Origin of the sequence: Paraburkholderia sp. Ac-20340, from assembly GCF_017104965.1 — a bacterium.
Taxonomy (GTDB): domain Bacteria; phylum Pseudomonadota; class Gammaproteobacteria; order Burkholderiales; family Burkholderiaceae; genus Paraburkholderia.
Genome location: NZ_JAAGPR010000003.1, coordinates 343,031 through 400,701, shown reverse-complemented (window position 1 = coordinate 400,701; position 57,671 = coordinate 343,031). Strand labels below are relative to the sequence as shown.

Sequence of the window (57,671 nt, the reverse complement as noted above, 5' to 3'; positions counted from 1 at the left end):
CGGGGCGCGGTGCGCCCGCTGGTTGCAGGTTAAAAAGAATCGACGCAAGGACTTTGGGATGAGCGAGCCGCAGCACCCTTTCGGGACCGACGGGACAGAGACGAACGCAGGCCGTTCGGCGCCTTCTGGCGCTCCGTCGCCGGTGCAGGCCGTGCCTGAGACGCTCGGTGCGGTGGGTGCGCGTCTCGCGCAACTGCGCGAAGCCAAGGGCTGGTCGGTCGAGGACGTTTCGGCGCGCCTGAAGGTGGCGGTGTCGAAGCTGCGTGAGCTCGAGGCGGGCGATATCAGCCATCTGCCTGATGCCACGTTCGCAATGGGCGTCGTGCGCGCTTACGCGAAGCTGCTCGGCGCCGATCCCGCGCCGTTCACCCAGGCGCTGCGTCGCGAGCGCGGCGAGGCGCAACAGGATCTGTCGATGCCGGCGTCGGCTGGTGCGGATCTGCCGCGCGGTCGTGTCTCGCTGTCGCTGGGCGGTAGCGGTGTGCGTGCGCCGCGTCGCCGTGCGTCGTGGCTGTGGGGCGTGGCGATCGTCGTCATTGCGGTGGTGCTCATCGGCATGTGGCACACGAACAGCGGCGACTCGTCGGCGTGGTTCGCGCGTATCAAGTCGATGGCGAACGGCGTGGGCAGCAGCACGGCCAGCGGCGATTCCGCGGCTTCGTCGGCGACGGTGGCCGAAGGACAGACGGCAGGCCAAACGGCTGGCGCATCGGACGCGCAAAACGAAGAACAGGCAACGCAAGCCGCCGCTGCAGCGAACGATCAGGCCGGTACGACCGATCAGAACGCGGCGAGCGCGCCGCAGGCTGCGCAGGTTGCGCCTGCTGCACCGGCCAGCGCAGCGCCGGCAGCGAATACGGCAGTCGCGCCGAAGGTGGCGAGCGCAGCGGTCCAGACGCAGGCGCAGGTTGCAGCGAGCGCGCCGGCAGTTGCGCAGGGCGCTTCGGCGCCGGTGGCGGCAGCGGGCGACACCTCGACGTTCGCTATCCGCGTGACGCAGGACACCTGGGTCAGCGTGCGGCAGAAAGATGGCAAAGAGGTCTTCTCCGGCCTGGTTCACGGCAGCGACGCCCGTGAGATCACCGGTGTAGGACCGCTGAAGGTAACAGTGGGCAACAAGGCCGGCATCGAGTCGATGACCATCGACGGTCAGCCGGTCGACGCGGCGAAATACGCGTCGGCGCGCGGCAATGTCGCGCGTTTCGTGCTGCCCTGATAGAGACATGGCACGCGTCGCGGCCGGCGAATAGTTTTTTGCCGGCCGCGACGCTTTTTCAATTCGTGCAGCGTAGCCGTTCGTTGTGAACGGTGGCGCGCGCGAGGTGTAAATGGGTTTTTCGATGCAAAGCGAACCGCAATCCCTGACCAGCAACAGTCAGATCGTGTCCAACGAACCGATCCTTGGCGGCCACGCGCCGCGCCGCAAGTCGCACGCCGTCCATGTGCGCTGGGGCGGTCAGCTGGTGACGATCGGCGGCGACGCGCCGGTGCGCGTGCAGTCGATGACCAATACCGATACCGCCGACGCCATCGGCACCGCGATCCAGATCAAGGAACTCGCGCAGGCCGGTTCGGAACTCGTGCGTATCACGGTCAATACGCCGGAAGCGGCCGCCGCCGTGCCGCACGTGCGCGACCAGCTCGACCGCATGGGCGTGATGGTGCCGCTGGTCGGCGACTTCCATTACAACGGCCACCTGCTGCTGCGCGATCACCCCGCGTGCGCGGAAGCGCTGTCGAAGTACCGTATCAACCCGGGCAACGTAGGCCAGGGCGCCAAGCGCGACACGCAGTACGCGCAGATGATCGAAGCGGCCATCAAGTACGACAAGCCGGTGCGTATCGGCGTGAACTGGGGCAGCCTGGATCAGGATCTGCTCGCGCGCATGATGGACGAAAACGCGGCGCGTAGCGTGCCGTGGGAAGCGCAGAGCGTGATGTACGAAGCGCTGATCCAGTCGGCCATCGGCTCGGCGGAACGCGCGGTCGAACTCGGCCTGAGCCGCGACAAGATCATTCTGTCGTGCAAGGTCAGCGGCGTGCAGGATCTGATCGCCGTGTACCAGCAACTGGCAAAGCGCTGCGACTTCGCGCTGCACTTGGGTCTGACCGAAGCGGGCATGGGTTCGAAGGGCATCGTCGCCTCGACGGCGGCACTGTCGGTGCTGCTGCAGCAAGGCATCGGCGACACCATCCGCATCTCGCTCACGCCGGAGCCGGGTGGTGCGCGCACGGGTGAAGTGGTGGTCGGCCAGGAAATCCTGCAAACGATGGGCCTGCGTTCGTTCACGCCGATGGTCATCGCCTGCCCGGGTTGCGGTCGCACGACCAGCACGCTGTTCCAGGAACTCGCTTCGCAAATCCAGGGCTATCTGCGCGCGCAGATGCCGGTGTGGCGCGATTCGTATCCGGGCGTCGAAACCATGAACGTCGCCGTGATGGGCTGTATCGTCAACGGTCCGGGCGAATCGAAGCACGCAAACATCGGCATCAGCCTGCCGGGCTCGGGCGAGAACCCGGCCGCGCCGGTCTTTATCGACGGCGAAAAGGTCAAGACGCTGCGCGGCGAGCGTATCGCCGAAGAGTTCCAGCAGATCGTGAGCGACTACGTCGCACGCAAGTACGGCAAGGCCGAAGCGACGGCCTGATCGCGGCGGCGCGGGGCATGACGTCCCGCGCGCACTTGCTACGGACACCCGAACATCGAACATCGAGCAGCGCGGCGGGAATGGATACGCCGCGCACTCGCAACGACACTTTCGCATCGCAATGACTGAACAGAAAAGCAAGCCGCAGAAGCTCACCGGCGTGAAGGGCATGAACGACATCCTGCCGCAGGATGCAGGGCTGTGGGACTTCTTCGAAACGACCGTGAAGTCCATGCTCCGTTCGTACGGATACCAGAACATCCGTACGCCGATCGTCGAGCACACGCAGCTCTTCACGCGCGGTATCGGCGAAGTCACCGACATCGTCGAAAAAGAGATGTACAGCTTCACCGATGCGCTGAACGGCGAGCACCTCACGATGCGCCCGGAAAACACCGCGGCGGTCGTGCGTGCGTCGATCGAGCACAACATGCTCTACGACGGCCCGAAGCGTCTGTGGTACATCGGCCCGATGTTCCGTCACGAGCGTCCGCAGCGCGGCCGTTATCGCCAGTTCCATCAGGTGGGCGTGGAAGCGCTCGGCTTCGCGGGTCCCGATGCGGACGCGGAAATCATTCTGATGTGCCAGCGTCTCTGGGACGATCTCGGTCTGACCGGCATCAAGCTGGAAATCAACTCGCTGGGTCTCGCGGAAGAGCGCGCGGCGCACCGCGTCGAACTCATCAAGTATCTCGAACAGCACGTCGATCTGCTCGATGAAGACGGCAAGCGCCGCCTTTACACGAACCCGCTGCGCGTGCTCGACACGAAGAATCCGGCGCTGCAGGACATGGCCGACAAGGCGCCGAAGCTGATCGACTTCCTCGGCGAGGAATCGAAGGCGCACTTCGAAGGCCTGCAGCGCATCCTGAAGTCGAACAATATCCCGTTCAAGATCAACCCGCGTCTGGTGCGCGGTCTCGATTATTACAATCTGACCGTGTTCGAGTGGGTGACGGACAAGCTCGGCGCGCAAGGTACGGTCGCGGCCGGCGGCCGTTACGATCCGCTGATCGAGCAACTGGGCGGCAAGCCGACGGCAGCGTGCGGCTGGGCCATGGGCATCGAGCGCATTCTCGAACTGCTCAAGGAAGAGAACCTCGTGCCGGAAGCCGAAGGCTGCGACGTGTACGTCGTGCATCAGGGCGAAGCCGCGCGCGAACAGGCTTTCATCGTCTCGGAGCGTCTGCGCGATACGGGCCTCGACGTCATTCTCCACTGCAGCGCAGATGGCCAGGCAGCGAGCTTCAAGTCGCAGATGAAGCGCGCGGATGCCAGCGGCGCCGCGTTTGCCGTGGTGCTCGGCGAGGACGAAGTCGCGAAGGGCGTGGCCGGCGTGAAGGCGCTGCGCGGCCAGGCGGCGGAAGCCCGCAGCGAGCAACAAACGGTAGCCTTTGAGGACTTGACCGAATATCTGATCAATGCGATGGTTGCATCCGCCGAAGACGGCGAGGATTGATCGGGCGCTTGGGCCGGACGCGTAGTCCGGCTGTTTGACCGGCTTTGTGGCGCGCCGCTTCGTCCTGCATGGACCTGTGCATGGACTCAGTAGCGCGCCCGAAAACAGGCTTCAAAAAATAATCGAGGAATCGCGACGCGATGAGTTACCACGACGAACAGGAATCGATCGAGAGTTTCAAGGCCTGGTGGACGCAGTGGGGCAATGCGACCACGTGGCTCGTGCTGATCGTTCTGCTCGCGCTCGCCGCGTGGAATGGCTGGAACTTCTGGCAGCGCCGTCAGGCTGCGGAAGCGGCAGTGCTCTACGACCAGGTGCAGCAGGCGGCGACCGGTAATGACAAGGCGCTGCTCACGCGCATTGCAACCGACATGGAAGACCGTTTCGGCGGCACCGCGTACGCGCAGATGAGCGCGCTCACGGTGGCGAAGTCGCTCTATACGGCGGGTGACACGGCCGGCGCGAAGGCGCAACTGCAATGGGCCGCCGATCACGCCAAGGACGAGGAATTCCGTCAGGTTGCGAAGCTGCGTCTGGCTTCCGTGCTGCTCGACGAAAAGGCCTACGATCAAGGCCTCGCGCTGATTCCGCAACCGGATGCGGGTCCGTTCAAGGGCGTCGTGGCCGACGGCCGCGGCGACCTGCTCGCCGCAGCGGGCAAGCACGACGACGCGCGTGCGGCCTACAAGCTCGCGCTCGACAGCCTGCCGAAGACCGATGCTTCCGAGCGTCAACTGGTCCAGTTCAAGCTCGACGCACTGGGCGGCTGACGCGCAGCCTGCATCGATCGCAAAACCATTCAATCAACTTCATTCATGCTTCGTTCACCGATGAATCTGCTGAAACGAACCGTTGTGCCTGTCGCCTGTGCGATGACCGTTCTCGCACTGGCGGCTTGCTCGTCGACTAAAGACGAGCGCCGCGTGCCGGTGCCGCTGACCGAGTTCAAGCCGGCGCTGGACGTCCAGCAGGTGTGGAAGGCGAGCGTCGGCAAGGCCGGCCGCTATCTGTTCTCGCCGGTCGCAGTGGGCGACACCGTGTACGCCGCGGGCGAGAACGGCTCGGTCGCGAAGTTCGACGCGCAAACGGGCAAGGAAGTCTGGAGCACCAAGCTCAAGGACGATCTGTCGGCAGGCGTGGGCAGCGACGGCAACCTCACGGCGGTCGGCGGCCTGAAGGGCGACGTCTACGTGCTGGATTCGAACGGCAAGCTCTCGTGGCAAGCCAAGGCGCCGGGCGAAATCATTTCGCCGCCGCTGGTCGGCAACGGCCTCGTGGTCGTGCGCACGATCGACGGCCAGGTGGTCGCGTTCAATTCGCAGACGGGCGAGCAGAAGTGGGCCTACCGCAACCGTGCGGTGCCGCTGAACCTGCGCGTGTCGGCCGGCATGACGTTCGCGGGCGACCAGGCCGTACTGGCCGGCTTCCCGGGCGGCGCGTTCTCGGCGATCAACCTGCAAAGCGGCGACGCTTTCTGGGAAACGCCGGTGTCGTATCCGAAGGGCGTGACGGAAGTCGAGCGTATCAACGACGTGAGCGGTCCGCCCACGCTGGTTGGCGCAACCACTTGCGCGGTCACATTCCAGGGCCAGCTTGGCTGCTTCGACGCCAACTCGGGCCGTCCGATGTGGGAAAAGCCGTTCTCGAGCACGAGCGGTATCGCTCAGGACGACACCACAGTGGTGGGCGGCGACGACTGGTCGGTTGTGAAGGCCTACAGCGTGGCCACCGGTACGCAGACCTGGAGCACCGACAAGCTCAAGAACCGCGACGTCAGCGTGCCGGCCGTGCTCGGTCATGCCGTGGCGGTGGGCGATTATCAGGGTTACGTGCACTTCCTCTCGCTCGACGACGGCAGCTTCGTTGCGCGCGTGAAGACCGACGGCAGCCCGATTACGGCAGCGCCGGTGCTGGCTGGCAATACGCTGGTCGTGCTGACGAAGGACGGCGACCTGTACGGTCTGCGTCCGCGCTAATCGAGCGATGACGCCGGGCGGCCAGCCGCCTGGTGTCGCATCGAGGGGCCGCGCCCAAGGGCGGCGGCCTCTTGTGTTTTTCCGGCGCGCATTGGGGAGTGGTCCAACGTCGCGCAAGTGGGGCAGGCAGCGCCCGCGAACTTAATGAGACGACGGATGCCCGGAGCGGCTACCTCCGGTGCTCCAGTCGAACGACGAAGCGCAACTTGTCGCTTCGGGCTGGCAGTCGCGGCATCGCGCCCGCGCCGGCAATCGGGCGCACGGCCCGATTCGTGATAATTTGCAACTATTGCAGCTTCTGCGGGCACTCATAGCAGACGCTTGCCGCGCAGCGTGCCGGACGTTCCGGGACCGCGCCTTACTGTAGAAAAGATCAGATGAAACCCGTAATCGCCCTCGTTGGGCGCCCCAATGTGGGGAAATCCACGCTATTCAACCGGCTCACGCGTTCGCGCGATGCGCTGGTGGCCGACCTGCCCGGTCTCACGCGCGACCGCCACTATGGCGAAGGGCGCACGGGCGACCGCGCCTATCTGGTGGTCGACACCGGCGGTTTCGAGCCGGTCGCCAAGGACGGCATCCTGCACGAAATGGCGCGCCAGACGCGTCAGGCTGTCGAGGAAGCCGACATCGTCGTGTTTATCTGCGATGGCCGTAACGGTCTGGCGCCGCAGGACAAGCACATCGCCGATTACCTGCGCAAGACCGGCCGTCCGATCTTCCTGGTGGTCAACAAGGCCGAGGGCATGAAGTACAGCACCGTGGCCGCCGACTTCTACGAACTCGGTCTGGGCGACCCGCGCGCGATTTCCGCTGCGCACGGCGACGGCGTGACGGAAATGATCAACGAGGCGCTCGACCAGGCCTACGCCGATCGTCCGGAAGAAGAGGAAGAAGATCCGGGCAAGCGCGGTGTGAAGATCGCGATCGTCGGCCGTCCGAACGTGGGCAAGTCCACGCTCGTCAATACGCTGATCGGCGAAGACCGTGTGATCGCGTTCGACATGCCGGGCACGACGCGCGATTCGATCTACGTCGATTTCGAACGCGGCGGCAAGAAGTACACGCTGATCGATACGGCCGGTTTGCGCCGTCGCGGCAAGGTGTTCGAAGCGATCGAGAAGTTCTCGGTGGTGAAGACGCTGCAGTCGATCGCCGACGCCAACGTCGTGATTCTGCTGCTCGATGCGCACCAGGAAATTTCCGACCAGGACGCGCATATCGCCGGCTTCGTGGTGGAGCAGGGCCGTGCGCTCGTGGTGGGCGTGAACAAGTGGGACGGCATGGACGATCACGCACGCGATCGCACCAAGCACCACCTGCAACGCAAGCTGAAGTTCCTCGACTTCGCCAAGTTCCACTTCATCTCGGCGACGGAAAAGTTCGGTATCGGCGCGCTGATGCGCTCGGTGGACGACGCTTACGCCGCCGCGATGGCCAAGCTGCCGACGCCGCGCCTGACGCGTGCGCTGATCGAAGCGGTGGAGTTCCAGCAGCCGCGCCGCCGCGGCCCGGTCCGCCCGAAGCTGCGCTACGCGCACCAAGGGGGCCAGAACCCGCCGATTATCGTGATCCACGGCAACGCGCTCGATGCGATTACGGAAACGTACAAACGCTATCTGGAAAACCGTTTCCGGGAAACTTTCTCGCTGACGGGCACTCCATTGCGCATAGAGTTTCGTTCTTCGACGAACCCCTACACCGAAAAGAACTGAGCTGCGTTCGTTACCCCGCATAACCGCGCGTAATGGCGCTGCCGGGCCGTCTGGCTGGGCTGCCGCTAGCGGCGCGGGGTAACGAGAATCAGCTATAGTGTAGCGATTGGTGGTGGATTTCTTTTTCTTCACCCCAATATAAGTTAAACCTGCAAAAAAATACGGAGTTTGCTATGAGCAACAAAGGGCAACTGTTACAAGACCCGTTTCTGAACGCGCTGCGCAAGGAGCACGTGCCTGTTTCGATCTACCTGGTCAACGGCATCAAGCTTCAGGGGAACATTGAATCGTTCGACCAGTACGTCGTGTTGCTCCGTAATACGGTTACGCAAATGGTTTACAAGCACGCCATTTCCACGGTGGTCCCGGCCCGTCCGGTGAATTTCCACCCGGATTCGGAAGCGTCCTGACCCATGACGCGGCCGGTCCGGGGCGCCTCGCAGGCGCTTCGCGACCGGCCGTTTCCATTTTGATACCAGCTAATTTGATCAACGCCGCACTTGTCGGCATCGACTTCGGCAAGACCGACTTCGAAGCCAGTCTCGAAGAACTCAGCCTGCTCGCCAAAAGCGCGGGCGCCACTCCCGCTGTCACGCTCACCGGACGCCGTTCGAGCCCCGACGCCGCCATGTTTATCGGCAGCGGCAAGGCCGAGGAACTGCGTCTCGCCTGTGAAGCGAACGACATCGAAATCGTCATCTTCAATCACGCGCTGTCGCCCGCCCAGCAACGTAATCTGGAGCGCGCACTCGGCCGCCGCGTGGTCGACCGCACGAGCCTCATCCTCGACATCTTCGCGCAACGCGCGCGCAGCCACGAAGGCAAGCTGCAGGTCGAACTCGCCCAGCTTCAGTATCTCGCCACGCGTCTCGTGCGCGCCTGGACCCACCTTGAGCGTCAGAAAGGCGGTATCGGTCTGCGCGGTCCTGGCGAAACGCAGCTCGAAACCGACCGCCGGCTGATCGGCGAGCGCATCAAGATGCTGCAGGGCAAGCTCGCCAAGCTGCGCCGTCAGCACGGCACGCAGCGTCGTCAGCGCGAACGTACGCGCACGATGTCGGTGTCGCTGGTCGGCTATACGAATGCGGGCAAATCCACGCTCTTCAATGCGCTGACGAAAGCGCAGGCCTACGCCGCCGACCAGCTGTTCGCCACGCTCGATACCACTTCGCGGCGCGTCTGGCTCGGCGATGAAGTCGGCCAGATCGTGCTGTCCGATACCGTCGGTTTCATCCGCGAACTGCCTCACCAGCTGGTGGCCGCTTTCCGTGCGACGCTGCAGGAAACCGTGCAGGCCGATCTGCTGCTGCACGTGGTCGATGCGTCGAGCGCCGTGCGTCTCGATCAGATCGATCAGGTCAACGAGGTGCTGCACGAGATCGGCGCCGATACGATCCGCCAGGTGCTGGTGATCAACAAGATCGACGCCGTGCCCGAACTGGCGGCCCGAGGCGGGACGGTCGAGCGGGATGAGTATGGTAATATTTCGCGCGTCTTTTTGAGCGCGCGCACGGGCGTCGGACTGGATGCGCTGCGCGCCGCCATCGCCGAAATCGCGACTGCCGAACCCCTTGGCGAGCCGTCGCAGCCTCAGGCCGCCGCCGACTGGAATCCGCTGTCGCACGAACCCAGCAGGGAACCCGAGCACGGCCGCTGAACCGATCCGGTAGCGCCCGGCGTCGCCCTTGTGGTGCGCGGGCGCGCTTCCACGCACATGACCCGCTGTCTACTCTGGTGAACGAACACAGGTGAACGATTACAACAAGCGGACTGGCTGGCGCGCGCGTGCCATTTTCTCGCTGAACGACCCGCGATGGGGCCGCGGCGAGGGCAATGGCCAGCGTAGCGACGAACGGCGTCCCTCAGGTAACAACGGCAACAACAACGGCAACGGCGGCAAGGGCGACGGCCCGCCGGATCTCGACGAAATGTGGCGCGAGTTCAATCGCCGCCTGTCGTCGTTCTTCGGCAAGAAGGGCAAGGGGCCTGGCGGCCTCGGCCCGCGCCCGGACAACGGCCACGGTGCGCGCATCGGCGTGGGCCTCGTGCTCGGCGTGCTGATCGCGATCTACGTGGGTAGTGGCGTGTTCATCATTCAGGACGGTCAGGCCGGCGTGGTCCTGCAGTTCGGCCAGTATCGCCATACGGTGGGTCCGGGCGTGCATTGGCGCCTGCCGTTCCCGTTCCAGGCGCATGATGTCGTCAACGTCGGCCAGATCCGCAGTGTCGAGATCGGCCGTAACAACGTGGTGCGTCCGTCGAACGCGAAGGATGCGTCCGTGATTACGCATGACGGCGACATTCTCGACGTGCGCCTGATCGTGCAGTACCAGGTCAAGCAGCCGACCGACTACCTGTTCCGCAGTGTCGATCCCGATCTTTCCGTGAGCCAGGCCGCGCAGGCTGCCGTGCGTGCGGTCGTGGGCGCGCACAGCACCAACGATCTGCTCTACGCGGACCGCGAACCGATCCGCGCGCAACTCGCCGATACGATCCAGCACGCGCTCGACCAGTACAAGACCGGGCTGGGCGTGGTGGGCGTGACGATTCAAAGCGTCGCGGCGCCCGATCGCGTGCAGGCGGCTTTCGACGACGAAGCCAAGGCGCATCAGGACCGCGAGCGTGCAAAGCGCGATGCGCAGGCCTATGCCGACCAGCTGCTGCCGCGTGCGCAAGCCGACGGCGCGCGTCTGATCGACGATGCCAAGGCCTACAGCGACCGCGTGGTTGCGCAGGCACAGGGCGACGCCCAGCGCTTCAACAGCGTCTACGAGCAGTACGCGAAAGCGCCGGCGGTGATTCGCGAGCGCATGTACCTGGACACGATGCAGCACATCTACTCGAATTCGACGAAGGTGTTCGTCGACAGCAAGTCGGGCAATAACGTGATTTATCTGCCGCTCGACAAGATCGTCGATGCAACGCGTCAGCGTGCTGCGGCTGCGGCGGCTACTTCGGGCGCGGGCGTGCCCGCGGCGAACGCAGCGAATGGTTCGGCCGATTCGAACGCCGCATCCGCGCCGGCAGCAAGCGGCGATCTGCAGCAGAATCCGCAGCCAAACGCACAGCCAAACGCGCAGCCGCAAAGCCTGCAGCAAGCCCCGCAACAGGGCACGCAGCAAGGCTCGCAGCAGCAGGGCGCGGCAGCCGCGCCCTCGGCCAGCGATGCGGCGCAAGCGGCTAGCGATGCCTTCCGTTCGCGCGACGCGTTCCGCTCGCGCGGCCGCGAAGACGACGTGCAATAAGGGGCGCCGACATGAACAAGATCATTGCGTTCGTCGTTGCCTTCGTGGTGGTGGTGCTGGTGGCATCGTCGGCGGTTTTCGTCGTCGATCCGCGTCATGTGGCCGTGGTGTCGTCCTCGGGCGGCTCGAAGGCCTCGCTGGCCGAACCCGGTCTGCACGTGAAGCTGCCGCCGCCGTTCCAGACCACGACTTTCCTCGATACCCGCATCCAGGCGTTCGACGCGCCGGACGCGGACCGTTACACGACCTCCGATAAAAGCGAGCTGCTGGTGAATCCAGTGGTGCGTTATCGCATCGGCGCGCCGCTCAAGCTGTTCGCGGCCACCAAGGGCGATCCGCAGACGCTCGCCGACCGGCTCGCTTCGCTTTCGCGCGATGCGCTGGCCGACGCGTTCTCGAAGGTCACGCTGGCCGACGCGCTGGCGCAGCAGGAAGCCATCGCGGCCCGCGCGCGCGACGAACTCAAGACGGCCGCCGCGCCGCTCGGCATCGACGTGGTCGATATCGAACTCACGCGCATCGACTATCCGTCCGAAGTGGCCGACGTGGTCTACAAGCGCATGAGCGCCGCACGCGAGCAGGCCGCCGCCGACGAGCGCGCGAAGGGCGCCGCCGAAGCCCAGCAGATCAAGGACGATGCGGAGCGCAAGCAGCAGGGCGCCGTCGCGGATGCGTACAGCCAGGCGCAGGCCATCAAGGGCGACGGCGACGGCAAGGCCGCTGCGATCGCTGCACAGGCGTATGGCCGCGACCCGGACTTCTACCGCTTCTACCAGAGCATGCAGGCGTACCGCGAGAGCTTCAAGCCGGGCGATGTCGTCGTCGTCGATTCGTCGAGCGACTTCTTCCGCTACATGCGCAGCCCTAACGGGGACGCGCCGTCGGCGCCCGCCGCACCGCGCAAACACTAAACGAGACACTGGCGCCGCGCGTGTGCGCGGCGCATCTTCTTCGCATGGACATAGCCGGCTCCCTGTTGCTCGCGATCGCATTGATGCTGATTATCGAGGGCATGTTTCCGTTCGTCTTCCCGACGGCGTGGCGCGACACTTTCCGTAGAATTGCGGAACGGCCGCCACATCACATCCGGATCGGCGGGTTGATCGTGATGGTGCTCGGTCTCGTGCTGTTGATGCTCGCTACCTGAATTCAAGGCGCGCGCCGCGAGGCGTTCGCCGTTTCTATCGTCCGGCCCGTGCAGGGTGCGTTCGCGCGCGCCTTCGTCGCGTCTCGCGTTGCTCGCGCGGCCCGAATCGCGGCTTTTTTGCGGCCTTTTTCGTTGTAGGACTCACCCGATGTCGACCTGGTTACTTCCCGAGAATATCGCCGACGTGCTGCCTTCCGAGGCACGCAAGATCGAAGAGCTGCGCCGCCGCCTGCTGGACCGTTTCCGCGCCTATGGCTACGAAATGGTCATGCCGCCGCTGCTCGAGTACATCGAGTCGCTGCTGGTCGGCAGCGGGCGCGATCTGGATCTGCGTACCTTCAAGCTGGTGGATCAGCTCTCGGGCCGCACGCTCGGTCTGCGCGCCGACATGACGCCGCAGGTGGCGCGTATCGATGCGCATCTGTTGAACCGTCAGGGCGTGACGCGACTGTGCTACGCGGGCAACGTGCTGCATACGCGCCCGCGCGGTCTGCACGCCACGCGCGAGCAGATCCAGATCGGCGCCGAAATCTACGGTCACGCCGGTCTCGAAGCCGACCTCGAAATCCAGCAGCTGCTGCTCGATGCGCTGCGTCTGGCGGGCCTCTCGAAGGTGCGCCTGGATCTGTCGCACGCCGGCGTGCTCGCGGCGATTTTCGAAGCCGATCCGGCCGCTGCCGCACTCGGCGACGCGCTGTATGAAGCGCTCGCAGGAAAGGACGTGCCGCGTCTGGCCGAACTGACGGCGAAGCTGCAGCCGGTGTCGCGCGACGCACTGCGCGCACTGCCTTCGCTGTACGGCGACGCCAGCGTGATCGACGAAGCGCGCAAGCGCCTGCCGGCGCTGCCGGGTATCGCGCGCGCACTCGACGATCTCGCATTCCTGATGGGCGAAATCGAAGGCGCGGAATTGATGCTCGATCTCGCGGATCTGGGCGGTTACGCGTATCACAGCGGCGTGATGTTCTCGGCGTATGTGGACGGCGTGCCGAACGCGGTCGCCCGCGGCGGCCGTTACGACAAGGTTGGCGAGGCTTACGGCCGTGCGCGTGCGGCAACGGGTTTCTCGCTCGATCTGCGCGAAGTGGCGCGTATTTCGCCGGTGGAAGCGCGCAGCACCGCGGTGCTCGCGCCGTGGCGTCACGACGAAGCGCTGCGCGCCGCCGTCGCGGCCCTGCGCGATGCGGGCGAAGTCGTCATCCAGGCGCTGCCGGGGCACGAACACGATATGGACGAATTCGCCTGCGACCGCGTTCTGGTCGAGCGCGACGGCGTTTGGGTCGTGGAAGCGCACGGCGCCTGAAATGTCCGCTTGATGGCGCGGGAAGGGCGCAAAAAGGGTGCAGTAAGCCCTGGGCGCCAACCCGCATGCCGTTGAGCGGAAACGGAAATTCCGCGAATTTCGGGAAAAAATGGCGGTCTTGCCGCCGAACCCAGGTAGAATACGTTTTTAACCAGCTAACGAAACACCATGTCTGCCAGCGCAGTGAATGTAACCCCGGGACGCAATGTCGTCGTCGTGGGCACCCAATGGGGCGATGAAGGCAAGGGCAAGATCGTCGACTGGCTGACGGACCACGCGCAAGGCGTGGTGCGTTTCCAGGGCGGTCATAACGCCGGCCACACTCTCATCATCGGCGGCAAGAAGACCATTCTCCGACTGATCCCGTCGGGCATCATGCGCGCCGGCGTCGCCTGCTACATCGGCAACGGCGTGGTGCTCTCGCCCGAAGCCCTGTTCAAGGAAATCGGCGAACTCGAAGAAGCGGGCATCGACGTCCAGAAGCGCCTCTTCATCTCCGAAGCCACCACCCTGATCCTGCCGTACCACATCGCCATCGACCAGGCTCGCGAAGCGAAGCGCGGCGCTGCGAAGATCGGTACGACCGGCCGCGGTATCGGCCCGGCCTACGAAGACAAGGTGGCACGCCGCGGTCTGCGCGTGCAGGACCTGTTCGAGCCGGAAACTTTCGCTGCACGTCTGCGCGAAAACCTCGACTACCACAACTTCGTGCTCACGCAGTATCTGGGCGCGCCGGCGGTCGACTATCAGCAGACGCTCGACACGATGCTCTCGTACGCCGACCGTCTGAAGCCGATGGTAACGGACGTTTCGCGTCGTCTGTATGACGTGAACAACGAAGGCAGCAATCTGCTGTTCGAAGGCGCGCAAGGCACGCTGCTCGACATCGATCACGGCACGTACCCGTTCGTCACCTCGAGCAACTGCGTCGCAGGTGCGGCTTCGGCTGGCGCCGGCGTCGGTCCGCAGAAGCTGAACTACGTTCTGGGCATCACCAAGGCGTACTGCACGCGCGTCGGTTCGGGTCCGTTCCCGAGCGAACTGTACGACGCCGACAACGCCGATCGCCAGGAAGAAGTGGGCCTCACGCTCGCGAAGGTCGGCAAGGAATTCGGTTCGGTCACGGGTCGTCCGCGCCGCACCGGCTGGCTCGACGCTGCCGCGCTGCGCCGCTCGATCCAGATCAACGGCGTGACGGGCCTGTGCATCACCAAGCTCGACGTGCTCGACGGTCTCGAGGAAGTCAAGCTGTGCGTCGGCTACAAGGTCGATGGCAAGGATGTCGATATTCTCCCGCGCGGCGCCTCGCAGGTTGCAGCGTGCGAGCCGGTCTACGAAACGTTCGAAGGCTGGAAGGAAAGCACGATCGGCGTCACCCAGTTCGACGCACTGCCGAAGAGCGCCCAGGCCTACCTCACGCGTGTGCAGGAAGTCGCTGGTGTGCCGATCGACATGGTTTCGACCGGCCCGGATCGCGACGAAACGATCCTGCTGCGTCATCCGTTCAAGGTCTAAGTGGTAAGAAGGTAGAAGCAAAAGATGATTCAAATGACGGACCCGCGCAACGACGATAAGCATCTGTGGGTAGGCTGGGATGAGTACCACCGGCTGATCGAACTGCTCGCGCTCAAGGTTCACGAGTCGCGCTGGAAGTTCGACCAGATCCTGTGTCTCGCCCGTGGCGGGCTGCGCGTGGGCGACCAGCTCTCGCGCATCTACGATCTGCCGCTGGCGATTCTCGCGACCAGCTCGTACCGCGAAGCGGCGGGCACGGAGCAGGGCGAACTCGACATCGCGCAGTACATCACGATGACGCGCGGCGAACTCTCGGGCAACGTGCTGCTGGTCGACGATCTGGTCGATTCGGGCGTCACGCTCGCTCGCGTGCAGGAGCACCTGAAGCTGCGCTACCCGGCGGTGACCGGCGTGCGTTCCGCGGTGCTCTGGTACAAGGGCTGCTCGAAGGTGACGCCGGACTACTTTGTCCAGCATCTGCCGACCAATCCGTGGATTCACCAGCCTTTCGAGGAATGGGACACGGTACGTCCGCACAATCTTGGCGCATGGATCAAGCGAGGCCTCCAGCAGGCCCAGCAGGATTCGCAGAAGTAAGTCGCAGCAGTAGCGCGGCCGCCATGGCATCGAACGGAGCCTCACGAGGCTCCGTTTTTTTTGCGCGCGGCCTTTGTGCTGCGGCGTTTGCCGCGCTTTGGCGCCTGCTTGCGCTCACTATGTGGCGCAGGCGGGCAGACGCTGTCAAAGGCCGATGCTAAACTGCCCCGGAAAGCGGTGCGTCGCGGGGTCACAACGCATACGCTGCGGCCCCACTGGGTTCCGCCCCCGAAGCCGGTTTAGAATAGCGCTCGTTTTTTCCGCCTCAAACGGATCTCCGCGTATATGACAACTAACACGCACGTGGCAAAACAGCCGCTACCCTCGCTCGCCGTAGCGGCCATCGGCGTGGTGTTCGGCGACATCGGCACGAGTCCGCTGTACTCGCTGAAAGAGGCGTTCAGCCCCGCCCACGGCATTCCTCTCAACGACACTTCCATCCTCGGCGTTATTTCGCTGCTGTTCTGGGCGATCGTGATCGTCGTCAGCGTCAAATACGTCCTGTTCGTGATGCGCGCCGACAACAACGGCGAAGGCGGCGTGCTCGCGCTGATGGCGATGGCCATGCGCTCGTTCGACCGCAGAAGCAAGGCGGCGGTGGTGCTCACGGCGCTGGGCATTTTCGGCGCCTGCATGTTCTACGGCGACGCGGTGATTACACCGGCGATTTCCGTGATGTCGGCGGTCGAGGGGCTCGAGCTCGCCGCACCGAAACTCGCGCACCTGGTCCTGCCGCTGACCATGGTGATCCTGATCGCGCTGTTCTGGATTCAGCGCCACGGCACCTCGCTCGTCGGCCGCCTGTTCGGGCCGATCATGGTGCTGTGGTTCGTGACGATCGCCGTGCTCGGCGTGTCGCGCATCATCGAGCAGCCGGGCGTGCTGGCCGCGTTCAATCCGTATTACGCCTTCACCTTCATGGGCGCGCACCTGCTGCAGGCCTACGTGGTGCTCGGCTCGGTCGTGCTGGTGCTGACCGGCGCGGAAGCGCTCTACGCCGATATGGGCCACTTCGGCGCCAAGCCGATTCGCTGCGCGTGGTACTCGCTCGTCATGCCCTCGCTGGTGCTGAATTACTTCGGCCAGGGCGCGCTGCTTATGCAGGACCATCACGCGATCGAAAACCCGTTCTTCCTGCTCGCGCCGGACTGGGCGCTGCTGCCGCTCGTCGTGCTCTCGACGGTTGCTACGGTGATTGCCTCGCAGGCGGTAATTTCGGGCGCATATTCGCTCACCAGTCAGGCGATTCTGCTCGGCTACGTGCCGCGCATGAAGGTGCTGCATACGTCCGATCTCGCCATCGGCCAGATCTATGTGCCGGTCGTGAACTGGATGCTGCTGTTCATCATTCTGTGCATCGTGGTGGCGTTCAAGAGCTCGGACAACCTGGCCGCCGCCTACGGTATCGCCGTGACCGCGACGATGGTGATCACCACGGTGCTGGTCGCCGTCGTGATGACGAAGGTGTGGAAGTGGAACAAGGCGCTCGTCGCGGCCATCATCAGCGTGTTGCTGGCCGTGGATCTGGGCTTTTTCGGCGCCAATCTGCTGAAGGTCGAAGAGGGTGGCTGGCTGCCGCTGGGAATCGGCGCATTGCTGTTCTTCCTGCTGATGACCTGGTTCAAGGGGCGCATGATCGTCAAGGAGCGCACGGCCGCCGACGGCATTCCGCTGATGCCTTTCCTGCAGGGTCTGCTGGCGCATCCGCCGCATCGCGTGTCGGGAACGGCGATCTACCTGACGGGCAGCGACACGCTCGTGCCGGTGAGCCTGCTGCACAACCTCAAGCACAACAAGGTGCTGCACGAACGCACCTTCTTCCTGACCTTCAAGATTCGCGACATTCCTTACGTGCCGAATGCCGAGCGCGTGAACGTGCGGGATGTGGGCGGCGGTCTGTATCTGGTGAAGGCCGATTACGGGTTCAACGAAACGCCGGACGTGAAGGCCGTGCTCGAGGAAGTGGGCCGCTCGCAAGGGCTGATGTTCGAAATGATGGACACGTCGTTCTTCATCGCGCGCGAAACCGTGGTGCCGACGCAGTTGCCCGGCATGTCGATTTTCCGCGAGCGTGTGTTCGCGTGGATGCATCAGAACGCCGCGAAGCCGACCGACTTCTTCAGCATCCCCGCCAATCGCGTGGTGGAGTTGGGGACGAAGATCGAGATTTGATGATGCGGTCGATGTGCGCTTATGCTTGCAGGCGCACGTCAAGCAAGGTGAGGCCCTGGCTCAGACCAGGGCCTTTTTGTATCTCCAGCCACTCATGTCTGGAGCCAACGTTGAGCCATTTACCACGTACCTGAAACGATGACGCTCCGCCTGCTTTTGATCGGGATGTTTGCTTTGGCCAACGTCTGGCAAACACCGGTGTTTGCTGCGCCACGCACGGTTTATCAAGGCACGCTGCAAGGTGCCGGGGAAATTGTGATGGAACTCGATAGCCAGCCCGCTACCAACGGGGAAATCGGCGGCCGCTACTTCTACGCGCGATTTGGCGTGGATATTCCGTTGAAAGGCAAACCCAACGATCTTCGCGAGCCATTAGCACTCGCCGACCTGCGCGCTCGCACGGGGGACAATAGTGCCGGCGGAGACGGAGTAGATTTCGATGAACCCGCTGCGATCTGGAAGGGGACGTTGGACGGAACCGGCTATCGCGGAAGCTGGATCGATCAACGTACCGGTGCGACGCGTACATTTGCGCTGAAGCGCATAGCGCAATACGATCCGGACAAGGTCGCGCCCGACGCGGTCGAAGCCGTGACGAAAGACATTTCAGGCGGTGTCGGAAGCGGGATTGCGTTCGACGCGGATATCAATGCAACTCAGGCGCCGTACGAAACCCGCAAACTAGAAGGAAGGGCGCAGCCTGTTGGGCCTGAGATCGGCGATGGCGTGGTCGCCTACCGGATGTGGCGCGATCCTCGTACAAAGTTTCTCTACCCGCGCTTGAGCCGCTATCCCGACGCGCAGCGCATGGCGCACATCAACCACCTGCTCGAACAGCGCCAATGGCAATTGAGTCTGGCGGCACTGGCTTGCGTGGCGACGCGCTACACCGACGACGGTCCGGCTGCCGGCACGCTAGGCGATATCGACGACGAGATCGTCGAGGTCACATGGCTGTCGACGGCATTGCTTGGTGTTACCGAGGCGGGCAGTTCGTTCTGTGGTGGTGCGCATCCCGACAATCACTATGTACCGATCACGTTCGACCTGCTGCGGGGCGACTATCTGGATTGGAACCGGATCTTGAAGGCTTACCAGATGAACAAGGATGGCTTTCCCGAGCCCACCGCGCAGATGACGGATTTCATCAAGCGCACACATGACCGCGGACTGAAAGTCAAAGGGAGCGACAGCGACGAGGATCTGGATTGTGCGGATGAACTGCCGGAGTATCTCGCCTATGCCTTATACGCGCCGAACACGCTCGGGTTCGTGGTTTCCGGAATCGGTCACGCATTGGGCGCGTGCCTCGGACCGCAAGTCAAGGTGACGTTCGATCGATTGACGCCTGTACTGCAGCCCGACGCGGCGCGTTATCTCGTACCCAGTGTCAAACTTGCGCCTGTCATGCGCACGGGCCAGTAGGACCGCGTGCGCGTGACAGGTTTTTACCGCTTCAACTTCGCAAACGCCGCCGCCATCGCGCCAGCCGGTTCCGCATCGCGCGAACGCTGGCCGCCACGATTGCCATTGCCGCCGCGATCGCCGCGCTCATTCCGGTCGCGATTGCCGCCGGCACCCGCGCCGCCGCCGCTACGTTGCGCAGCGCTTGCAGGATCGTCGTCCATACGCATGGTGAGCGCGATACGCTGACGTTTCACATCGACGTCGAGCACCTTCACCTTCACGACCTGACCGGCCTTCACGACTTCGTGCGGGTCCTTGATGAACTTCGTCGACAGCGCCGAAACGTGCACCAGACCGTCCTGGTGCACGCCCACGTCGATAAACGCACCGAACGCGGCCACGTTGGTCACGACGCCTTCGAGCACCATGCCCGGCACCAGATCCGAGACCTTCTCGACGCCATCGCGGAAGGTGGCGGTCTTGAACTCGGGGCGCGGGTCGCGGCCCGGCTTTTCGAGTTCGGAGAGAATGTCGCGCACGGTCGGCAGACCGAAGCGATCATCGACGAACTCGGTCGGCGAGAGTCCCGAAAGCGCCTCGCGATTGCCGAGCACATCGCCAATCGAGCGCTTGATTTTCGCAAGCATGCGCTCGACGACCGGGTACGCTTCCGGGTGAACCGACGAGCGATCGAGCGGGTTGTCGCCGCTGTTGATGCGCAGGAAGCCGGCGGCCTGTTCGAAGGTCTTGTCGCCCAGTCGCGGCACCTTCTTCAGGTGTTCGCGCGAAGGGAACGGACCGTTCGCATCGCGATAATCGACGATATTGCGCGCGAGCGTCGAGTTCAGACCCGACACGCGCGCCAGCAGCGCCACCGACGCCGTGTTCGCATCCACGCCCACCGCGTTCACGCAATCCTCGACGGTCGCGTCGAGCGAGCGCGCCAGTTCGCGCTGGTTCACATCGTGCTGATACTGGCCGACGCCAATCGCCTTCGGCTCGATTTTCACGAGTTCGGCGAGCGGGTCTTGCAGACGGCGCGCAATCGACACGGCGCCGCGCAGCGAGACGTCCATGTCCGGGAATTCCTTCGCCGCCAGTTCGGATGCCGAATAAACCGACGCGCCCGCCTCGGACACCACGATCTTCTGCAGCTTCAGTTCCGGATGCTTCGAAATCAGTTCGCTCGCCAGCTTGTCGGTTTCACGCGAAGCCGTACCGTTGCCGATACTGATCAGCTCCGCCTGCGTTTGCGCGGCAATGCGCGCGAGCTTCGCGAGCGAGCCGTCCCAGTCGCGGCGCGGCTCGTGCGGGTAGATCGTGTCGGTGGCGAGCACCTTGCCGGTGCGATCGACCACGGCCACCTTCACGCCCGTGCGCAGGCCCGGATCGAGGCCGATCACGGCCTTCGGGCCGGCCGGTGCGGCCAGCAGCAGATCCTTGAGGTTGCGCGCGAACACGCGGATCGCCTCGTTTTCGGCCTGCTCGCGCAGGTTCGTCAGCAGTTCGTTTTCGAGATGCGGCTGCACCTTGACGCGCCAGCACCAGCGGCACACATCGGAAAGCCACTTGTCGCCCGGACGGCCCTGATTGGCGATGCCGAAGTGACGCGCAATATGCGCTTCGCCCGGATGCGGCGTCTGCGTATCCTGCTCGCCGCCGAGTCCCAGCTTGACCATCAGCACGCCCGCGTTGCGGCCGCGGAACAGGGCGAGCGCGCGGTGCGACGGCACGGTCTTGATGGTTTCCGAGTAGTCGTAGTAGTCGCGGAACTTCTCGCCTTCCTCGTTTTCCTTGCCTTCGACCACGCTCGACATCACCACGCCCTGGTTGTGCAACCAGTCGCGCAGCTTGCCGAGCAGTTCGGCGGTTTCGCCGAACTGTTCCGAGAGAATGTCGCGCGCGCCGTCGAGCGCGGCTTTCACGTCAGCCACGCCCTTTTCGGCGTTCACGTACTGCGCGGCTTCGGTTTGCGGATCGAGCAGCGGGTTGGCGAGCAGGGCGTCGGCGAGCGGCTGCAGGCCGGCTTCGCGGGCGATCTGCGCACGCGTGCGGCGCTTGGGTTTGTAGGGCAGATAGAGGTCTTCGAGGACCTGTTTGCTGTCGGCGGCTTCGATGGCGGTGCGCAGCTCGTCGGTGAGCTTGCCTTGCTCTTCGATGCTCGCGAGGATCGCGGCGCGGCGCTCTTCGAGCTCGCGCAGATAGATCAGGCGCTCTTCGAGCGTGCGCAGCTGCGTATCGTCGAGATTGCCCGTGACTTCCTTGCGGTAACGGGCGATGAACGGAACAGTCGCTCCTTCGTCGAGAAGCTGGACGGCGGCCGCCACCTGACGCGGCTGAACGGTCAGCTCGCTGGCGATACGCTGGACGATCTTGAGTGCTACGGTTTCCGTCATAGGGTCTGGATATTCCTGCGAGGATCGGTTTGCGGTCCGGATTGGCTATCCGGCAACCGGCGGGACAGGTCCGCGATGGGAGGCCCGCCGGCCAGTAGAGCGGGGCATTTTGCCATAAATGGCGGGGCGCTCAACTCGGGGGATGTTAGAATTTGCGGCATGTTCCGCTGCCCTCAGAAGACGTTGAACCCATCCCGCTTGATGCCTGGCTTGATACCCGATTCCCTTTCCGTCCGGTCCATTGCGCGCGAAGTCGCGGCATGGCGGACCACCGCCCGTGCGGCGGCGTGTGCCGTAGCCTTGCTGGCATCGGTGAGTGTTCCGGCCCTCGCGCAGGAAGCGGCTTCCGGGGTGGTGTCCGGTGTCGATACTGCGGGCAAAGGCGCGCAAGGCGTGCGCCCGGCGTCCAGCGCAGCCGTGCCGTTGGCGGCTTCCGGCGCGCAGGACACGAGCGGTGCGCCGAACGATTTCGGTGCGCGCCAGAAGGTGCTGGACCGGCGTACGGCGGAAAATAACTATGAATATGGCGTGGCGCAGCACAACTGCTACGACACGTTTTTCGTGAATCACTGTTTGGGCAAGGCGCGCGACAAGATGCGCGTGGTGCAGGCCGACATCCGCCGCGAGCAGTTGGCACTCGACGAAGAGCAGCGCGCCGATAACGCGCGCCGCCGCGACGAACAGGCCGCCCTGCAGCGCGCCCGCGATCAGGCCGACGCGCCGCAGCGCGCCGCCAACGAGGCGAAGAGCGCGCAGTCGTTCGAGGACAAGCAGCGCCAGCATGAGCTCGATCAGGCGCAGCGTCAGGCAGAAGCGCCGCAGCGTGCCGCCAATACGCAGGCGTTTGAGAACAAGCAGCGTCAGCACGCGCTCGATCAGGCGCAGCGTGCAGGTGCGCAGGCGCAGTCGCAGCGCGACGCCAATCAGGCCGCCTACGACAGCAAGCAGTCGAATTACCAGCAGCAATTGGACCAGGCACGCCGCGAAGGCCAGCAGAAGGCTCAGGAGCGCGACCAGAAGGCCGAGCGTTTCGAGCAGAAGCAGCAGGACGCGGCAAAGCACGCGGCTGACGTGCAGGAACGTCAGAAGCAGGCGGCCGAGAAGGCGCAGCAGCAGGCGCAGCAAAAGCAGCAGCAGGAACAGCAGCTCAAGCAACAGCAGGATCTGCTGAAGCAGCAAAAGCAGCAGAACCAGTAATACCCGGCAACGCCCAGGCCATGCCGGGCGATACCAGGCTTACCCGGCAACATCACGCTTTTTCAGCCAGACAGCAACCTCAGGCGTGCGACCCTTTCGCAAGGTGCACGCCGATCATGACGAGGAGGCGAGCATGCGCGAGCAACGTGAAGTCAAGAGCGAGGTCCTTCGTGACCGTATTCTGCAACTGGAATCGGAGCACGGTGATCTCAACCGTACGATCGAGCGGATGTGCGAGACGTCGGACTTCGACGATCTCGAACTGCAGAAGCTGAAAAGGCGCAAGCTCAAGCTGAAAGACAACATACTCCTGCTGCAATTGCAGCTGGACCCCGATTTACCGAAGACCTCGAACGGCCACGCCTGATTCCGGGTCCCGGCAGGCGCCGGGGCGCGGCAGCAGTCGGGCCGCGCCCCGAGATCCGAGCAGGAACCGCTTGCCTTGAACTCAACGACCGTTTCCCGATCCGGTTCTGCGCGCGACGACAGCGCGCGGAACGGCGACGCGCGCGCCGCGCAAACGGCGTCGCCGCCCGCACTGAGCCCGCGCCGTGTCGCCGAGCTCGAAGAACTGTTCGCCGCCGATGGACTGCTGGCGCGCGAGATCGACGGCTATCGTCCGCGTGCCGCGCAGATCGAGATGGCGCGTGCCGTCGCCGCTGCCATGGAAGCCGCCGCCAAGGCGCTGCCCGAACCGGCGATGTTCGAGACGCAGTCGCGTCCGGCGCGCCGTCTGGAGCGTGGTGCGCCCATCGCCGCATCGGCTGGCGACGAAGCCGCGAATCTCGCCAATGCCGCCGCCGAATCCGGCGACAACACGCTGATCGTCGAAGCCGGGACGGGCACGGGCAAGACCTACGCCTATCTCGTGCCGGCCATGCTCTGGGGCGGCAAGGTGATCGTTTCGACGGGCACCAAGCACCTTCAGGACCAGCTTTTCGCCCGCGATATTCCGACGGTGCGCGACGCGCTCGCCGTGCCCGTGAGCGTCGCGATGCTCAAGGGCCGCTCGAACTATCTGTGCCACTACTACCTGCAGCGCACGGCCGATAACGGCCGCCTGCCGTCGCGACAGGAAACCTCGTATCTGCAGGAGATCATCCGCTTCGCGAAGATCACGCGTTCGGGCGACAAGGCGGAGCTCGCGAGCGTGCCGGAAACGGCGGCTGTGTGGTCGATGGTTACATCGACGCGCGATAACTGCCTCGGTCAGGAGTGTCCGAATTACAAGGACTGCTTCGTGATGCAGGCGCGCCGCGAGGCGCAGCAGGCCGACATCGTGGTGGTGAATCACCATCTGTTCTTCGCGGACATCATGCTGCGCGATACCGGCATGGCCGAACTGCTGCCGAGCGCCAACACCATCATCTTCGACGAAGCGCACCAGTTGCCCGAGACGGCCACGCTGTTCTTCGGCGAGACGCTGTCGACGTCCCAGTTCCTCGAACTCGCGCGCGATTGCGTCGCCGAAGGTCTGAGCCACGCGCGCGATGCCGTGGAGTGGGTCAAGCTCGGCGCAGGGCTCGAACGGGCGGCGCGCGATGTGCGCCTCGCGTTCAAGGAAGATTCGCTGCGCGTGTCGATCACGCAGCTCCCCGAAGATCATCCGCTATTCGATTCGCTCGACGCCTTGCAGACCGAGCTTGGCACGCTGGCCAATGCGCTCGCTGGCCAGGCGGAGCGCGCGGAATCACTCGGCGTCTGTCTGCGTCGCGCGCGCGAACTGCAAGGCGTGCTCGGCGGCTGGACGGCAGGCGGATCGGCCGAAGTCGTGGCGGCCGACAACAAGCGCGAAAAGGCCGGAGAAAAGCCGGGCGAAGCCGCGCAGGAACACGGCGACGACGAAAAAGTCCGTTGGGTCGAAGTGTTCTCGCACACAGTCCAGTTGCACGAAACGCCGCTGTCCGTTGCGCCGATTTTCGCGAAGCAACGCGCGGGTGTGCCGCGCACGTGGGTCTTCACCTCGGCGACGCTCTCGGTGCGCGGCGACTTCACGCACTACGCGGCGCAGATGGGTTTGAGTTCGCGCCGTTCGATGACCTTGCCTAGCCCGTTCGACTATCCGCAGCAGGGCTTGCTGTACGTGCCGCGCAATATGCCGCAGCCGTCGTCGCCGCAATTCACCGATGCCGTGTTCGATGCAGCGTTGCCCGCCATCGAGGCTTCGGGCGGCGGCGTCTTTATGTTGTGCACGACCTTGCGCGCGGTCAACAAGATCGCCGATCGTCTGCGCGATACGATCGAAGCACGTGGCTGGAACACGCCGCTGCTGGTGCAGGGCGATGCGAGCCGCACCGAGTTGCTCGAGCGCTTTCGCGCCTATGGCAATGCCATTCTGGTGGGCAGCCAGAGCTTCTGGGAAGGCGTAGACGTGCGTGGCGATGCGCTGTCGCTCGTCGTCATCGACAAGCTGCCGTTTGCGCCGCCCGATGACCCTGTGCTGGCCGCGCGTCTCGATGCGCTGACGAAGAAGGGCTTGAGCCCGTTCGCGGTCCATCAACTGCCGCAGGCGGTCATCACGCTCAAGCAGGGGGCAGGGCGCCTGATTCGCGCGGAAACCGATCGAGGCGTGCTGATGATCTGCGATACGCGTCTTGTCGATAAGCCTTATGGCCGACGGATCTGGCAGAGTTTGCCGCCATTTAAACGCACGCGCGAGATCGAAGTCGTGCAGGCGTTTTTCTCGGGCGAAGAAGAGGCTCAGGAAGGCGCGTAATATGCGCTTTCAGTTAAGCGAGGTGAGTTACATGCGTGGAGCATGAAATTCATCCTCGTCTTATCGAAGCAACACCGAATCCGCATTTAAAGCGCGCAAATACAAAAAAGCCACGAACTCGCGTTCGTGGCTTTTTCGTTTGCCTGTCGCACGCCTGACGATGACGTCAGGCTGCACGACAGTTCGCTTCGATACCCGCTGAAGCCGAAGCTTCGTGGGCAACGGGCGAATGCAGCTTACTGGCTTGCGCCCGATGCCGGAGCAGCAGCCGAAGCAGCAGCGTCCGAAGCAGCAGCGCCTGCGTCCGAAGCAGCAGCCGTAGCCGAAGCAGCAGCGTCGCTCGCAGCAGCAGCAGCGCCCGATGCAGCAGCTGCGGAATCCGAAGCGGCAGCAGCCGGCGCCGAAGCAGCGGTCGCATCGCTAGCCGGCGCAGCAGCTTGGTCGCTGCTCTTGTTGCATGCAGCCAGTGCAACAGCTGCCAGCAGGGATGCTACGAGGAGGGATTTCTTCATGATCACGTCCTTTTATGGTTAAAGGTAAGCAACAGCGCAAAATAATACCGGTAATGTGCCCCAACACCGACCTTGAGCCGCTGGTGGAGATGCACTGCAAGAGCGTGAATCTTCCCTACGGCCTGGGCGGAAATTATAGGCACTTTCGTATCGACCGTCGACAAATCCGGGGACAATACGTTGTCTTTCTCATACAAGCACTATATTAGTACGGTATAACAGCCCGAAGCGCTTACGCAAGCACCCCTAGCTGTAACCAGCCCGCACAATACCACTCGTGTAGCAACACTGTCACACTCGAATCGTGTGAGAGTGTTACAAAGCGTTTCCCATCCAGCAAGCGGTTATCGGCTAGTTCCGGCAACCACTTCCTTGCCTCTTTGAGCAAGTACTGTTCCCCGTTCAGGTAATACGACCGCGCATCGTAAAGCAGGATTGTCCTGCGGTCGAGTCTTATCCCGTTTTTCGCGGCGCGCGCAACAAAACGGGCCTCGTCGAGGGGCTTTTCGGGGGCGTCGAACACCACATTGGATTTCGGTTCTGAAAGCCAGGAGCCCACGAACGACGACACATCGGCGTCGTCCCAGCGCACTTTAGCAAGCACTGACGAGACGCGCTCCACAAGTGCCGGGGGCAGTTGTGCGGGATGCTCGACAGCGGGCTGATCGGGGTCCTGATAAAGCTCGCGCTTGCCCGTTTCCGCACTCTCCGTGCCGCGTTCGGCGAGCCAATAGAGGAACTGGCTCGTGAGTTCGTCGGTGGAAGGCGAACGAAAGCCGATCGAGCACGTCATGCACTCGCCTTCGGCCACGCCGTCGTGCGCGATGTGGGGCGGCAGATACAGCATGTCGCCCGGCTCCAGCACCCATTCTTCTTCCGGCTCGAAATTCGCAAGAATCTTGAGCGGCATACCTTCCTGCAAGGACAGATCGCGCTGCGCGCCGATGCGCCAGCGGCGCGTGCCATGCACCTGCAGGAGAAACACGTCGTAGGAGTCGAAATGCGGGCCGACGCCGCCGCCATCACTCGCGTAGGAGATCATCAGATCGTCCAGGCGCGCGTCGGGCGCAAAACGGAAGCGTTCGAGCAGTGCGCGGGCGCGATCGTTGTGCAGATCGGCGCCCTGCACGAGCAGCGTCCACTGGCGCGTTTTGGGTGTGGGCAGTTCATCGGCGGCAAACGGGCCGTGTTCGAGCGCCCAGCGCTTGCGGAAATGCGTGATGAGGCGCGATTCCACATCTTCGCTGTCGGCCAGCTCGAACAGTTCGTCGCGCGTGAGCGGCGCTTCGATGCCGGGTATCGCCTGGCGGATCAACAATGGCTTTTTCTGCCAGTATTTCTTCATGAACTGCGCGGGACTCAGGCCACCTAGCAGCGGCGTGGGCGTATCGGGCGCAGGACATGCCAGGGAAGGGGAGGCGCGCTGCTTGCGGGCGTCCTCCGGGTGCTCAGGGGACCGCTTGGGCATCGTATAATGAGGTCTGTAATCTGGAGAATCGAATGAAAATCGCAAAGGACACCGTCGTGTCGGTCGCTTACAAGCTATCGGATGCGCAGGGCAATCTGATTGAGGAAAGCGACGAGCCGATGGTCTATCTGCACGGCGGCTATGATGGCACGTTCCCCAAGATCGAGGAAGTGCTGGACGGCAAGGAGCCGGGCTTCGAGACCCAGATCCAGCTTGAGCCGCAGGATGCATTCGGCGAGTACGACCCGGAGCTGGTGAAGATCGAGCCGCGTGGCCGCTTCCCGGAACCGCTCGAAGTCGGCATGCAGTTCGAAGGCACGCCGGAAGAGGGCGACGAAGACCTCGACGCGCTCATCTACACGGTCACCGACGTGGCAGAAGACAAGGTCGTGCTCGACGGCAATCACCCGCTCGCCGGCATGGCGCTGCGTTTCTCGCTGTCGGTCAAGGAAGTGCGTCAGGCGACCGAAGACGAAATCGAACATGAGCACGCGCACGGCGCGGATGGCCTCGAAGTCGTCGACGAAGATGAAGACGAAGACGGCGACGAAGCCGATTCGAAGCCTACCCTGCACTAAGCAACACCCGTAGTTCCATGCGCCGGCTCTTATGCCGGCGCATTTCGTTTCAGATTCGATTTCAATCCGCTTTCTGTGTCGCCCCGCTGTCCTGCGGCGATCAGTTCGAAGGCGCGGCGGGCGTTTGCTGCTGAATCCACGGCGGCGGCATCAGTGGTCTTGGTGGCGCAACCGTTTGCGATGCGCCCGATGCCGGCGGCGCGCCAAACATCCCCGTTTCACTCACGCCACTGCCGCTGGCCGAACTCGCTGCGTTGAGATCGGGCGCCTGCTGCATGCCCGGAATTTCCGTGACATCGGGCATCGACGAAATCTCGGGCATGTCGGGCACGATCGGTTGCGGCTGCGTGGGCAGCAAGGGCAGATGCTTCGGTACGTCGTGAACGCTGACGCGTAGCGGCGTATTACGTGCCATGTCCGCGTCGATCTGCAGCCACTGCGTAAGCGGATCACGCAGCGAAAACGCGACGCGCGTTACGTTAGCAATCCTGATTCCTTTTTCGTTGCGCAATGGCTGCTCGATGGTGAAGCCGCGCGGCAGCCTGGCTTCGTCGGGATTCACGATGACGATCGGGCCGCGGAAGTTATCGGCGAGCTTGAGCAGGCTGCGGCGCAGTTCCGCGTAGCCGTCGCGCGGCGCGCGGTGAAAGCGCAGCCAGGCGAAGCGGTCGTTGCGTTCTTCGCGCTCGGGGAATACGTCGGCCTGCATAAAGATGACGATGGCGCGTGCGTTACGGCGACGCGCAAACTCCGCCGCATGTTCGAGCCAGAAACCATTGGCGATCACGCGGTCTTCGAACTCGCCGTTGCGGCCGCCCGCGTTCAGATAGTGATTGTTGCCGCTGGGTGCATTGAGCGCGACGAACACCGTGTCACCCACCTGCCAGCGCACGTTTTCGCGATAAGGCCGGAAACGGGAGACTTCGCTTTCGCGCGTGAGCGAAAGCGGGGTCTCGCCGAGCGCCTTGGCATCGGCATAGAAGTTCTGGCGCAGGAAATCGAGCCGTTCGACCGGATCGTAGCCACCGGCGCCGCTGCTGCCGCAAGTGACCCAGTCGCGTTGACCGGGCACGAAGACAACCGGCGCGCGCGATGCATCGAGCAGCGTGTGGCGACGTTCATAGAGACGGTCGAGGCACGATTCGCGCGGGCCTTTGATATTGCCGTCGTAGACGAGAAAGGAGATCTGCGGATCGCGCCCGATCGCGTCGATCAGGCGCTGCAGCGTGGTTTCGTCGCCGGGTTCGGTGACGACGTTCGCCACGACGGCGAACGCGTAGCGCCAGGTGGGCGTTTGCGTGGGTGCTGCGTATGCGTTGCCTGCTAAGGCAAGCGCGCCAGGCAGAAGCAGTGCGGCCAGCGCACGTTGCAGAGCAGGCAAAGCAGAACCGCCGCGGCCATATCGTGATGGCCACGGCGGCGTCGCGAGGCGACGCTTAGCGGCTGGCGTCCGGCTTGCTCGCCAGCTCATGCAGTTCGTACAGGAGGTCGAGCGCTTCGCGCGGGCGCAACTCGTTTGGATCGAGCGCGCGCAGACGTTCGGCAACCAGTGCGGCTGCGGGATCGGCGGGCGCGTCTTCCACGTAGTGCTGCGCGTTACGCGTGTCGTGGTCGCGAGGATCGTCGATCTCGTCGAACGCGTCGATCGATGCAGCGGGCGCGGCGAACAGATCGAGTTGCGGTGTCGGCTGGCCCGCCGACAGTTGCTCCAGATGCACGAGATGCTTGCGCGCCGCGCGGATCACCGCGTTCGGCACGCCCGCGAGCTGCGCAACCTGCAAACCGTAACTCTGGTTCGCCGGCCCTTCGCTGACCGAGTGCAGGAACACGATGCCGTGCCCATGCTCGACCGCCGAAAGATGCACGTTAGCCGCCTGCGCAAATTCCGCAGGCAGTTGCGTGAGCTCGAAGTAGTGCGTGGCGAACAGCGTATGGCAACCGTTGCTCGCGAGCAGATGCCGCGCGATCGCCCACGCCAGCGCGAGGCCGTCGAAGGTGGACGTGCCGCGCCCGATCTCGTCCATCAGCACGAGACTTTGCGGCGTGGCATCGTTGAGAATCGCCGCGGCTTCGGTCATTTCGACCATGAAGGTCGAACGTCCGCCCGCGAGATCGTCCGCCGCGCCGATACGCGTGAAGATGCGGTCGATCGGGCCAAAACGCGCGCGCCGTGCAGGCACGTAGCTGCCCACATAGGCGAGCAGGGCGATCAGCGCGGTCTGACGCATGAACGTCGATTTACCGCCCATGTTCGGGCCGGTGATGAGCAGCAGCTTGCGGTCGGCGTGAAGCGCGCAGTCGTTGGCGATGAACTGCTCGACCTGCGCCTCGACCACCGGATGGCGCCCCTGTTCGATCTCGATGCCCGGCGCTTCGGAAAACGCCGGCGCGCTCCAGTCGAGCGCGCGTGCGCGTTCCGCAAACGCGGCGAGCAGATCGAGTTCCGCAAGCGCGGCGGCCACCCGCTGGCAATCGGCGATAAAGGGCAGCAGCGCCTGCAGCAACGCGTCGTACAGACCCTTCTCGCGCGCAAGCGCACGTTCCTGTGCGGACAGCGCCTTGTCCTCGAACGTCTTCAGTTCGGGCGTGATGTAACGCTCGGTGTTCTTGAGCGTCTGACGGCGGCGATAGTCGTCGGGCACCTTGTCGGTCTGACCGCGCGTGACTTCGATATAGAAGCCGTGCACCTTGTTGTACTCGACCCGCAGATTGCCGATGCCGGTACGCGTGCGCTCGCGTGCTTCCAGATCGATCAGGAACTGGCCGCAGTTTTCCGACATGTCGCGCAACTCGTCGAGTTCCGCGTCGTAGCCGCGTGCGATGACGCCGCCGTCGCGAATCATCGCGGCGGGTTCGGGCGCGACCGCGCGCTGCAGCAGATCGGCGCATTCGGCAGGCGGCTCCAGCGCATCGACAATGCGTGCAAGCGACGCGGATGCACCGCCCGCCATGGCGACCTGCTCGCGCAGGGTGGGCAGTGCGGCGAAGGTATCGCGCAGGCTGGACAGGTCGCGCGGACGCGCCGACAGCAGGGCAAGACGCCCCGTAATACGTTCGACGTCGGCGATCTGGCGCAACGCGCTACGCAGGGAGTCGACGCTCGCCGGCGGCGGCGCGTCGAGCAGCGCGCCGATCGCCTGCTGGCGCATTTGCGCGATGGCGGCGTCGCGCGGCGGATGATGCAGCCAGTGACGCAGCAAACGGCTGCCCATGGTCGTGCTGCAGGTGTCGAGCAGCGAACAGAGCGTGGGCGATTCCGTGCCGCGCAGCGTCTCGGTCAATTCGAGATTGCGCCGCGTGGCCGGATCGAGGCCGATGTATTCCGATTCCGCTTCGACCTTGAGGCTGCGCACGTGGCGCAATTGCTGGCCTTGCGTGGCTGCAGCGTAAAGCAGCAGCGCGCCGGCCGCGCCGCAGGCGCTCGTGAGCGTTTGCGCGCCGAAGCCGTCGAGGCTTGCCACGTCCATCTGGTCGCACAGGCGCTGCTTGCCCGAGGCGAGGTCGAAGTGCCACGACGGTACGCGCGTGAGCGCGCCCACGCCCGCCGGCGGCGCCCAGCCCGACGATTCCGAAGGCATGTCCGCGACCAGCACTTCAGCGGGACGGATGCGCTCGAACGCGGTAGCAACCTGTTCCGGCGCGACTTCGGCCAGACGCAGCGCGCCGCTCGCCAGATTGAGCCACGCGAGGCCGACGTTCACGGTCACGCCGCGCCGGTTGTGGCCGGGGCAGACCGCCATCAGGTAGACGTCGTTTTTATCCGAGAGCAGGGCGGCGTCGGTGAGCGTACCGGGCGTGACCACACGCACGACCTTGCGCTCGACCGGGCCTTTGGAGGTGGCCGGATCGCCGATCTGTTCGCAGATCGCCACGGATTCGCCGAGCTTCACCAGCTTGGCGAGATAACCTTCGCAGGCGTGGTGCGGGATGCCCGCCATCTTGATCGGATTGCCGGCTGATGCGCCGCGCTGCGTGAGTGTCAGATCGAGCAGGCGCGCGGCTTTCTCGGCGTCGCCGAAGAACAGCTCATAGAAGTCGCCCATCCGGTAGAACACGAGCGTGTCCGGGTGGTCGGCCTTGATGCGCAGGTATTGCTGCATCATGGGGGTGTGTTGCGCGATGTCGCCGGCGCTGGCGGTGTGTGTAGCCATCCTCGGAGTCTTGCTAAGGTTCAGGGCGTGAGTTTAACCCGCGGCGGGGGCGCGTGAACCTGGCCGGATGGCCAGGCGGCGTGCAAATCCTTGCGCGATAGCGTAGGAATGCGCGCCAGATTGACGGGGATTCTGCGTCGATGGGTTGTGCGTCGACGGTTGTCGGGCGCCGAAGAACTACTCGTCCACCAGCGCCTGCATATCGATCGTGCGTGCGTTTGCCGCACTGCGCCGCATCGCGAGCCAGATCATCCCCGAAACGAACGTGCCGAACACGACGATGATCCACTGCACCGGCATCTTCGCCGTCAGCAGCAGCGCGTAGGCGCCGAGCATCAGCAGGACGGCCAGGTTCTGGTTGAAGTTCTGCACGGCGATCGAGTGGCCGGCCGAAAGCAGGGTCGCGCCGCGATGCTGGAGCAGGGCGTTCATCGGCACGATGAAAAAACCCGCGAGCGTGCCGAGCAGCACCATCAGCGGATAAGCAAACAGCAGGTAGAAGGGCATGATGAAGCTGCCGAAACGCACGCCTTCGCCTGGCGGAAACAGGCCTTTGCTGTAGAACGCCATCGCCATGGCCACGACGCCGCACAGCACGCCCACGGGCAGCACGCGCAGCGAAGCGCGCAACGAGACCCACGCGGCCGCAGCGGCGGCGCCCAGCGCAATGCCCAAACCGGTCACGCCCTGCATCACGGCAGCCTTCGAAAGCGAAAGACCGAGGTTGGCGTCGGCCCATTTGAGCACCAGCAATTGCAGCGTGACGGCCGCGCCCCACATCAGGGTCGTGACCCACAGCGCGATCTGCGCGAGCTTGTCGGCCCAGAGCACGTTGAAGCAGTGCGTGAAATCGGAGACGAGCCGGCCCGGCTGCTTCAGACGGTTTTCATAGCGCGCGCCGGTGTCGGGAACGCCGATGTTGATGAGCGCGGCGATTGCATAGGTGATCATCGTCGCGAGCATCGCGAGATCCGCGGCCGAATGGATCAGCGGCATCGGATGACGCGTGATGAAGCGCTCGGCGTAAGTGGAGACCAGCGCGCCGCCCATCATCGTGCCGACGATCGTCGAAAGCACCGTCGCCGATTCCAGCCACGCGTTGGCCGCCACCAGCTTTTCGGCGGGCAGCAATTCAGTGAGGATTCCGTACTTTGCGGGCGAGTAAGCCGCCGCGCCGAAGCCGACCACGCCATACGCGAGCATCGGATGCACGCCCGCGATCATCATCAGGCAGCCGGTTGCCTTGAGCGCGTTCGAGACGAACATCACGTGCCGCTTTTGCAGCGCATCCGCGAAAGCACCGACGAAGGGCGCAAGCAGCACGTAGGAGACGGTAAAGAAGATCTGCAGCAGCGGCGTGACCCAGGCCGGCGAGGAAATCACCGTGAGCAGCGCGATTGCCGCGATCAGAAGTGCGTTGTCGGCGAGCGACGAGACGAACTGCGCGGCGATGATCGTGTAGAAGCCTTTTTTCATCGCAGGTAAATCGAAAGATGGACCGGGCGCGCCAAACAAAAAAGCGGCCGAAGCCGCTTGACTCGCCGGGATGGGCGGCCTGGCCGGATCGACCAGGCCGCCACCGATGCGGCGATTGTGACATGGGCGGCCGGGCGCTGCAGTTTTCCCCCGCGCGCCGCCGCATGTGAAGCGCGATCAGGCTTCCTTCGTTTCCTTCTTGAGGCGCGTGTACTTCGAGAGGATCGGCACCATTTGTGCGTAGATCTTCGGGTTGCCCGCGACGACTTCGCCCACGTGCAGGAAGTCCGAATCGCCCGTGTAGTTGCCCACCAGGCCGCCGGCTTCGGTGATCAGCAGTGCGCCTGCAGCGACGTCCCACGGATTGAGGCCCTGTTCGAAGAAGCCGTCCATGCGGCCTGCAGCGACGTTCGCCAGATCGAGCGCTGCCGCGCCCGGGCGGCGCAGGCCGGCGCAGGCGTTGGTCATTTCGGCGAACAGGTCGCAGTAGCTTTCCAGGCCGTCCTTTTCGCGGAACGGGAAGCCCGTGCCGATCAGGCCATCGGCCAGACGGTCGCGGCGGCCCACGCGGATGCGGCGGTCGTTCAGGAATGCGCCACGGCCGCGCGAAGCGGTGAACAGGTCGTTGCGCGTCGGGTCATAGACGACGGCCTGCGTGACGATGCCCTTGTGCACGAGCGCGATCGAGACGCAGTAGTACTGGAAACCGTGGATGAAGTTGGTGGTGCCGTCGAGCGGATCGATGATCCACTGGTATTCGGACTCGTCGCCCGAATCGCCCGATTCCTCGGCGAGGATGGCGTGGTCGGGGTACGCGGTCTTGAGCGTCTCGATGATGGCGGCTTCGGCGGCCTTGTCGACCTCCGTGACGAAATCGTTGTGCTGCTTTTTCGAAACCTGCACGAGGTCGAGATCGAGCGACGCGCGGTTGATGATCTGTCCGGCGCGGCGCGCGGCCTTGACAGCAATGTTGAGCATGGGATGCATGAGCCTGGATATCCTTGTAATCCGGCGCGCGCGGGCAGCGCGGCGCACGGGGGTGCCGAAGATAAGAGCGTCTAACGATTGGACAGGACGCAAGCCGCGCGTTCGAGCTGCGCAGCCTGGCGGAACCTGTCCCGCCAACGGAGACGAATTGGATAAGAGCGGTGCGCGGGAGTCCCGATGGCCGGTCAATCTTCAGACAAGTGACCGGAAACGCTAGCCGAAAAACGCGCGCGAATCTCGCATTTTACCCGAGTCTGGGGCGTCTGGGCTGGCCGTGTACGGGATTACGCGAATGCCTGCGGGACGGGGGCTGTCGTTCGAGGGTCGGCTTACCCTGTCGTATCCCGCCGCATCCCGCCGTACCCAATAGGCCGCCGTGGCGAGGCGCGATAACATACGCCTTTCCTTACGCCGTTCTTCGAGATTCATCTTGGTGCAGCCCCCCGAATCCAATACCGTTCACGCCGCCGGCGACGCCCACGAGCCGCTGCGCGGCGGTTTCACCTCCACACGCTTCGTGCTGGTCGAACCGAGTCATCCCGGCAACGTCGGCGCGGCGGCGCGCGCGCTCAAGACCATGGGTTTTTCGCGTCTGGTGCTGGTCGCCCCGCGCGTGCCGCAGGTCCAGCTCGATCCCGAAGCGATCGCCATGGCCAGCGGCGCCGACGACGTGCTCGCCGCCGCCCACATCGTTCCGACGCTCGCCGATGCGCTGATCGGCACCCAATGGTCGCTGGCGCTCACGGCGCGCATGCGCGAATACGGTCCGCCGCCCGGCGCGCCGCGTCAGGCCGTGCAGGACGCCTGCCGCCAGGTCGCGCACGGCGATATCGCGCTGGTGTTCGGCAACGAGCGCACAGGTCTTTCGAACGAAGACGTCGAGCGCTGCAGCGCGCTTGCGCATATTCCGGCCAATCCGGCCTATAGCTCGCTCAATCTGGCTCAGGCGGTGCAGGTGCTGGCTTATGAGCTGCGCGTCGCTTATCTCGATGGGGAAGGCGCGGGTCTGGCCTTGCCCGCGGCGGGCGATGGCGCGGCTGGCGGAGCCGGTGCGTCGGGCACGCCGCTCGCCACCAGCGACGACATCGAGCGCATGTACGTGCATCTCGAAAACGCGCTGATCGCGCTCGATTTCCTCGATCCGGCCAATCCGAAGAAGCTGATGTCGCGTTTGCGGCGCCTGTTTGCGCGTTCGGGGCTCGAGCGCGAGGAAGTCAATATCGTGCGCGGCATTGCCAAACACATCCTCATGCTCAAGGGCAAAGGCGGCGCGAAATAAGCGCCACGCGGGCAGCCAGGCGACCAACCTTGCTGCCCGCGTGGACTTCCCGGCTGTCGTGCGCCTTTCGCCTACAATCGATTCCACATCACAAGCAAATCAGCACGGCTGCTAAAGGCGCGCGAGCGTCCCATCAGGCCGGCTGCGAGCCGTGCGCCGGACTTCCGTTCGCGACGCCCGGCCAGTCTCCCCATGTTCCCCACGTCCAGCGTGTGACTGCCATGTTCAATAGACTTCGCGAAGATATCGCCACGATCCGCGAGCGCGATCCCGCCGCCCGCAGCGCCTGGGAAGTCTTGACCTGTTATCCGGGTCTGCATGCGCTCGTCCTGCATCGTTTCGCGCATGCCTGCTGGCGGGCAAAGCGCCGCTGGCTCGCGCGCTATGTCTCGCAACTCGCGCGTTTTCTCACCGGCATCGAAATCCATCCGGGCGCGACCATCGGCCGGCGTGTGTTTATCGATCACGGCATGGGCGTCGTGATTGGCGAGACCGCCGAAGTCGGCGACGACTGCACGATCTATCAAGGCGTGACGCTGGGCGGCACGTCGCTCACGCGCGGCGCGAAGCGTCACCCGACGCTCGGGCCGGGCGTGATCGTCGGTGCGGGTGCGAAGGTGCTGGGCGGCTTCACGGTGGGCGCGCAGGCGAAGATCGGCTCGAACGCCGTGGTCGTCAAGCCGGTTCCGGCGGGCGGCACGGCAGTGGGCAATCCGGCCCGGATCATCGCGCCAGCGAAGGCTGCGCCGGAGCAGGCCAAACCGGCATCGGCGCGCGAAGGCTTTTGCGCCTACGGCATCTCGCCGAATGCGGATGATCCGGTCTCGCTCGCCATCCACGGTCTGATCGATCACGCCGCCACGCAAACGCAGCGTGTGGATGCGATCGTCGTCGCGCTGGAGCGCCTGGGCGCGCGTCTCGAAGCGCTGCATGGCGCCGACGCGGCGCTGGTCGAATTGCGTCGTTTGTCGGCCGGTTTCGAAGGCGAGGCGGTGGCGCAGGAAGCCGCAAAAGCGGACGAAGACGCGACCACGCACGTCTGATTCGCCAGGTCGTTCCCAATACGAAAACAGCCGTTTCGAGCGGCTGTTTTTCTTTTCACGCGGGATGCGCTCAATCGAGCGGCAACATCCTGAATCCTTCGGCATCCACGCGCAGATAGCCGCCGCGCGGCGTGCCGTGATCGAGTTCCCAGTCGGGCAGCACCCAGCGCGTCCCGCCCGGTTCCTGATGACGCGCGGGCCGGTGCGTATGGCCGTGAATGATGGTGTTCGCGCGCGCGCGCCGGAAAAGTGCGGCCACGCCTTTTGCGGTGACATCGTACTTCGCAGGATTGAGCGCGACGGGGCGCTCGCGGCCGGCTTCGCTCTTGCGGCGCATGCGTTCGGCCAGTGCCCGGCGCCCGCGAAACGGCCACGCGAGAAATAGCACCTGCGCAAGCCGGTTGCGCGCAAATTTGCGGAAGAACTGATAGCCGCGATCGTCGGTGCACAGTGCGTCGCCATGGGCGAGCGCGATGCGCGTACCGAACGCGGTAATGGCGATGGGGTCGGGCAGCCAGATCGCGCCCGCCGCTTTCATGAAGCGTTTGCCCATCAGAAAGTCGCGGTTGCCGTGCATGATGTAGAGCGCGATGCCGCGCTCGGAGAGCGTATGCATCAGCGCGGCCATGCGCGCGACGAAGGGTTCGACGAGCATGTCGTCGCCGATCCAGTATTCGAAGAGGTCGCCGAGTATGAACACCGAGTCGGCCTGATCGGCCGACACACGGATGAAGTGTTCGAACGCGGCGACCGTGCGCGGAATCGCTTCGCTCAAATGCAGATCGGAAATGAACAGGAAAGGCCGCGCCGCATGCGGACGTTTGCCCTCGCCGGGCACGCCCGCAGCGGCCATTCCCAAACCCCGTGTCTTTTCCTGCAGCATCGATGAAGCGTGCGCCTAAAGGTTGAAGCTAATGTGCGTCGAGCTTAGTCGACGATGACAGCCTTCTCGATCACGACGTCGTCGACCGGCACGTCCTGATGGAAGCCCTTCGAGCCCGTCTTGACCGACTTGATCTTCTCGACCACGTCCAGGCCGTCGACGACCTTGCCGAACACGGCGTAGCCCCAGCCTTGCGGCGTCGGCGACGAGTGGTTCAGGAAGTCGTTATCGGCCACGTTGATGAAGAACTGTGCCGATGCCGAGTGCGGATCGTTCGTACGTGCCATGGCGATCGAGCCCTGGACGTTCTTCAGACCGTTGTTCGCTTCGTTGTCGATCGGTGCTTGCGTCGGCTTTTGCTTCATGCCGGCTTCGAAGCCGCCGCCCTGGATCATGAAACCGTCGATGACGCGGTGGAACACCGTGCCGTCGTAGTGGCCGCTCTTGACGTACTCGAGGAAGTTGGCGACCGTCTTCGGTGCCTTCTCGGCGTTGAGTTCGAGCTTGATGACGCCGTGGTTCGTATGCAGTTCGACCATGATGGAATCCTTTACCTGTGGCTGGTGGGAATGGGGCGGTGCAGCGCCGGTACGAGGCGGGACGTATTGCCTTCGCGTGTACCGGTGCCGCGCCGCGCGGAGAATGAGGTGAGGCGCTGACTTGCGCCTGTGGGCTTACTTGCCGACGACGTTAGCCGACTGGATCACGATTTCCTTCTGCGGCACATCGGACATCGGGCCGCGCGAGGTAGTGGGCGCCGCTTCGATCTTCTTCACGACGTCCATGCCCTGCGTGACCTTGCCGAACACCGCGTAACCGTTGCCATCCGGGTTCGGATAGTCGAGGTTGGCGTTATCCACGGTGTTGATGAAGAACTGCGCGGTCGCCGAATTCGGGTCGCTGGTGCGCGCCATCGCGAGCATGCCGGCCGTGTTCTTCAGACCGTTCTTGCTTTCGAGCGGGATCGGCGCGCGCGTGGGCTTCTCGACGAAGCTCGTGGTGTAGCCGCCGCCCTGGATCATGAAGCCGCGAATGACGCGATGGAAAATCGTGCCGTTGTACTGGCCGGCCTTCACGTACTGGAGGAAATTGTCGACGGTCTTCGGCGCTTTCTCGGGATAGAGCTCGACGCGAATGTCGCCTTCACTGGTCTTGAAAAGCACCTGCGGATGGGCGGCCTGGCCTTGCGGGGCCGACTGCGCAAAAGCGGGTGCGTTCGCGATCAGGGCGGCGCTGCCGAGCGCCAACATCAACCATTTCATTTGTATCCTCGGAAGTACGGGGAAAAACGTGTCGAAGCGCGCCGTCGATCTTATGTGATGGCCGGCGACGCGCTACGGCTTAGTTCGACGGCGCCATGAATGGCGGCGTCGCGAGCGACCCGGTCGGGCCGCCGAACTGATACACCGGATTGTCGAGCATCGGGCCTGCGCGCGTGCCGCTGGCTTCGGCCGCGGCAGCCGCGCGCGCGGCCTTGCTGGCGGCCGGCGGATTGACGATCTTGTTGATATCGGCGAGGCGCTGCTGGGTCGCGCCGCTCGTGTGACCGAGCTTGCTCGCGCGCTGATACGACGCCGATGCGAGACGCAGGTACAGGTCGCCCAGGTTCTCCCATGCGAGCGTGTACGACGGATTCGCCTTGGTGGCCGTTTCCAGCGCGATACGCGCTTCGTCGTAGTGACCGTGCTTCGCGTAGAGCGCCGCAAGGTTGTTGTACGGCTCGGGCAGTTCGGGGTAGCTCTGCGTGAGTTCGGTGAAGGCTTCGATCGCGTCGTCGTCGCGGCCGAGACGCGCGAGGATGGTCGCGCGCTTGAATTTCGCCTGCACGTCGCGCGGGTTCGACTTGATGCGCGCGTCCAGTTGCGTGAGCGCCGTGGCCCAGTTGTGCTGGGCGATGGCGGTGTCGGCGCCGGGCGTGCCGTCGGCCGTCGCGGGGGGCGCCGCAAAGGCGCTGGAAGCGCCGCCGAGAACGAACGCGACACTCGCGAGAGCCGCCATGGCAAAGGTCGCAGCGCGGGGCGCGCGGCCGCTGGAAGATTTCATAGGGTGAGGTCGCGGTGTTATACTCCGAGCCATTCTAACAAAAGGTCCGTGCGTTTTCGTCGCGCGCTTTTGCAGCGCGCTGGTTGAGCACCTGTTACGGTTCGTTGCAGTCCCGATCCAGGCAGTCGGCTCCCGCGAAATGCATGGCTTTCTTTCGCCACTCGTGGTCGTCTCCGCCTGATGACTGACTGAGCGCGACTGTATGCAGCCTCGAGCAATGCGGTGCCATGCACCCACGGGCTGCTGTCGGCGCTGCTGCGGATTTCTTTCGACCCACGTATCCACCGTCTTTATGGAATCACTGCGCATCTACAACACGCTCGCGCGTGACAAGCAAAATTTCGTGCCACTCGAACCCGGCGTCGTACGCATGTACGTCTGCGGCATGACGGTGTACGACTATTGTCACGTTGGCCATGCGCGTGTGATGGTGGTGTTCGATATCGTGCAGCGCTGGCTGCGCACGCTCGGTTACAAGGTGACCTATGTGCGCAACATCACCGACATCGACGACAAGATCATTCGTCGTGCGGTGGAAAACGGCGAAACCATCAAGGCGCTCACCGACCGCTATATCGCGGCGCTGCATGAAGACGCCGACGCGCTGGGCGTGGCGCGCCCCGATCACGAACCGCGCGCGACCCAGTACATTCCGCAGATGCTCGACATGATCGGCACGCTGGAAAAAAACGGCTACGCGTATCAGGGTTCGGACGGCGATGTGAACTACGCGGTGCGCAAGTTCGCGAATTACGGCGCGCTCTCGGGCAAGTCGCTCGAAGACCTGCGCGCGGGCGAACGTGTGGCGGCGAACGATGCCAAGCAGGACCCGCTTGACTTCGTGCTGTGGAAACAGGCAAAACCGCAAGAGCCGGCCGACACGAGCTGGGACTCGCAGTATGGTCGCGGCCGTCCGGGCTGGCACATCGAATGTTCGGCGATGGGCTGCACGCTGCTCGGCGATCATTTCGATATTCATGGCGGCGGTCAGGATCTGCAGTTCCCGCACCATGAGAACGAAATTGCGCAAAGCGAAGGCGCGACCGGCGAGAAGTTCGTCAATTACTGGATGCACAACGGGTTCGTCAATATCGACAACGAGAAGATGTCGAAGTCGCTCGGCAACTTCTTTACGATCCGCGAAGTGCTGGCGAAGTATGACGCCGAAGTGGTGCGCTTTTTCATGGCGCGTGCGCATTACCGTTCGCCGCTGAATTACAGCGATGTGCATCTGGACGACGCGCGCGGCGCGCTCACGCGTCTGTACACCGCGCTCAAGGATGTGACGCCCGATGCGGGCGAGCTCGACTGGAACGAAGCGCATGCGCAGCGTTTCCAGGCGGCGATGAATGACGATTTCAATACGCCTGTGGCCATCTCGGTGTTGTTCGAGCTGGCGACCGAAGTGAACCGCACGCACGACGCGGTGCTGGCGCGCCAGTTGCAGCGCCTCGCGCGCGTGCTCGGCGTGCTCGTGCGCGAACCGCGTGCGTTCCTGCAGCAGGCTGCGGGTGCGCAAGACGCGGGCGCGCTCGACGTGGCGGCGATCGAAGCACAGATCGCTGCGCGCACGGCGGCCAAGCAGGCGAAACAGTATGCCGAGGCGGACCGGATTCGTGCCGAACTGCTCGATGCCGGTGTAGCGCTCGAAGACAAACCGGGCGGATTGACCGAGTGGCGCCGCGTGTGAGCGGGCTGTCCAGTTTCCACTGATCGATTCGCGAGGCAGGAGGCAGGATGGCAACGGCCACGAAGACGCAGGCCAGGCGGTCTGCGTCGCTAACGGGCGCGGCAGGCGACGAAACGAGCCAGGCCGCACGACGCGGGGCGCGCAGTGGCGCGCTCGCGGCGCAGCAGGAAGCCGAAGCCGCGAAAGCGGCCGGCGCGAAGAAGGCCACAGTAAAAACAGGTTCCGCACGCGGCGCAAAGGCGCAGGTGCAGGCCGACGGTGATGCACATGCGCTCAATGGTGCGGCGAAGCCGTCGCGCGCGAAGGCCAACGGCGCCACCATCGACATGGCGCCCGTCGCGCAGACGGAAAGCGCAGGCGATGCGGCGCAGGCTACGGCTGCGCCCGAAGTCGTGCGCCCCGACTACTGGGACAAGGCGTGCGCCGATCTGGTCAAGCGCGACCGCATTCTCAAGAAACTGATTCCGAAGTTCGGCCCTGTTCATCTGATGAGCAGCGACGACCCGTTCGTCACGCTCGCACGATCGGTGGTCGGTCAGCAGATTTCGACGGCTGCGGCGCAGGCGCTGTGGAAACGCGTGGAAGCCGCGTGTCCGAAGCTCGTGCCGCAGCAGTTCATCAAGCTCGGCCACGAAAAGCTCGCGGCGTGCGGGCTGTCCAAACGCAAGACGGAATACATCCTCGATCTCGCGCAGCACTTCGTATCCGGTGCGCTCCACGTGGGCAAGTGGACCACGATGGACGACGAAGACGTGATCGCCGAACTCACGGCCATCCGCGGCATCGGCCGCTGGACCGCCGAGATGTTCCTGATCTTCAATCTCGCGCGCCCGAATGTGTTGCCGCTCGACGATCTGGGGCTGATCCAGGCGATCAGCGTCAATTACTTCAGCGGCGAACCCGTCACGCGCAGCGAAGCGCGCGAAGTGGCGGCCAACTGGGAGCCGTGGCGAACCGTCGCAACGTGGTATATGTGGCGCAGCCTCGAACACGCTTGAGAGCAGGGCGCCGGTGCAGGGCTGCGCGATTCGTCAGGCGCAGCGGTTCCGGCCCTTCTTAAACAGCTTACTGTTTCCTCAGAATTTTCCTATCGTTACAAGAAGTCGATAGTTCCGCTCCGATTTCGACGTCGGCTGGCGCGGGTAGAATACGCGCTGCCGCAAAGTGCAAGGATTCCAACACATGAAAACCACGTTTCTGGATTTCGAACAGCCGATCGCTGAACTCGAAGCGAAGATCGAAGAACTGCGCTTCGTTCAGGACGACTCGGCCGTCGATATTTCGGAAGAGATCGATCGCCTGTCGAAGAAGAGCCAGCAGCTCACGAAGGACCTCTACGCAAACCTGAGCCCGTGGCAGGTTTCGCAGATCGCGCGTCATCCGCAACGCCCGTACACGCTCGACTACGTGAACGAGCTGTTCACCGATTTTCACGAACTCCATGGCGACCGTTCGTTCGCCGACGACCTCTCGGTCGTGGGCGGCCTCGCGCGCTTCAATGGCCAGCCGTGCATGATCATCGGCCACCAGAAGGGCCGTGACACGAAGGAGCGCGCTGCGCGTAACTTCGGCATGCCGCGTCCGGAAGGCTATCGCAAGGCCGAACGCCTGATGCGTCTGGCCGAGAAGTTCGGCCTGCCGATCTTCACGTTCGTCGACACGCCGGGCGCGTACCCGGGCATCGGCGCGGAAGAGCGCGGCCAGTCGGAAGCGATCGGCCACAATCTTTACGTGATGGCCGAGCTGAAGACGCCGATCATCACCACGATCATCGGTGAAGGCGGTTCGGGCGGTGCGCTTGCGATCGCCGTCGCCGACACGGTCATGATGCTGCAGTTCTCGACCTATTCGGTGATCTCGCCGGAAGGCTGCGCGTCGATTCTGTGGAAGAGCGCCGCGAAGGCGCCGGACGCAGCCGAAGCGCTGGGCCTCACGGCTCACCGCCTGAAGGCGCTGAACCTGATCGACAAGATCGTCAACGAGCCGCTCGGCGGCGCGCATCGCGATCCGAAGGGTATGGCCGCGCTGCTGCGCCGCGCGCTGTCCGACTCGCTGCGCCAGTTCCAGGGCATGAGCATTGCCGAACTCAAGGAGCGTCGTTTCGAGCGCCTGATGGCTTACGGCAAGTACAAGGAAACGACGCCGGGCGCGTAAGGCGCACGACGTCATCACTGCAGCCGGCGCGCGAGCGCCGTCAACACGTGACTGCCCATTCCGATTCCAGCGCCGGGCGCATCCTTCGCGATGCGCTCGGCGTTGTGCTTTCTGCGCTGCCCGACGATGCGCGTATCGCCATTGCGTATAGCGGCGGCCTCGATTCTTCGGTGCTGCTCGATGCGGCGGTGCGCGCTGTCGGCGCGGCGCGGCTCGTTGCGCTTCACGTGCATCACGGCCTGAGTCCGAACGCCGATGCCTGGCTTGCGCACTGCAAAGCCACGGCGCTGGCCTATGGCGTGAGCTTCGACGCGCGCTGCGTGAGCGTGGCGCACGACGATCCCGCAGGTGTGGAAGCGGCTGCGCGCGATGCGCGTTATCGTGCGCTCGACGCGATGTGCGCCGCGCACGACGCGCAATCGCTCTGGCTTGCCCAGCACGCCGACGATCAGGCCGAAACCGTGCTGTTGCAATTGCTGCGTGGCGCAGGCCTGGCGGGACTCGCCGCGATGGCGCCGGTGCGATCGGTCGCGGGCGGCGTGCCGCGCGTGCGGCCGTTGCTGGGTTTGTTGCGCGCGCAACTTGAGCGCTATGCGCACACGTACGATCTGCGCTGGATCGAAGACGAATCGAACGCCGATACGCGCTACGCGCGCAACGCATTGCGGCATGACGTGATGCCGGCGCTCTCCGCGCATTTCCCGGGTTTTCGCGAGGCGCTGGCGCGCACGGCCGCGCATGCGGCATCGGCGCAAGGTCTGCTCGACGAACTCGCCCGCATCGATCTTGAGGCCGCGCGCACCGATCATCCCGAAGCGTTGTCCCATGCCGCGCTCATCGCGCTCGACGATACGCGCGCGCTCAATCTGCTGCGTTACTGGATGCGTAGCCTGGGATTGCCCGCCGCTTCCACCGCGCGTCTCGCCGATGTGTTGCGTCAGTTGCGCGCCATTGCCCGCGAAGGCGAAGACCACGCGCTAAGAGTCGATCACGCGGGTCGTACGCTGCGTTGCTATCGCGGCGAGGTGTTTTGGGACGAAGCGCGTGCAGCGTCGGCTTCTGTGCCGGGCGCAGGCGAGGGCGCTAGACGCGAACCCGTGCAACTGAACTGGCGTGGCGAAGAAATCTGGCGTCTGCCGCATTGGCGCGGCACTTATGTGTTTGCGGCCGCCGACGAAAACGACCCGGACGCAGTGCCCGCAGCCGTGCTCCAGCGCGCGCCGCTGGTGGCGCGTGAGCGCGAAGGCGGCGAGCGTCTGCGCGACGAAGCCGCGAACCTGAGTCGGACACTCAAGAACCTGTTCCAGTCGCGCGGCGTGCCTGCGTGGGAGCGCGATGTGCCGCTGCTCTATAGCGGCGACACGTTGCTGTTCGTGCCCCGCATCGGCGTGAACCGGTCGGCGTTTGGCGAAGCGGGCGCAGCGCGACCGCAGACGTGGCGCCGCATCGAATGGCGCGAAGATCTGCAGATCGCCTGAGCGGATTCGGCGTGCGAAGTCTGGAGCGCCGCCGCGCGGCATGATCGGCAAATCCTGCCGATGTCGCGCAAGGCTCGCGCGGCGCTGTTGGTGGAACGCCGCAAATCCTTGCCGCACAAGCCTTTTTGGCTTCCCGTCGGCCAATTTCGTCTTGTAATTTTGACCTCGATCGGGTAGGGTTAGTTGTTTGTCCAGCCCGCTTTTTCGCGTTCACGGACGCCGTCAAAAGCGGCGCACTTCCCTGAAGGCGCGATTTTTCCTTCGAGCGGTATCCGACGATTGCAAGGACGTCGTAGCGGTGTGCGGGCGGAACGCGAACCAGCGTGGCTTCGTGCTTCCGGGGCAAATTCCGCGTGTGCTGCACGCGCCAAGCCGCTGCCGCGGTCCGGTTCCCTGGTCTTCCACGGCCTCACCGTCTCTCCGGCAGCACCGTCTTCGGTGCGCCAGCGCGGTAACATCTCCAGTTCAGAACGACAATGGCACTCATCGTACACAAATACGGCGGCACCTCGATGGGCTCGGTGGAGCGCATCAAGAACGTTGCCAAGCGCGTTGCCAAATGGCACAAGGCCGGCCACAAGATGGTCGTCGTGCCCTCGGCGATGTCCGGCGAAACCAATCGTCTGCTCGGTCTCGCGAAAGAACTTTCGCCGCAGCCGAATCCGCGCGAGCTCGACATGATTGCGTCGACCGGCGAACAGGTGAGCGTCGGTCTGCTCTCGATCGCGCTGCAGGATGCGGGCGTGGACGCCATCAGCTACACCGGCTGGCAAGTGCCCGTCAAAACGGATAGCGCCTTCACGAAAGCGCGCATCAACGACATCGACGGCGAACGCGTGCTGGCCGATCTCGACGCCGGCAAGGTGGTCGTGATCACGGGCTTCCAGGGCATCGACCCCGAAGGCCACATCACCACGCTCGGCCGTGGCGGCTCGGATACCTCGGCGGTCGCGGTGGCGGCTGCACTCAAGGCCGACGAATGTCTGATCTACACCGACGTGGACGGCGTGTACACGACCGACCCGCGCGTGGTGGACGACGCACGGCGCCTCGACCGCATCACTTTCGAAGAGATGCTGGAAATGGCCAGCCTCGGCTCGAAGGTGCTGCAGATCCGCTCGGTCGAATTCGCGGGCAAGTATCAGGTGAAGACGCGTGTGCTCTCCAGCCTGACCGACCCGATGATGGACCTCGACGCGGAAATGAAGTCGGGCACCCTGATCACTTTTGAAGAAGACGAGACCATGGAAAAAGCAGTCATCTCGGGTATCGCGTTCCAGCGCGACGAGGCCCGCATCATCGTGGCCGGCGTGCCCGACAAGCCCGGCATCGCGTATCAGATCCTCGGCCCGGTGGCGGACGCGAACATCGACGTCGACATGATCATCCAGAACCAGAGCGTGGACGGCAAGACCGACTTCACGTTCACGGTGCCGCGCGGCGACTACCAGCGCGCAGTCGACGTGCTCACGAACACCGTGCAGGGTCACGTGAGCGCGGAGAAGGTGCTCGGCGACGCGAAGGTCTCGAAGGTGTCGGTGGTTGGCGTGGGCATGCGTTCGCACGTTGGTGTGGCGAGCAAGATGTTCCGCACGCTGTCGGAGGAGGGCATCAACATCCAGATGATCTCGACGTCGGAAATCAAGATCTCGGTCTTGATCGACGAGAAGTATATGGAGCTCGCCGTGCGCGCGCTGCATAAGGCATTCGAGCTCGAACAGGCTTGATGTAACGGCGGCGTGACGGCCGGCCAGGTCATTCTGGACGCTGTGCGAGAGGGGTTTTGAACTGCTCGACGCACTCGCTAAAAAAAGTTAGCAAAAAAAGCGTCTAATGAATTGACCGATCGGCTTTAACCCGCTATTATCTTGGCTTCGTTGCGCTGCCTCCCTGGCGCCAACGTAGTTTTCGGGAGACGTGGCCGAGAGGTCGAAGGCACTCCCCTGCTAAGGGAGCATCTGGGCCAAAACCTGGATCGAGGGTTCGAATCCCTCCGTCTCCGCCAGTAAAATGGCGGTGGAAACCCCGCAAGTCTCGGCTTGCGGGGTTTTTCTTTTTCCGCGTCCATTTCCTGCGGTTTTCGCGATGCAGATTCTGCGCTTCTGTAGGACTGCGGGACTTTCTCCTTCTTCGAACTGACGAGCGCCGAGCCACGCGTGCAGACGTTTTACTATCGTCGATCAAGATGGTTCGGAATCCGAATTGAAGCGGTGCGGGACGCTTCACGCGCGGATGAGCAGGCGAAATATCCAGGAAGGTCGCTTGTAAGCGGTTCGGCAGGCATATCGCATGCTGCCGTAGGCTTCGGTTGCGTCTTTGCATCTCATCGGCGTCACATCTGCGGACCTGCTCACGTTCGATGCGCGAGCGATGCTATTCTCCCGGTCGCCGTCTTGAAAACGCCGTGGGTGCAGTGCGCAAACGCTTGCTTTGAGAGATGGCATGCGCGCCCGATTGGGCAATTGAGCCGCAACAAGAGGGCAACAAAAGCGGTTTCTGGACAAGCCATCCAGCGATGCGTCGACCCGATGTAACGAGACGTTACCCAGGCGAATGCATCGTGCTTTTGTGCATCAGTTATTACAAAGTTGAAATACGCGGGCTGGGGAGCCTGCGCTATATTGGCTTCAACAAAACATCAACCCCAAAAGGTGAGTCCATGAAGTTCGCTCGTGTTGTTGCAATGCTGCTCGGGGGCTTGGCTATCGGTGCGTCGAGCGCGGCCTTCGCTGGCGTGAGCGTCGGTGTCAACATCGGTATTCCGGCCCCGGTTTATGTCGCTCCGCAGCCGGTCTATGCTCCGCCGCCTCCGCCGCCCGTCGTTTATCAGCCTGCGCCGGTGTATGCCGCGCCCGCAGTCGTGATCGGCTGGCACGGCGACCGTTACTGGGATGGCCGCCGCTACTGGGGCCGTGACGACTGGTATCGCCATCACGGCGGTGGTTACGGCCCGGGCCGTGGCCATGGTTGGGATCACGGTGGCCCGCCGCCGGGACATTGGCGCTAAGCCGATCAGAATTGAAAAAGCCGCTTTTCAAAGCGGCTTTTTTGTTTTCCGATGCCGTTGCGTGTGCAACGAATTCGGTTTTGCTTCTTTCTGCTATTCGCCCAGATGCGCCATGCCGCCCACCACGGCGTTGAAGCCCGCATCGACGTGCACGATCTCGGCCGTCACGCCGCCTGCAAGATCGGAAAGCAGGAATGCGGCTGTATTGCCGACCTGTTCGATCGTCACATTGCGTTGCAACGGCGCATTGTGTTCGACGAAATCGAGAATCTTCCCGAAGCTCTTGATCCCGCTGGCGGCAAGCGTCTTGATCGGGCCGGCCGAAATGCCGTTCACGCGCACGCCTTGCGCGCCCAGCGAGACCGCGAGATAACGCACGCTCGCTTCGAGCGAGGCTTTGGCGAGCCCCATCGTGTTGTAGTTCGGAATCGCGCGCTCCGCACCGAGGTAGGTGAGCGTGAGCAGCGCGGCGTTATTCGCGAGCATTGGCTGCGCGGCTTTGGCGAGTGCGGGGAAGCTATAAGCGGAGATATCGTGCGCGATGCGAAAGTTCTCGCGCGTCATGCCTTCGAGAAAGTCGCCGGCAATCGCTTCGCGTGGCGCGAAGCCGATCGAATGCACCAGGCCGTCGAGCGTGTCCCAATGCTGTTTGAGATCGGCAAACAGCGCGTCGATCTGGGCATCGTCGGCGACGTCGCAAGGGAAAATCAGATCGCTGTCGAACTCTCGCGCGAATTCCGTGATGCGCTCCTTGAAGCGCTCGCCCACATACGTGAACGCCAGTTCCGCGCCTTCGCGCCTGCAAGCCTGCGCGATGCCATAGGCGATTGACCGGTTCGACAACAGGCCGGTCAGCAGGATACGTTTGCCAGCGAGAAAGCCCATGATTGCTCCTGATCGGAAACGATACATTCGGGACATCGCGCGCCGGGTAGGGCGCAGCCGCGCGGTTTGGGTAAAATTCTCTCACACTAGACCTGGCACCCCGGACACCCACCGATCTATGACGACAGGAACGCGAGGCAGGACAGCGCAGGCGGCGCAACGAGCAACGAGTCCTGCCTGGTGGCGGCGCGCAGCGTCGGTCCAGCGGGCGCTGCTCGCCATGAGCGCGGCGTGTGCGCTGTGCTGGATCACGATGCCCGCCGCGCACGCGGTCTACGCGATCGCGCAATACGGCGAGCCGAAATACCCGGCCGATTTCAAGCACTTCGATTACGTGAACCCGGACGCGCCCAAAGGCGGCACGCTGGTACTCGCGAATCCGGACCGCTCGACGAGCTTCGACAAGTTCAATCCCTTCACCTTGCGTGGCAATGTCGCGCCGGGCATCGGCATGCTGTTCGAGAGCCTGACGACCGGCAGCATGGACGAAGTGGCGTCCGCCTACGGCCTGCTTGCCGACGATATCGACGTCGCGCCCGATCGTCTTTCGGTCACGTTCCATATCAATCCGCGCGCGCGCTTTTCGAATGGCGATGCCGTTACCGCCGCCGACGTGAAGTTCTCGCTCGACACGCTCAAGAGCCGCCAGGCCGCGCCGTCGATGCAGGCTTACTACAGCGATATCGTGCGCGCCGTGGTGGTCGATCCGGCTACGATCCGCTTCGAGTTTCGCACCAACAATCGCGAGTTGCCGCTGATCGCGGGCGGCCTGCCGGTGTTTTCGCACAAGTGGGGACTGCGAGCGGACGGCACGCGTATCGCGTTCGATCAACTCGCGTTCGAGGAGCCGATCGGCAGCGGACCGTATGTGATCGACCGTTATTCGAACGGCCGCACGATCACCTATAAGCGCGATGCGAACTACTGGGGCAAGGATCTGCCCGTGCGCGTGGGCCAGAATAACTTCGAACGCATCGTCTACAAGCTCTATTCCGATGATGTCGCGCGGCTCGAAGCGTTCAAGGCAGGCGAATACGACGCGCTGGTCGAATACGTCGCACGCAACTGGGTGCGGCGCGATATCGGCAAGAAGTTCGATAGCGGCGAACTGGTGAAGCACGAGTTTCCACAACATAACGGCACCGGCATGCAGGGCTACGTCATCAACCTGCGCAAGCCGCAGTTGCAGGACGTGCGTGTGCGCCAGGCGCTCGACCTCGCGCTCGATTTCCAGTGGCTCAATCGCATGCTGTTCTATAGCCAGTATCGGCGGATCGATAGCTGGTTTGTGAATACCGATCTGCAGGCCAAAGGCACGCCTTCGCCAGGCGAGATGGCGCTGCTCGAACCGTTGCGCAAGCAACTGGACCCGGCCGTGTTCGGGCCGCCGCCTGCGCAGCCGGATACGAATGCGCCGGGGTCGCTGCGCGCGAATCTGCTCAAGGCGCGCGCGCTGCTGGCCGATGCGGGCTGGACTTATCGCGACGGCGCGCTGCGTAACGCCAAAGGCGAGCCGTTCGTGATCGAAGTGCTCGACGATACGGCCGCCTCCGCGCAATGGGCGCCGATCATGGCGCAGTACACGCAGGCACTGGCGCGTCTGGGTATCCGCGTGAACTATCGGTCGGTGGATTTCGCGTTGTACCAGAAGCGCCTCGACGACTTCGACTTCGATCTCACCACCATCAAATTTCCCGACGTGCAGGTGCCCGGCGCGGAGCAGCTCGACCGCTTCGGCAGCAAGGCCGCGGGCGAGTCGGGCTCGGGCAATCTGATCGGGCTGAAGTCGCCTGCCGTGGACGCGATCATCAAGGCGTTGATGCAGGCGCAGACCCGCGAGCAGTTGCTCGACGCCACGCACGCGCTCGACCGGGTGCTGATGCACGGCTACTATGTGGTGCCGCAGTGGTACAGCGCGACGCATCGGGTGGCCTATAAAAACACGCTCGCGTATCCGGCGACGTTGCCGCTGTACTATGGCGCGGTCGACTGGATCATCTCGACGTGGTGGCGCAAGCCAGCACAGCCATCGCCACAGCCGGCGCAGCACTGATCATCTTCGAAGCGAGCACAGAATCATGTGGAGCTACATCGTCAAACGCCTGCTGCTGATGATCCCGACGCTGCTCGGCGTACTTACGCTGACTTTCGCCGTGATCCAGTTCGTGCCGGGCGGACCCGTCGAACAGGCGGTGCGCGATCTGCGCCGCGGCGCGGAGCAGGGCATGCCGTTCGGCATGCGCGCGCATTCGGGCGTGGACGCGCAACAGATCGCGCAACTCAAGCAGCTCTATGGTTTCGATAAACCGCCGCTGCAACGCTATTTCCTGATGCTCGGCCGCTTCGCGCGCTTCGATCTCGGGCAGAGCTATTTCCATCATCAGAGCGTGTGGTCGCTGGTGGTGTCGAAGCTGCCGGTGTCGATCAGCATCGGCTTGTGGACCTTCTTTCTGACCTATCTGATATCGGTGCCGTTGGGGATCGCCAAGGCGGTGCGCAACGGCTCGCGCTTCGATCTCGTCACGAGTCTGGTCGTGCTGATCGGCTACGCGATTCCGGGCTTTGTGCTGGGCGTGCTGCTGCTCGTGCTGTTCGGCGGCGGCACTTTCCTGCAACTGTTCCCGCTGCGCAATCTCACTTCCGACGACTGGGACACGCTTTCGCTCGGCGGCAAGATCCTCGATTACCTCTGGCACATCGCGCTGCCGGTGACGGCTTCGGTCGTCGGCAGTTTCGCCGTGACGACGATGCTCACCAAGAACGCCTTCCTCGAAGAGATTCGCCGCCAGTACGTGCTGACCGCGCGCGCGAAGGGTTTGTCCGAGCGCACGGTGCTCTGGAAACACGTGTTCCGCAATGCCTTGCTGCCGCTCGTGGTGGGTTTTCCGGCGGCGTTTATCGGCGCGTTCTTTACGGGCAGTCTGCTGATCGAAACGTTGTTTTCGCTCGATGGCCTGGGTCTGCTGTCGTACGAGTCGGTGGTGCGGCGCGACTATCCGGTCGTGCTGGGCACGCTGTATCTGTTTACGCTGATCGGCCTGCTGACCAAGCTGATTTCCGATCTTTGCTATGTGTGGGTCGATCCCCGCATCCAATTCGAACAACTGGAGCGCTGAGTTGAACCGAGTCCGCACCGGCGCCGAACCCGACCTGCGTACCGAAAGCGTGCGCGCCTTCAAATCGCCCACGCCCGCGCGGCGCGTCTGGCTGCGCTTCAAGCAGCAACGGCTGGGCTACTGGAGCCTGATTATTTTTATCGTCGCGTTTGCGGCGAGTCTGGCCGGCCCGCTCTGGTGCAACGACAAGCCGATCGTCGTGCGCTACGAAGGCCATCTGTATTTCCCGCTTTTCAAGGATTATCCGGAAACGGCCTTCGGCGGCGATTTCCCCACGCCCGCCGATTATCTCGATCCGTATATCCGCCATCGCTTCGACGCGCCCGGCAACTTCGCGCTCTATCCGCCGAATCCGTATTACTACGACACGCTCAACTATTTCTCGAAGGTGCCGAACCCCGCGCCGCCGTCGCGCCAGAACTGGCTCGGCACCGATGCGAGCGGGCGCGATCTGTTTGCGCGGCTGCTGTACGGCTTCAAGGTGTCGGTGGAATTCGGCCTCGTGCTCACGGCGATCGGCACCTTCCTCGGTGTGCTGGCGGGCGCGTTTCAGGGTTACTTCGGCGGGCGCATCGATATCGTCGGGCAGCGCCTGATCGAAATATGGAGCGCGTTGCCGGAGCTGTATCTGCTGATCATTTTCGCGTCGATTTTCGAGCCGGGTTTCATTTTGCTGATCGTGCTGCTGTCGCTGTTCGGCTGGATCGGCTTGTCCGATTACGTGCGCGCCGAATTTCTGCGCAATCGCAATCAGGACTATGTGATCGCCGCGCGCGCGATGGGGCTGTCGAACTGGCAGATCATCTGGCGTCACGTGCTGCCGAACAGTCTCACGCCCGTCATCACGTTCCTGCCGTTTCGCATGAGCGGATCGATTCTCGCGCTCACGAGCCTCGATTTTCTGGGGCTGGGCGTGCCGCCGCCCACGCCGAGCCTTGGCGAACTGCTCGCGCAGGGCAAGGGCAATCTGGATGCCTGGTGGATTTCGATGTCGACGTTCGGCGTGCTGGTCGTCACGCTGCTGCTGCTGACCTTCATGGGCGATGCGCTGCGCAACGCGCTCGACACGCGCATCTCCGACGCCATGAAAGCCGGAGGCAATCAATGAGCGCGTTGCCTGAAACGATCGACGCGCCGCTGCTGTCGATCGAACATTTGAGCGTGCGCTTTGGCGACACGCTTGCCGTCGACGATATCGCGCTGGCGATTGGCCGTGGGGAGCGCGTGGCGCTGGTGGGCGAATCGGGTTCCGGCAAGACCGTGACGGCGCTGGCGATCCTGCGCCTTTTGAGCGATGCGCGCATCGAAGGCGCGATTCGCCTGGACGGCGACGATCTGCTCGCGAAAAGCGAGCGCGCGATGCGCGGCCTGCGCGGCAACGACATCGCCATGATCTTCCAGGAGCCGATGACGGCGCTCAATCCGCTGTACACGATCGGCGAGCAGATTGCCGAAACCATCGTGCTGCACGACGGCGTGACGAAAAAGGCGGCCTACGAGCAGGCGGTCGGGTTGCTGGAGCGCACCGGAATTCCCGAGCCGCGCCGGCGCATTTTCAGCTATCCGCATCAGCTTTCGGGCGGGCAGCGGCAGCGCGTGATGATCGCGATGGCGCTGGCGTGCCGTCCGCGCCTGTTGCTGGCGGACGAGCCCACCACGGCGCTCGACGTGACGATACGCGGCCAGATCGTCGATCTGTTGCTCGAACTGCAGCGCGAGGAAGCCGCGCGGCGCGGCATGTCCGTGCTGCTGATCACGCACGATCTGAACCTCGTGCGCCGCTTCGCGCAGCGCGTGGCCGTGATGGAGAAGGGCCGGCTGGTGGAGACCGGCACGGTCGAGCAGATTTTCGAGGCGCCGCAGCACCCGTACACGCAGCGGCTGATCGCCAGCCGCCCCGAGCGCAACGTGCTGCCGGTGTTGCCGATCGCGCCCGTGCTGCTCGAAGCGAAAGACGTGAGCGTCGATTTCGCGACGAAGCTGCCGGGCTTCAAGGGCTGGTGGACGCGTGGCCGTTTTCGCGCGGTCAACGACGCGAGCATTTCGGTGCGCCAGGGCGAGACGCTGGGTATCGTCGGTGAATCGGGGTCGGGCAAATCGACACTGGCGATGGCCTTGTTGGGTCTGCAACGAACCGCGGGCGGCGCTGTGGACTTCCAGGGGCGCGCGCTCGCGAGTTATCAGGGCCGCGACAAGCTGGGTCTGCGCGCCCATCTGCAGGTGGTCTTTCAGGACCCGTTCAGTTCGCTTTCGCCGCGTCAGACCATCGAGCGCATCGTAGGGGAGGGGCTCGGGCTACATCGGCCCGACCTGTCCGCCGACGAAAGGCGCAAGCGCATTGTTGCGGTGCTGCGTGAAGTGGGTCTCGACCGCACGGCGCTGCAACGTTATCCGCACGAATTTTCCGGCGGCCAGCGCCAGCGCATTGCCATCGCGCGCACGCTGGTGCTGGAGCCGCGCGTGATCGTGCTCGACGAACCGACCAGCGCGCTCGACGTGTCGATCCAGCAGCAGGTTTTGCGATTGTTGACGGATCTGCAACGCAAGTACAACCTGGGCTACGTGTTTATCAGCCACGACCTGGCCGTGATCGGGGCAATGGCGCACCGTGTTGCCGTCATGCAGAACGGCGCCATCGTCGAAGCCGGAGATGTAACAAAAATCTTTGACGACCCCACGCATCCTTACACGCGAAAGTTGCTGAAAGCCGCCTTCGACCGTTGAACCTTCGAGGAACTTTAGAGGGATTTTTGGTGAAATTCACCAATGAGGTGCGCGTCGCGATTGTATTTTTCTATTTGTTTTGACACACAAATACTATCTGGCTAGTATCGTCCAAACTTTTCTTCTAACTCCCTGATTTACGGGCAATTTCTACCGACCCATGCAGCACCGATACCTGACCCAGGCTTGCACGCGAGTCGTCGCCGGCATGTTCATCGGCGTACTGATGGCCGCAGCTAACGGCGCGTTTGCCGACGAAGCTAGCAGCTTTAACCAGAATGTCTCATTCGCCCCGGCTAACCAGGCGAATTCGCAGTCGCTCCCGCAAGCGCAAACCGCTATCCAGAACGCACCGTCGAGCACGCAATCCGCTCCGGCTCCGTCCGATGGCGGCGGCGCACGCGCTTTCCTGTCCGGCATGGCTGGCAAGGCAGGCGACGTTGTCGTTGGCGCCCTGAATATGATTGGCGTGCGTTACCGCTGGGGCGGCAACACGCCGGATTCGGGCCTCGATTGCAGCGGCTTCGTGCGCTACGTGTTCCAGGATACGCTCGGCATGAACCTGCCGCGCCGTGCCGAGGAAATGAGCCGTGTCGGCGAAAAGGTGAGCATGAGCAACCTGAAGCCGGGCGACCTCGTGTTCTTCAACACGATGCGCCGCACGTTCTCGCACGTGGGCATCTACATCGGCGACAACAAGTTCGTGCACTCGCCGTCCACCGGCAGCACGATCCGCGTCGACGATCTGGACGACGGCTACTGGGAAAAGCGTTTCACGGGCGCTCGCCGTATCGAGACCTCGTTCACGCCGGACCAGCAGCAAAGCCTCAAGCAACGCGTAAGCGCGCAGTTCGATACGACCGGCGGCAACTGATCGCGGTCTTCAAGGCGGGATCTGGCTGAGGGAATCGGCCTAACGATCCGGCGCATAAAAAAGCCTGCTTCATCGAAGCAGGCTTTTTTGCGTCTGGCGCGCCGAAAATGCTCAGGCTTGCGCGCTACGTGCGGCAGCCAGCTTGCGCTCGATTTCCGCCGCCGCGCGCGCACCGGCTTCTTCGCCCGCGAGAATCGCCGCGTTGCGCTGCGTGAAGTCGCTGCTCGACATGGCGTTCAGACTCGGGCGGATCACGACGTCGGCGTATTTGTCGAGCTCGTAGGTCTTGATCGACTGGCCCATGATCGTGAACGTCTGCATCAGCACGTCGAACTGGCTGAGCGTCGAAGCCGATTCCGGGCGCGACGAAATATCCACCGCGATCACGAAATCCGCGCCCATTTTCTTCGCGAACGAAGCCGGGACCGGGCTGACCAGACCGCCGTCGACGTATTCATGGCCGCCAATCTTTACCGGTTCGAAAATCGACGGAATGCTGCACGACGCGCGCACCGCGATGCCGGTGTTGCCGCGCTGGAACAGGATCGGCTGGCCCGACTGCAGATCGGTGGAGACAACGCCCAGCGGCTTGTTCATCTTCTCGATCGGGCGGTCGTGAAGAGTCGTGTTGAGGAAGTTCTGCAGTGCTACGCCCTGCAGGATGCCACGCGTGCGGAACGGCATGGCCCAGTCGCTGATCGAGGCTTCGTCCATCGTCAGCGCGAGTTTGTTGAGCGCGAAACCGTTCATGCCCGAGGCGTAGAGCGCGGCGACCACCGAACCCGCGCTTGTTCCCGTCACCAGATCGACCTGGATGTTGCGCGCCTCCAGCGCCTTGATCACGCCGATATGCGCGAATCCGCGCGCCGCGCCGCCGCCCAGTGCGAGACCCACGCGGATCGGGCGCTGCGTGCGTGCGACCGGCGGCGGGGCGACCTGCGGCTTGTTCTCGGGCGATTGCGCGCCGGTCGTGCAGGCCGCGAGCACGCTGGACGCAGCCGCGAGCGAAAAGTGGCGGCGGCGCAGCGAGAAGGTCGAGGGTGCGGCGGCGGATGACCCGGAATCGTTCTGCAAATCGGATTGCGAGGCGGGGGACCGCAAGGCGGGCTTCGAACTGGGCTTCAAGCAATTTCTCCAGGCGGCGCGTAGGCAGGCTGAGCGTGTGATGCGCGCCGCATTTGTTCTGGCGGCCCGCGTGGGCGGACCGATTCCAGCCGGCGAGGGGCCGGCGCGCCGACATCATAAGGCAAAGCGCGAAGCCTGCACGTCTTGTGCATGTAACGCGATGTGACGCGCATAAATAGTGCGATTTTGTGTTCCTGGAGACCGGTAAACGGCTGGAACGCCGCCTGAATCGGCCAGTCATTTGCCCCCCTTGCCCAGGGACGGTCGATCCGCCGTGCGGCGGGTATAATCCTGTCTCTAATTTTCCCGGTTTTTTCGTTCGCCTTCGGCGCCGCGCCGTGCAGACCAGCGAGCCGATGCCGCTCGTTGAATTGCCACTGCAGCGGCCTGCGCCGCGAACCTTCGCCGTCCACCGCCGGCCGGATCGGTCCGCTTCCTTCGCTGTGAAGCGGCGCGTACCGGCCGCGAGGCGGCATCGTCCTCGAGTATTCGCCCATGACCACGACTCCCGTCCGTACCCGTTTCGCGCCGAGCCCGACCGGCTTCATCCACCTCGGCAACATCCGCTCCGCGCTTTATCCGTGGGCCTTCGCGCGCCACAACAAAGGCATTTTCGTGCTGCGGATCGAGGACACCGACGTCGAGCGTTCGTCCACCGAAGCCGTGGACGCGATCATCGAAGGCATGGCCTGGCTCGGCCTCGAT

General features: G+C 63.9%; 46 protein-coding genes, 1 tRNA gene and 1 pseudogene (1 of these 48 cut by a window edge). 35 read left to right on the top strand and 13 right to left on the bottom strand.

The window, feature by feature from the left end; all coding sequences use genetic code 11:
* Nucleotides 1-58 precede the first annotated feature (58 nt).
* The 16 genes and pseudogenes from G3N59_RS06985 (at nt 59) to G3N59_RS06910 (ending at nt 19,202) form a co-directional block, all read left to right on the top strand.
* Nucleotides 59-1,216, top strand: a complete 1,158-nt coding sequence (locus tag G3N59_RS06985; RefSeq protein ID WP_205981822.1) for a helix-turn-helix domain-containing protein — start codon at nt 59-61, stop codon at nt 1,214-1,216.
* Between the two features lie 112 nt (nt 1,217-1,328).
* A complete protein-coding gene (ispG, locus tag G3N59_RS06980; protein ID WP_205981821.1) occupies nt 1,329-2,648 on the top strand; it encodes a flavodoxin-dependent (E)-4-hydroxy-3-methylbut-2-enyl-diphosphate synthase in 1,320 nt (439 codons plus the stop codon).
* A gap of 121 nt (nt 2,649-2,769) precedes the next feature.
* Nucleotides 2,770-4,107 (top strand): histidine--tRNA ligase, encoded by a 1,338-nt coding sequence (hisS, locus tag G3N59_RS06975; RefSeq protein WP_205981820.1) that lies wholly within the window; start codon nt 2,770-2,772, stop codon nt 4,105-4,107.
* 140 nt (nt 4,108-4,247) lie between these two features.
* Nucleotides 4,248-4,877, top strand: a complete 630-nt coding sequence (locus tag G3N59_RS06970) for a tetratricopeptide repeat protein (RefSeq protein ID WP_205981819.1) — start codon at nt 4,248-4,250, stop codon at nt 4,875-4,877.
* Between the two features lie 60 nt (nt 4,878-4,937).
* Complete coding sequence (gene bamB, locus G3N59_RS06965) at nt 4,938-6,083, top strand: outer membrane protein assembly factor BamB (RefSeq protein ID WP_205981818.1); 1,146 nt, start codon at nt 4,938-4,940, stop codon at nt 6,081-6,083.
* 377 nt (nt 6,084-6,460) lie between these two features.
* On the top strand, nt 6,461-7,798 hold the full coding sequence (gene der, locus G3N59_RS06960; RefSeq protein WP_205981816.1) for a ribosome biogenesis GTPase Der: 1,338 nt from the start codon (nt 6,461-6,463) through the stop codon (nt 7,796-7,798).
* 173 nt (nt 7,799-7,971) lie between these two features.
* Entirely contained in the window at nt 7,972-8,208 is a 237-nt protein-coding gene (gene hfq, locus G3N59_RS06955) for an RNA chaperone Hfq (RefSeq protein ID WP_027814901.1), read from the top strand.
* Between the two features lie 59 nt (nt 8,209-8,267).
* Nucleotides 8,268-9,365 (top strand): annotated as a pseudogene (gene hflX, locus G3N59_RS06950) (GTPase HflX); the annotation flags it as partial.
* Nucleotides 9,366-9,546: 181 nt separating this feature from the next.
* On the top strand, nt 9,547-11,043 hold the full coding sequence (gene hflK / locus G3N59_RS06945; protein ID WP_205981814.1) for an FtsH protease activity modulator HflK: 1,497 nt from the start codon (nt 9,547-9,549) through the stop codon (nt 11,041-11,043).
* Nucleotides 11,044-11,054: 11 nt separating this feature from the next.
* Nucleotides 11,055-11,954, top strand: a complete 900-nt coding sequence (locus G3N59_RS06940; protein ID WP_205981811.1) for a protease modulator HflC — start codon at nt 11,055-11,057, stop codon at nt 11,952-11,954.
* Between the two features lie 44 nt (nt 11,955-11,998).
* Nucleotides 11,999-12,190: a DUF2065 domain-containing protein gene (locus G3N59_RS06935; protein ID WP_027814897.1), complete on the top strand. Its 192-nt coding sequence runs from the start codon at nt 11,999-12,001 to the stop codon at nt 12,188-12,190.
* A 148-nt stretch (nt 12,191-12,338) separates the two neighbouring features.
* Entirely contained in the window at nt 12,339-13,493 is a 1,155-nt protein-coding gene (locus G3N59_RS06930) for an ATP phosphoribosyltransferase regulatory subunit (protein ID WP_205981809.1), read from the top strand.
* 168 nt (nt 13,494-13,661) lie between these two features.
* Nucleotides 13,662-15,008, top strand: a complete 1,347-nt coding sequence (locus tag G3N59_RS06925) for an adenylosuccinate synthase (RefSeq protein ID WP_205981808.1) — start codon at nt 13,662-13,664, stop codon at nt 15,006-15,008.
* Nucleotides 15,009-15,032: 24 nt separating this feature from the next.
* The gene (locus tag G3N59_RS06920; protein ID WP_205981806.1) at nt 15,033-15,605 is read left to right on the top strand and encodes a phosphoribosyltransferase; all 573 of its coding nucleotides are present in this window, start codon (nt 15,033-15,035) and stop codon (nt 15,603-15,605) included.
* A 285-nt stretch (nt 15,606-15,890) separates the two neighbouring features.
* Nucleotides 15,891-17,777, top strand: a complete 1,887-nt coding sequence (locus G3N59_RS06915; RefSeq protein ID WP_205981805.1) for a potassium transporter Kup — start codon at nt 15,891-15,893, stop codon at nt 17,775-17,777.
* 138 nt (nt 17,778-17,915) lie between these two features.
* The gene (locus tag G3N59_RS06910) at nt 17,916-19,202 is read left to right on the top strand and encodes a hypothetical protein (protein WP_241023225.1); all 1,287 of its coding nucleotides are present in this window, start codon (nt 17,916-17,918) and stop codon (nt 19,200-19,202) included.
* Between the two features lie 23 nt (nt 19,203-19,225).
* Here G3N59_RS06910 and G3N59_RS06905 read toward each other — a convergent pair whose 3' ends face one another.
* Nucleotides 19,226-21,580 (bottom strand): Tex family protein, encoded by a 2,355-nt coding sequence (locus tag G3N59_RS06905; protein ID WP_205981803.1) that lies wholly within the window; start codon nt 21,578-21,580, stop codon nt 19,226-19,228.
* 312 nt (nt 21,581-21,892) lie between these two features.
* Here G3N59_RS06905 and G3N59_RS06900 point away from each other — a divergent pair, with 312 nt between their 5' ends.
* From G3N59_RS06900 to G3N59_RS06890, 3 genes are all read left to right on the top strand, one after another.
* Nucleotides 21,893-22,777: a colicin transporter gene (locus G3N59_RS06900; protein WP_346777854.1), complete on the top strand. Its 885-nt coding sequence runs from the start codon at nt 21,893-21,895 to the stop codon at nt 22,775-22,777.
* 133 nt (nt 22,778-22,910) lie between these two features.
* On the top strand, nt 22,911-23,144 hold the full coding sequence (locus tag G3N59_RS06895; protein ID WP_205981801.1) for a DUF465 domain-containing protein: 234 nt from the start codon (nt 22,911-22,913) through the stop codon (nt 23,142-23,144).
* Between the two features lie 75 nt (nt 23,145-23,219).
* Nucleotides 23,220-25,493 carry an ATP-dependent DNA helicase gene (locus tag G3N59_RS06890; protein WP_205981800.1) on the top strand — a complete coding sequence of 758 codons (2,274 nt, stop codon included), beginning with the start codon at nt 23,220-23,222 and terminating at the stop codon, nt 25,491-25,493.
* Nucleotides 25,494-25,729: 236 nt separating this feature from the next.
* Here the strand turns inward: G3N59_RS06890 and G3N59_RS06885 are convergent, their stop codons facing one another.
* Both G3N59_RS06885 and G3N59_RS06880 read right to left on the bottom strand, forming a co-directional pair.
* On the bottom strand, nt 25,730-26,005 hold the full coding sequence (locus G3N59_RS06885; RefSeq protein ID WP_103703960.1) for a hypothetical protein: 276 nt from the start codon (nt 26,003-26,005) through the stop codon (nt 25,730-25,732).
* Nucleotides 26,006-26,237: 232 nt separating this feature from the next.
* On the bottom strand, nt 26,238-27,473 hold the full coding sequence (locus G3N59_RS06880) for a cupin domain-containing protein (protein ID WP_205981799.1): 1,236 nt from the start codon (nt 27,471-27,473) through the stop codon (nt 26,238-26,240).
* 32 nt (nt 27,474-27,505) lie between these two features.
* Here G3N59_RS06880 and G3N59_RS06875 point away from each other — a divergent pair, with 32 nt between their 5' ends.
* Complete coding sequence (locus G3N59_RS06875; RefSeq protein WP_205981798.1) at nt 27,506-28,051, top strand: peptidylprolyl isomerase; 546 nt, start codon at nt 27,506-27,508, stop codon at nt 28,049-28,051.
* 100 nt (nt 28,052-28,151) lie between these two features.
* Here the strand turns inward: G3N59_RS06875 and G3N59_RS06870 are convergent, their stop codons facing one another.
* The 4 genes from G3N59_RS06870 to G3N59_RS06855 all read right to left on the bottom strand — a co-directional run bounded on the left by G3N59_RS06870 (nt 28,152) and on the right by G3N59_RS06855 (nt 34,665).
* Nucleotides 28,152-29,432, bottom strand: a complete 1,281-nt coding sequence (locus G3N59_RS06870; protein WP_205981797.1) for a hypothetical protein — start codon at nt 29,430-29,432, stop codon at nt 28,152-28,154.
* Nucleotides 29,433-29,487: 55 nt separating this feature from the next.
* Nucleotides 29,488-32,202, bottom strand: coding sequence for a DNA mismatch repair protein MutS (gene mutS, locus G3N59_RS06865; RefSeq protein WP_205981796.1), 2,715 nt, complete (start codon nt 32,200-32,202; stop codon nt 29,488-29,490).
* 177 nt (nt 32,203-32,379) lie between these two features.
* Nucleotides 32,380-33,678: a lysophospholipid transporter LplT gene (lplT, locus tag G3N59_RS06860; protein WP_205981795.1), complete on the bottom strand. Its 1,299-nt coding sequence runs from the start codon at nt 33,676-33,678 to the stop codon at nt 32,380-32,382.
* A 177-nt stretch (nt 33,679-33,855) separates the two neighbouring features.
* Nucleotides 33,856-34,665, bottom strand: a complete 810-nt coding sequence (locus tag G3N59_RS06855; protein ID WP_205981794.1) for an inositol monophosphatase family protein — start codon at nt 34,663-34,665, stop codon at nt 33,856-33,858.
* 433 nt (nt 34,666-35,098) lie between these two features.
* Between G3N59_RS06855 and G3N59_RS06850 the strand changes: the two genes are divergently transcribed.
* Both G3N59_RS06850 and cysE read left to right on the top strand, forming a co-directional pair.
* Entirely contained in the window at nt 35,099-35,944 is an 846-nt protein-coding gene (locus tag G3N59_RS06850; protein WP_205981902.1) for an RNA methyltransferase, read from the top strand.
* Nucleotides 35,945-36,165: 221 nt separating this feature from the next.
* Complete coding sequence (gene cysE / locus G3N59_RS06845; protein WP_205981793.1) at nt 36,166-36,987, top strand: serine O-acetyltransferase; 822 nt, start codon at nt 36,166-36,168, stop codon at nt 36,985-36,987.
* Between the two features lie 70 nt (nt 36,988-37,057).
* Here cysE and G3N59_RS06840 read toward each other — a convergent pair whose 3' ends face one another.
* The 4 genes from G3N59_RS06840 to G3N59_RS06825 form a co-directional block, all read right to left on the bottom strand.
* Nucleotides 37,058-37,840: a UDP-2,3-diacylglucosamine diphosphatase gene (locus G3N59_RS06840; RefSeq protein WP_241023246.1), complete on the bottom strand. Its 783-nt coding sequence runs from the start codon at nt 37,838-37,840 to the stop codon at nt 37,058-37,060.
* 74 nt (nt 37,841-37,914) lie between these two features.
* Nucleotides 37,915-38,409, bottom strand: a complete 495-nt coding sequence (locus G3N59_RS06835) for a peptidylprolyl isomerase (RefSeq protein WP_205981791.1) — start codon at nt 38,407-38,409, stop codon at nt 37,915-37,917.
* Nucleotides 38,410-38,544: 135 nt separating this feature from the next.
* Nucleotides 38,545-39,132, bottom strand: a complete 588-nt coding sequence (locus tag G3N59_RS06830) for a peptidylprolyl isomerase (protein WP_205981790.1) — start codon at nt 39,130-39,132, stop codon at nt 38,545-38,547.
* 79 nt (nt 39,133-39,211) lie between these two features.
* Entirely contained in the window at nt 39,212-39,913 is a 702-nt protein-coding gene (locus tag G3N59_RS06825; RefSeq protein ID WP_205981789.1) for a tetratricopeptide repeat protein, read from the bottom strand.
* A gap of 292 nt (nt 39,914-40,205) precedes the next feature.
* On the opposite strand from G3N59_RS06825, the gene cysS reads away from it, so the two are divergent.
* The 7 genes from cysS to G3N59_RS06790 all read left to right on the top strand — a co-directional run bounded on the left by cysS (nt 40,206) and on the right by G3N59_RS06790 (nt 48,242).
* Nucleotides 40,206-41,603, top strand: coding sequence for a cysteine--tRNA ligase (cysS, locus tag G3N59_RS06820; protein WP_205981788.1), 1,398 nt, complete (start codon nt 40,206-40,208; stop codon nt 41,601-41,603).
* A 47-nt stretch (nt 41,604-41,650) separates the two neighbouring features.
* On the top strand, nt 41,651-42,601 hold the full coding sequence (locus G3N59_RS06815; protein ID WP_205981787.1) for a DNA-3-methyladenine glycosylase: 951 nt from the start codon (nt 41,651-41,653) through the stop codon (nt 42,599-42,601).
* A 184-nt stretch (nt 42,602-42,785) separates the two neighbouring features.
* The gene (locus G3N59_RS06810) at nt 42,786-43,757 is read left to right on the top strand and encodes an acetyl-CoA carboxylase carboxyltransferase subunit alpha (RefSeq protein ID WP_205981786.1); all 972 of its coding nucleotides are present in this window, start codon (nt 42,786-42,788) and stop codon (nt 43,755-43,757) included.
* A gap of 47 nt (nt 43,758-43,804) precedes the next feature.
* Nucleotides 43,805-45,235 (top strand): tRNA lysidine(34) synthetase TilS, encoded by a 1,431-nt coding sequence (gene tilS, locus G3N59_RS06805; RefSeq protein WP_205981785.1) that lies wholly within the window; start codon nt 43,805-43,807, stop codon nt 45,233-45,235.
* A gap of 476 nt (nt 45,236-45,711) precedes the next feature.
* The gene (locus G3N59_RS06800; RefSeq protein WP_205981784.1) at nt 45,712-46,962 is read left to right on the top strand and encodes an aspartate kinase; all 1,251 of its coding nucleotides are present in this window, start codon (nt 45,712-45,714) and stop codon (nt 46,960-46,962) included.
* Nucleotides 46,963-47,146: 184 nt separating this feature from the next.
* Nucleotides 47,147-47,240, top strand: a tRNA-Ser gene (locus G3N59_RS06795).
* A gap of 654 nt (nt 47,241-47,894) precedes the next feature.
* Entirely contained in the window at nt 47,895-48,242 is a 348-nt protein-coding gene (locus tag G3N59_RS06790; RefSeq protein WP_205981783.1) for a hypothetical protein, read from the top strand.
* A gap of 93 nt (nt 48,243-48,335) precedes the next feature.
* Here the strand turns inward: G3N59_RS06790 and fabI are convergent, their stop codons facing one another.
* Nucleotides 48,336-49,127: an enoyl-ACP reductase FabI gene (gene fabI, locus G3N59_RS06785; protein ID WP_205981782.1), complete on the bottom strand. Its 792-nt coding sequence runs from the start codon at nt 49,125-49,127 to the stop codon at nt 48,336-48,338.
* A gap of 220 nt (nt 49,128-49,347) precedes the next feature.
* On the opposite strand from fabI, the gene G3N59_RS06780 reads away from it, so the two are divergent.
* From G3N59_RS06780 to G3N59_RS06760, 5 genes are all read left to right on the top strand, one after another.
* A complete protein-coding gene (locus G3N59_RS06780; RefSeq protein WP_241023224.1) occupies nt 49,348-51,180 on the top strand; it encodes an extracellular solute-binding protein in 1,833 nt (610 codons plus the stop codon).
* A gap of 25 nt (nt 51,181-51,205) precedes the next feature.
* Entirely contained in the window at nt 51,206-52,243 is a 1,038-nt protein-coding gene (locus G3N59_RS06775; RefSeq protein WP_205981780.1) for an ABC transporter permease subunit, read from the top strand.
* A gap of 1 nt (nt 52,244) precedes the next feature.
* On the top strand, nt 52,245-53,351 hold the full coding sequence (locus G3N59_RS06770) for an ABC transporter permease (RefSeq protein ID WP_205981779.1): 1,107 nt from the start codon (nt 52,245-52,247) through the stop codon (nt 53,349-53,351).
* Nucleotides 53,348-54,967, top strand: coding sequence for a dipeptide ABC transporter ATP-binding protein (locus G3N59_RS06765; RefSeq protein ID WP_205981778.1), 1,620 nt, complete (start codon nt 53,348-53,350; stop codon nt 54,965-54,967). The genes G3N59_RS06770 and G3N59_RS06765 overlap by 4 nt, the downstream gene beginning before the upstream one ends.
* Nucleotides 54,968-55,127: 160 nt before the next feature.
* Nucleotides 55,128-55,841 carry a C40 family peptidase gene (locus tag G3N59_RS06760; RefSeq protein ID WP_205981777.1) on the top strand — a complete coding sequence of 238 codons (714 nt, stop codon included), beginning with the start codon at nt 55,128-55,130 and terminating at the stop codon, nt 55,839-55,841.
* Nucleotides 55,842-55,952: 111 nt separating this feature from the next.
* On the opposite strand, the gene G3N59_RS06755 is transcribed toward G3N59_RS06760, so the two are convergent.
* A complete protein-coding gene (locus G3N59_RS06755) occupies nt 55,953-56,915 on the bottom strand; it encodes a patatin-like phospholipase family protein (RefSeq protein WP_205981901.1) in 963 nt (320 codons plus the stop codon).
* Nucleotides 56,916-57,461: 546 nt separating this feature from the next.
* Between G3N59_RS06755 and gltX the strand changes: the two genes are divergently transcribed.
* Nucleotides 57,462-57,671, top strand: the beginning of a protein-coding gene (gene gltX / locus G3N59_RS06750) for a glutamate--tRNA ligase (protein WP_205981776.1). It continues 1,212 nt past the right edge of the window; only the first 210 of its 1,422 coding nucleotides appear in the window; it begins with the start codon at nt 57,462-57,464; its stop codon lies off the right edge, out of view.

Bases quoted from the DNA above. Each gene is read 5' to 3' on its own strand.
- G3N59_RS06985 (WP_205981822.1), top strand. From the start codon at position 59: ATGAGCGAGCCGCAGCACCCTTTCGGGACCGACGGGACAGAGACGAAC.
- ispG (WP_205981821.1), top strand. From the start codon at position 1,329: ATGGGTTTTTCGATGCAAAGCGAACCGCAATCCCTGACCAGCAACAGT.
- hisS (WP_205981820.1), top strand. From the start codon at position 2,770: ATGACTGAACAGAAAAGCAAGCCGCAGAAGCTCACCGGCGTGAAGGGC.
- G3N59_RS06970 (WP_205981819.1), top strand. From the start codon at position 4,248: ATGAGTTACCACGACGAACAGGAATCGATCGAGAGTTTCAAGGCCTGG.
- bamB (WP_205981818.1), top strand. From the start codon at position 4,938: ATGAATCTGCTGAAACGAACCGTTGTGCCTGTCGCCTGTGCGATGACC.
- der (WP_205981816.1), top strand. From the start codon at position 6,461: ATGAAACCCGTAATCGCCCTCGTTGGGCGCCCCAATGTGGGGAAATCC.
- hfq (WP_027814901.1), top strand. From the start codon at position 7,972: ATGAGCAACAAAGGGCAACTGTTACAAGACCCGTTTCTGAACGCGCTG.
- G3N59_RS06940 (WP_205981811.1), top strand. From the start codon at position 11,055: ATGAACAAGATCATTGCGTTCGTCGTTGCCTTCGTGGTGGTGGTGCTG.
- G3N59_RS06935 (WP_027814897.1), top strand. From the start codon at position 11,999: ATGGACATAGCCGGCTCCCTGTTGCTCGCGATCGCATTGATGCTGATT.
- G3N59_RS06930 (WP_205981809.1), top strand. From the start codon at position 12,339: ATGTCGACCTGGTTACTTCCCGAGAATATCGCCGACGTGCTGCCTTCC.
- G3N59_RS06925 (WP_205981808.1), top strand. From the start codon at position 13,662: ATGTCTGCCAGCGCAGTGAATGTAACCCCGGGACGCAATGTCGTCGTC.
- G3N59_RS06920 (WP_205981806.1), top strand. From the start codon at position 15,033: ATGATTCAAATGACGGACCCGCGCAACGACGATAAGCATCTGTGGGTA.
- G3N59_RS06915 (WP_205981805.1), top strand. From the start codon at position 15,891: ATGACAACTAACACGCACGTGGCAAAACAGCCGCTACCCTCGCTCGCC.
- G3N59_RS06910 (WP_241023225.1), top strand. From the start codon at position 17,916: ATGACGCTCCGCCTGCTTTTGATCGGGATGTTTGCTTTGGCCAACGTC.
- G3N59_RS06905 (WP_205981803.1), bottom strand. From the start codon at position 21,580: ATGACGGAAACCGTAGCACTCAAGATCGTCCAGCGTATCGCCAGCGAG.
- G3N59_RS06895 (WP_205981801.1), top strand. From the start codon at position 22,911: ATGCGCGAGCAACGTGAAGTCAAGAGCGAGGTCCTTCGTGACCGTATT.
- G3N59_RS06885 (WP_103703960.1), bottom strand. From the start codon at position 26,005: ATGAAGAAATCCCTCCTCGTAGCATCCCTGCTGGCAGCTGTTGCACTG.
- G3N59_RS06880 (WP_205981799.1), bottom strand. From the start codon at position 27,473: ATGCCCAAGCGGTCCCCTGAGCACCCGGAGGACGCCCGCAAGCAGCGC.
- G3N59_RS06875 (WP_205981798.1), top strand. From the start codon at position 27,506: ATGAAAATCGCAAAGGACACCGTCGTGTCGGTCGCTTACAAGCTATCG.
- mutS (WP_205981796.1), bottom strand. From the start codon at position 32,202: ATGGCTACACACACCGCCAGCGCCGGCGACATCGCGCAACACACCCCC.
- lplT (WP_205981795.1), bottom strand. From the start codon at position 33,678: ATGAAAAAAGGCTTCTACACGATCATCGCCGCGCAGTTCGTCTCGTCG.
- G3N59_RS06855 (WP_205981794.1), bottom strand. From the start codon at position 34,665: ATGCATCCCATGCTCAACATTGCTGTCAAGGCCGCGCGCCGCGCCGGA.
- cysE (WP_205981793.1), top strand. From the start codon at position 36,166: ATGTTCAATAGACTTCGCGAAGATATCGCCACGATCCGCGAGCGCGAT.
- G3N59_RS06840 (WP_241023246.1), bottom strand. From the start codon at position 37,840: ATGGCCGCTGCGGGCGTGCCCGGCGAGGGCAAACGTCCGCATGCGGCG.
- G3N59_RS06835 (WP_205981791.1), bottom strand. From the start codon at position 38,409: ATGGTCGAACTGCATACGAACCACGGCGTCATCAAGCTCGAACTCAAC.
- G3N59_RS06830 (WP_205981790.1), bottom strand. From the start codon at position 39,132: ATGAAATGGTTGATGTTGGCGCTCGGCAGCGCCGCCCTGATCGCGAAC.
- G3N59_RS06825 (WP_205981789.1), bottom strand. From the start codon at position 39,913: ATGAAATCTTCCAGCGGCCGCGCGCCCCGCGCTGCGACCTTTGCCATG.
- cysS (WP_205981788.1), top strand. From the start codon at position 40,206: ATGGAATCACTGCGCATCTACAACACGCTCGCGCGTGACAAGCAAAAT.
- G3N59_RS06815 (WP_205981787.1), top strand. From the start codon at position 41,651: ATGGCAACGGCCACGAAGACGCAGGCCAGGCGGTCTGCGTCGCTAACG.
- G3N59_RS06810 (WP_205981786.1), top strand. From the start codon at position 42,786: ATGAAAACCACGTTTCTGGATTTCGAACAGCCGATCGCTGAACTCGAA.
- G3N59_RS06800 (WP_205981784.1), top strand. From the start codon at position 45,712: ATGGCACTCATCGTACACAAATACGGCGGCACCTCGATGGGCTCGGTG.
- G3N59_RS06790 (WP_205981783.1), top strand. From the start codon at position 47,895: ATGAAGTTCGCTCGTGTTGTTGCAATGCTGCTCGGGGGCTTGGCTATC.
- fabI (WP_205981782.1), bottom strand. From the start codon at position 49,127: ATGGGCTTTCTCGCTGGCAAACGTATCCTGCTGACCGGCCTGTTGTCG.
- G3N59_RS06780 (WP_241023224.1), top strand. From the start codon at position 49,348: ATGAGCGCGGCGTGTGCGCTGTGCTGGATCACGATGCCCGCCGCGCAC.
- G3N59_RS06775 (WP_205981780.1), top strand. From the start codon at position 51,206: ATGTGGAGCTACATCGTCAAACGCCTGCTGCTGATGATCCCGACGCTG.
- G3N59_RS06765 (WP_205981778.1), top strand. From the start codon at position 53,348: ATGAGCGCGTTGCCTGAAACGATCGACGCGCCGCTGCTGTCGATCGAA.
- G3N59_RS06760 (WP_205981777.1), top strand. From the start codon at position 55,128: ATGCAGCACCGATACCTGACCCAGGCTTGCACGCGAGTCGTCGCCGGC.